The organism is Chitinophaga pinensis DSM 2588 (genome assembly GCF_000024005.1).
Classification (GTDB): domain Bacteria; phylum Bacteroidota; class Bacteroidia; order Chitinophagales; family Chitinophagaceae; genus Chitinophaga; species Chitinophaga pinensis.
In genome coordinates this window covers 4,325,217-4,382,887 of the sequence record NC_013132.1, presented here as the reverse complement: position 1 = coordinate 4,382,887, position 57,671 = coordinate 4,325,217, and the positions used below count along the sequence as shown (strand labels likewise).

At 40.2% G+C, this 57,671-nt stretch carries 46 protein-coding genes and 1 pseudogene (1 of these 47 only partly in view); 18 read left to right on the top strand and 29 right to left on the bottom strand.

The genetic code is table 11. The features are described from left to right. Positions 1-103 precede the first annotated feature (103 nt). Positions 104-1,156 carry an IS481 family transposase gene (locus CPIN_RS17450; protein ID WP_012791154.1) on the top strand — a complete coding sequence of 351 codons (1,053 nt, stop codon included), beginning with the start codon at positions 104-106 and terminating at the stop codon, positions 1,154-1,156. 172 nt (positions 1,157-1,328) lie between these two features. Here the strand turns inward: CPIN_RS17450 and CPIN_RS17445 are convergent, their stop codons facing one another. After that, positions 1,329-2,474 (bottom strand): hypothetical protein, encoded by a 1,146-nt coding sequence (locus CPIN_RS17445; protein ID WP_012791153.1) that lies wholly within the window; start codon positions 2,472-2,474, stop codon positions 1,329-1,331. After that, complete coding sequence (locus tag CPIN_RS36740; protein ID WP_148230583.1) at positions 2,446-4,149, bottom strand: AAA family ATPase; 1,704 nt, start codon at positions 4,147-4,149, stop codon at positions 2,446-2,448. The genes CPIN_RS17445 and CPIN_RS36740 overlap by 29 nt, the downstream gene beginning before the upstream one ends. A gap of 110 nt (positions 4,150-4,259) precedes the next feature. On the opposite strand from CPIN_RS36740, the gene CPIN_RS17430 reads away from it, so the two are divergent. Then, positions 4,260-5,371 (top strand): IS3 family transposase gene (locus CPIN_RS17430; protein WP_148230517.1). Its coding sequence is split into 2 segments (ribosomal slippage): positions 4,260-4,512 and positions 4,512-5,371, totalling 1,113 coding nucleotides; the frame shifts between segments, so codons are not numbered across the junction. 1,109 nt (positions 5,372-6,480) lie between these two features. On the opposite strand, the gene CPIN_RS17415 is transcribed toward CPIN_RS17430, so the two are convergent. From CPIN_RS17415 to CPIN_RS17405, 3 genes are all read right to left on the bottom strand, one after another. Then, positions 6,481-7,437, bottom strand: a complete 957-nt coding sequence (locus CPIN_RS17415; protein ID WP_012791149.1) for a hypothetical protein — start codon at positions 7,435-7,437, stop codon at positions 6,481-6,483. Between the two features lie 457 nt (positions 7,438-7,894). Continuing rightward, positions 7,895-9,613 carry an AAA family ATPase gene (locus CPIN_RS17410; protein ID WP_012791148.1) on the bottom strand — a complete coding sequence of 573 codons (1,719 nt, stop codon included), beginning with the start codon at positions 9,611-9,613 and terminating at the stop codon, positions 7,895-7,897. A 50-nt stretch (positions 9,614-9,663) separates the two neighbouring features. Continuing rightward, complete coding sequence (locus tag CPIN_RS17405; RefSeq protein WP_012791147.1) at positions 9,664-10,776, bottom strand: DUF4297 domain-containing protein; 1,113 nt, start codon at positions 10,774-10,776, stop codon at positions 9,664-9,666. Positions 10,777-11,645: 869 nt separating this feature from the next. On the opposite strand from CPIN_RS17405, the gene CPIN_RS17395 reads away from it, so the two are divergent. Beyond that, the gene (locus CPIN_RS17395) at positions 11,646-12,557 is read left to right on the top strand and encodes an RES family NAD+ phosphorylase (RefSeq protein ID WP_012791145.1); all 912 of its coding nucleotides are present in this window, start codon (positions 11,646-11,648) and stop codon (positions 12,555-12,557) included. A 98-nt stretch (positions 12,558-12,655) separates the two neighbouring features. On the opposite strand, the gene CPIN_RS36735 is transcribed toward CPIN_RS17395, so the two are convergent. From CPIN_RS36735 to CPIN_RS17340, 10 genes are all read right to left on the bottom strand, one after another. Further along, complete coding sequence (locus CPIN_RS36735; protein WP_012791144.1) at positions 12,656-12,949, bottom strand: type II toxin-antitoxin system RelB family anti-toxin; 294 nt, start codon at positions 12,947-12,949, stop codon at positions 12,656-12,658. A 1-nt stretch (position 12,950) separates the two neighbouring features. Next, complete coding sequence (locus CPIN_RS17385; RefSeq protein WP_012791143.1) at positions 12,951-13,157, bottom strand: hypothetical protein; 207 nt, start codon at positions 13,155-13,157, stop codon at positions 12,951-12,953. Next, the gene (locus CPIN_RS17380) at positions 13,127-14,026 is read right to left on the bottom strand and encodes a hypothetical protein (protein ID WP_012791142.1); all 900 of its coding nucleotides are present in this window, start codon (positions 14,024-14,026) and stop codon (positions 13,127-13,129) included. Before CPIN_RS17380 ends, CPIN_RS17385 begins: the two co-directional genes overlap by 31 nt. 655 nt (positions 14,027-14,681) lie before the next feature. Further along, positions 14,682-15,608 (bottom strand): DUF4238 domain-containing protein, encoded by a 927-nt coding sequence (locus CPIN_RS17375; RefSeq protein WP_012791141.1) that lies wholly within the window; start codon positions 15,606-15,608, stop codon positions 14,682-14,684. 109 nt (positions 15,609-15,717) lie between these two features. Next, positions 15,718-17,466: an ATP-dependent nuclease gene (locus CPIN_RS17370; RefSeq protein ID WP_012791140.1), complete on the bottom strand. Its 1,749-nt coding sequence runs from the start codon at positions 17,464-17,466 to the stop codon at positions 15,718-15,720. Positions 17,467-19,156: 1,690 nt separating this feature from the next. Continuing rightward, on the bottom strand, positions 19,157-19,519 hold the full coding sequence (locus CPIN_RS17360) for a hypothetical protein (RefSeq protein WP_012791138.1): 363 nt from the start codon (positions 19,517-19,519) through the stop codon (positions 19,157-19,159). 498 nt (positions 19,520-20,017) lie between these two features. Further along, positions 20,018-20,251: a hypothetical protein gene (locus CPIN_RS17355; protein ID WP_044218993.1), complete on the bottom strand. Its 234-nt coding sequence runs from the start codon at positions 20,249-20,251 to the stop codon at positions 20,018-20,020. A 338-nt stretch (positions 20,252-20,589) separates the two neighbouring features. Next, positions 20,590-21,132: a hypothetical protein gene (locus CPIN_RS17350; RefSeq protein ID WP_012791137.1), complete on the bottom strand. Its 543-nt coding sequence runs from the start codon at positions 21,130-21,132 to the stop codon at positions 20,590-20,592. A 670-nt stretch (positions 21,133-21,802) separates the two neighbouring features. After that, the gene (locus tag CPIN_RS17345; protein ID WP_012791136.1) at positions 21,803-22,225 is read right to left on the bottom strand and encodes a cupin domain-containing protein; all 423 of its coding nucleotides are present in this window, start codon (positions 22,223-22,225) and stop codon (positions 21,803-21,805) included. A 102-nt stretch (positions 22,226-22,327) separates the two neighbouring features. Then, positions 22,328-23,119, bottom strand: coding sequence for an SMI1/KNR4 family protein (locus tag CPIN_RS17340; RefSeq protein WP_012791135.1), 792 nt, complete (start codon positions 23,117-23,119; stop codon positions 22,328-22,330). 542 nt (positions 23,120-23,661) lie between these two features. Here CPIN_RS17340 and CPIN_RS17335 point away from each other — a divergent pair. From CPIN_RS17335 to CPIN_RS17325, 3 genes are all read left to right on the top strand, one after another. Beyond that, positions 23,662-25,188 (top strand): ABC-F family ATP-binding cassette domain-containing protein, encoded by a 1,527-nt coding sequence (locus CPIN_RS17335; RefSeq protein ID WP_222838215.1) that lies wholly within the window; start codon positions 23,662-23,664, stop codon positions 25,186-25,188. Positions 25,189-25,194: 6 nt separating this feature from the next. Further along, positions 25,195-25,785, top strand: a complete 591-nt coding sequence (locus CPIN_RS17330) for a TetR/AcrR family transcriptional regulator (RefSeq protein ID WP_012791133.1) — start codon at positions 25,195-25,197, stop codon at positions 25,783-25,785. A 198-nt stretch (positions 25,786-25,983) separates the two neighbouring features. Next, entirely contained in the window at positions 25,984-26,319 is a 336-nt protein-coding gene (locus tag CPIN_RS17325) for an EthD domain-containing protein (RefSeq protein WP_012791132.1), read from the top strand. 94 nt (positions 26,320-26,413) lie between these two features. Here the strand turns inward: CPIN_RS17325 and CPIN_RS17320 are convergent. Continuing rightward, a protein-coding gene (locus tag CPIN_RS17320; protein ID WP_148230517.1) for an IS3 family transposase occupies positions 26,414-27,525 on the bottom strand; the annotation gives its coding sequence in 2 pieces (ribosomal slippage) (positions 26,414-27,273 and positions 27,273-27,525; 1,113 coding nt in all). Between the two features lie 80 nt (positions 27,526-27,605). On the opposite strand from CPIN_RS17320, the gene CPIN_RS39340 reads away from it, so the two are divergent. Further along, positions 27,606-28,463 carry a hypothetical protein gene (locus CPIN_RS39340; RefSeq protein WP_044218990.1) on the top strand — a complete coding sequence of 286 codons (858 nt, stop codon included), beginning with the start codon at positions 27,606-27,608 and terminating at the stop codon, positions 28,461-28,463. Continuing rightward, positions 28,382-28,576 (top strand): helix-turn-helix domain-containing protein, encoded by a 195-nt coding sequence (locus CPIN_RS39630; protein ID WP_369126335.1) that lies wholly within the window; start codon positions 28,382-28,384, stop codon positions 28,574-28,576. Before CPIN_RS39340 ends, CPIN_RS39630 begins: the two co-directional genes overlap by 82 nt. Before the next feature lie 89 nt (positions 28,577-28,665). Here the strand turns inward: CPIN_RS39630 and CPIN_RS17305 are convergent, their stop codons facing one another. The 3 genes and pseudogenes from CPIN_RS17305 to CPIN_RS17300 form a co-directional block, all read right to left on the bottom strand. Beyond that, on the bottom strand, positions 28,666-29,943 hold the full coding sequence (locus CPIN_RS17305; RefSeq protein WP_012791131.1) for a hypothetical protein: 1,278 nt from the start codon (positions 29,941-29,943) through the stop codon (positions 28,666-28,668). Between the two features lie 338 nt (positions 29,944-30,281). Then, a pseudogene (locus tag CPIN_RS39625) lies at positions 30,282-30,374 on the bottom strand (LemA family protein); the annotation flags it as partial. 107 nt (positions 30,375-30,481) lie between these two features. Then, positions 30,482-31,303, bottom strand: a complete 822-nt coding sequence (locus tag CPIN_RS17300) for a matrixin family metalloprotease (protein WP_012791130.1) — start codon at positions 31,301-31,303, stop codon at positions 30,482-30,484. 289 nt (positions 31,304-31,592) lie between these two features. Here CPIN_RS17300 and CPIN_RS17295 point away from each other — a divergent pair, with 289 nt between their 5' ends. Together CPIN_RS17295 and CPIN_RS17285 are read left to right on the top strand one after the other, a co-directional pair. Then, positions 31,593-32,441, top strand: a complete 849-nt coding sequence (locus CPIN_RS17295) for a hypothetical protein (RefSeq protein ID WP_012791129.1) — start codon at positions 31,593-31,595, stop codon at positions 32,439-32,441. A gap of 315 nt (positions 32,442-32,756) precedes the next feature. Then, positions 32,757-33,509, top strand: a complete 753-nt coding sequence (locus tag CPIN_RS17285; protein WP_012791128.1) for a hypothetical protein — start codon at positions 32,757-32,759, stop codon at positions 33,507-33,509. 429 nt (positions 33,510-33,938) lie between these two features. Here the strand turns inward: CPIN_RS17285 and CPIN_RS17280 are convergent, their stop codons facing one another. From CPIN_RS17280 to CPIN_RS17270, 3 genes are all read right to left on the bottom strand, one after another. After that, positions 33,939-34,934, bottom strand: coding sequence for an SDR family NAD(P)-dependent oxidoreductase (locus CPIN_RS17280; RefSeq protein WP_012791127.1), 996 nt, complete (start codon positions 34,932-34,934; stop codon positions 33,939-33,941). Between the two features lie 228 nt (positions 34,935-35,162). Continuing rightward, positions 35,163-35,513, bottom strand: a complete 351-nt coding sequence (locus CPIN_RS17275) for a nuclear transport factor 2 family protein (RefSeq protein ID WP_012791126.1) — start codon at positions 35,511-35,513, stop codon at positions 35,163-35,165. A gap of 255 nt (positions 35,514-35,768) precedes the next feature. Further along, the gene (locus CPIN_RS17270) at positions 35,769-36,506 is read right to left on the bottom strand and encodes an SDR family oxidoreductase (RefSeq protein ID WP_148230582.1); all 738 of its coding nucleotides are present in this window, start codon (positions 36,504-36,506) and stop codon (positions 35,769-35,771) included. Between the two features lie 89 nt (positions 36,507-36,595). On the opposite strand from CPIN_RS17270, the gene CPIN_RS17265 reads away from it, so the two are divergent. Then, a complete protein-coding gene (locus CPIN_RS17265) occupies positions 36,596-36,949 on the top strand; it encodes a winged helix-turn-helix transcriptional regulator (protein WP_012791124.1) in 354 nt (117 codons plus the stop codon). Positions 36,950-37,014: 65 nt separating this feature from the next. After that, complete coding sequence (locus tag CPIN_RS17260; RefSeq protein WP_012791123.1) at positions 37,015-37,713, top strand: hypothetical protein; 699 nt, start codon at positions 37,015-37,017, stop codon at positions 37,711-37,713. Here the strand turns inward: CPIN_RS17260 and CPIN_RS17255 are convergent, their stop codons facing one another. Next, positions 37,714-39,243, bottom strand: a complete 1,530-nt coding sequence (locus CPIN_RS17255) for a hypothetical protein (RefSeq protein ID WP_012791122.1) — start codon at positions 39,241-39,243, stop codon at positions 37,714-37,716. Between the two features lie 141 nt (positions 39,244-39,384). Here CPIN_RS17255 and yiaA point away from each other — a divergent pair, with 141 nt between their 5' ends. Then, positions 39,385-39,852, top strand: a complete 468-nt coding sequence (gene yiaA / locus CPIN_RS17250) for an inner membrane protein YiaA (RefSeq protein WP_012791121.1) — start codon at positions 39,385-39,387, stop codon at positions 39,850-39,852. 547 nt (positions 39,853-40,399) lie between these two features. On the opposite strand, the gene CPIN_RS17245 is transcribed toward yiaA, so the two are convergent. Further along, positions 40,400-40,741, bottom strand: a complete 342-nt coding sequence (locus CPIN_RS17245; RefSeq protein ID WP_012791120.1) for a hypothetical protein — start codon at positions 40,739-40,741, stop codon at positions 40,400-40,402. Positions 40,742-41,108: 367 nt separating this feature from the next. Between CPIN_RS17245 and CPIN_RS17235 the strand changes: the two genes are divergently transcribed. The 4 genes from CPIN_RS17235 to CPIN_RS17220 all read left to right on the top strand — a co-directional run bounded on the left by CPIN_RS17235 (position 41,109) and on the right by CPIN_RS17220 (position 46,039). Further along, positions 41,109-41,666 carry a bifunctional (p)ppGpp synthetase/guanosine-3',5'-bis(diphosphate) 3'-pyrophosphohydrolase gene (locus CPIN_RS17235; RefSeq protein WP_012791119.1) on the top strand — a complete coding sequence of 186 codons (558 nt, stop codon included), beginning with the start codon at positions 41,109-41,111 and terminating at the stop codon, positions 41,664-41,666. A gap of 594 nt (positions 41,667-42,260) precedes the next feature. Next, positions 42,261-43,178, top strand: coding sequence for a trypsin-like serine peptidase (locus tag CPIN_RS17230; RefSeq protein WP_012791118.1), 918 nt, complete (start codon positions 42,261-42,263; stop codon positions 43,176-43,178). Between the two features lie 23 nt (positions 43,179-43,201). After that, positions 43,202-44,935: a phospholipase D-like domain-containing protein gene (locus tag CPIN_RS17225; protein WP_012791117.1), complete on the top strand. Its 1,734-nt coding sequence runs from the start codon at positions 43,202-43,204 to the stop codon at positions 44,933-44,935. A 33-nt stretch (positions 44,936-44,968) separates the two neighbouring features. Continuing rightward, positions 44,969-46,039 carry a trypsin-like serine peptidase gene (locus tag CPIN_RS17220; RefSeq protein WP_012791116.1) on the top strand — a complete coding sequence of 357 codons (1,071 nt, stop codon included), beginning with the start codon at positions 44,969-44,971 and terminating at the stop codon, positions 46,037-46,039. Positions 46,040-46,044: 5 nt separating this feature from the next. Here the strand turns inward: CPIN_RS17220 and CPIN_RS17215 are convergent, their stop codons facing one another. The 5 genes from CPIN_RS17215 to CPIN_RS17195 form a co-directional block, all read right to left on the bottom strand. After that, complete coding sequence (locus CPIN_RS17215) at positions 46,045-49,896, bottom strand: S1 family peptidase (protein ID WP_012791115.1); 3,852 nt, start codon at positions 49,894-49,896, stop codon at positions 46,045-46,047. A 22-nt stretch (positions 49,897-49,918) separates the two neighbouring features. Beyond that, the gene (locus CPIN_RS17210) at positions 49,919-51,043 is read right to left on the bottom strand and encodes a hypothetical protein (RefSeq protein WP_012791114.1); all 1,125 of its coding nucleotides are present in this window, start codon (positions 51,041-51,043) and stop codon (positions 49,919-49,921) included. Positions 51,044-51,143: 100 nt separating this feature from the next. After that, positions 51,144-52,415, bottom strand: a complete 1,272-nt coding sequence (locus CPIN_RS17205; protein ID WP_012791113.1) for an McrC family protein — start codon at positions 52,413-52,415, stop codon at positions 51,144-51,146. A 1-nt stretch (position 52,416) separates the two neighbouring features. Then, positions 52,417-54,972 carry a DUF8426 domain-containing protein gene (locus CPIN_RS36730; RefSeq protein WP_012791112.1) on the bottom strand — a complete coding sequence of 852 codons (2,556 nt, stop codon included), beginning with the start codon at positions 54,970-54,972 and terminating at the stop codon, positions 52,417-52,419. A 129-nt stretch (positions 54,973-55,101) separates the two neighbouring features. Continuing rightward, the gene (locus CPIN_RS17195) at positions 55,102-56,121 is read right to left on the bottom strand and encodes a retropepsin-like aspartic protease (protein WP_012791111.1); all 1,020 of its coding nucleotides are present in this window, start codon (positions 56,119-56,121) and stop codon (positions 55,102-55,104) included. A 200-nt stretch (positions 56,122-56,321) separates the two neighbouring features. Between CPIN_RS17195 and CPIN_RS17190 the strand changes: the two genes are divergently transcribed. Continuing rightward, a protein-coding gene (locus CPIN_RS17190; protein ID WP_245552116.1) for a KUP/HAK/KT family potassium transporter crosses the window boundary here: on the top strand, positions 56,322-57,671 show its 5' portion. Its footprint extends 657 nt past the window's final position; only the first 1,350 of its 2,007 coding nucleotides appear in the window; the start codon lies at positions 56,322-56,324; the stop codon falls past the right edge of the window.

Genomic DNA, 57,671 nt, shown 5'->3' with positions numbered 1-57,671 from the left:
ACAATCCTTCCTATAAATTGAAATAGTCAAGACTTAATCTGACAGTAAGGGATTAACTTTAAGTAACCACACTTCGAATTAATCCCCTTTAAAACTGTCAGATATGAAAAGTAATGACAAGTTAATCAAAACGAAGTTAGGTCTGCTGAAATTAGCAGAAAACTTAGGTAACGTATCCCGTGCTTGTAAAGTGATGGGTTACAGCCGAGACAGCTTCTATCGCATCAAAGAGATGTATGATACAGGCGGAGAGTTGGCCTTGCAAGAGATAAGCCGCTCTAAACCCATTCTTAAAAACCGAGTTGAACCATTTGTTGAAGAAGCCGTAGTAAAATTGGCTTGTGATTATCCTGCCTTTGGTCAGCAACGGGTGAGTAATGAACTTCGTAAACAAGGCATATTTATCTCTGCAGGCGGTGTGCGTAGTGTTTGGCAAAGGCACGACCTGGAGGTATTTGATAAGAGATTAAAGTCCCTTGAAGCCAAGATTGCTCAGGATGGTATTATTCTCACGGAAGCTCAAATGATGGCTCTTGAACGGAAAAAGGAGAAAAGAGAGGCTTACGGAGAAATAGAAACAGAACATCCTGGTTACCTTGGAGCCCAGGATACTTATTACGTTGGAAGTATTAAAGGCGTTGGAAGAATTTATCAACAGACATTTATCGACACCTATTCCCGCATCGCTTTTGCAAAAGTTTACGACCGAAAAAATGCAATCGTAGCTGCTGATATTCTTAATGATCGAGTACTTCCATTCTTCGAAGATCAAGATGTTCCTATGCTTCGTATTTTGACAGACCGAGGATCAGAATATAAAGGTAAATACGAGCATCATGAATATGAGCTATATCTTACTATAGAGGGCATAGAACACTCTAAAACACAGGTGCGCAGCCCTCAGTCAAACGGGATCTGTGAGCGGCTTAACAGGACAATAAAAGAGGAGTTTTACGTTATTGCATTCCGTAAGACGATTTACACTACGTTAGAGCAACTACAGGCTGATTTAGATAACTGGCTTACTTACTACAACAACGAGCGACCTCACAGCGGAAAATACTGTTATGGTAAAACTCCCATGGAGACTTTTATTGCAACTAAACACCTGGCAAAAGAAAAACAATTAAATCAGTTATCTTTAGCTATCAATTAATCGTACAAAATCCCTTGTACTGTCAGATCAAGTACTGACTATTACATATAAATGTAGCACTAATATCGTTTACATATCAACACCATAGAGGATGACTGATAAATAAACATCCCGATTGCCTTGGCCGAAGTTGTATTTATTTATTTATTGGAATATGGAATTCGGAAGATAATTATACAAATAGGTCCGGCAACATTTCCCTAATAATGTCATGGGTCAACTTTGATAGCGGACGCTTGACAAAGTCATCCTCATTGCGATAATTTCCGAAGTATAATCGGTAAAACTTTTCTTTTTCTTCTTGCCTTAAGCCAAGCGATGTAAATAGTGCACCTTGATGTCCTGAACTATACTTTTGAGCTTTGAGCCAAAGTTCCCCAATTATATCTCGATGAGAGTAATATAAACTGTTCAATTTGAACAGATTAATATTTCCTTCCGAGAGATTGTTTCCAACAATTCTTCTGTATTTAGGGTTGGTAGCCGGAATGACGCAATGTAGCCGAACTTCGAAATTATCAGGATGGCTTATATCCGCATGTAGATTCTTCAAATTAGCCTTGAATACACAGTCTTGACCATACCCGTGAAGGAATGGATTCAAGTGGGTATTTATGGATAATTTCTTACCTCCTTTTAGACTAGTATTACAATAAAAACAACACGGAACAAGATTGAAAAAACTTAAAGCTAAAAAAGGATAGTGACTTTGTGACAAGAAATGATCGAATGCTGGTCTAATCACGCCATTGTCATTCTCATCTACAATAGTTTGATTTGGCATTCTATTGCAGTAGGGGCAACAGTCAATACCAAGCTCTATTCCTACTTGATAGGCGACATATTTATGCATGCCTTCGTAATCTAAAATGAAATTGACAAATTTGGTGAGTATTGCTTTTTTTCCGCTATTCCCTGTCATCATTTTAAAGCGTCTTTTAAGTTCACGATCAACTGTGGCTGCATTCGTTGGACTGACCAGGATGATTTTCCTCAGTCTCATTTCATGGTTAAAATGGGTAAGAATATTTCTGAGTGTGCTATTGTACGTGCTTACCCAGTTATGCGCATTTGACATTTTCAGCTTTGGGAGATCTGCCAAAGTCTTTATCAAATTTCCATTTACGAAAAAGTTTGCTACTGATATTTTGGAGTTACCGTTAGCCGCATCATGCTGTATACTAGACAAAGGCTGGTTTCCCCCCAGTACATCCATTACCATGCTAATTAGGTGAATTCGTTCGAAAATTCGCACCTTAATTAAATCAAAATATATTCTTGCTATTGTGTTACTCAACGCTGGTGGAATTGCTATCATGGTTCTTTTTTGAAATTCTCTTTGTTTTCAACTTTTCAATTTCTGCTTCCTTTAACCGAATAATTGAACCTACCGTTTCAAAATCAGATTTTGGAATAAGGCTATCCAGTAGCATATTCTTGATGAATGGCTCGCCGATCATCTTAATTTGTTTCTCAAAATTTTCTTTATAACTCACCAAGTTAAGTCTTCCATCTTCTATGTCCCGGATATCACGAATCATCTTGCGGACAAAATCGGTAGCATAAGCACCCATTAACCCATTGCATAAAAAGAAACTGTCCGTGTAAAGCTCATGAATGTTAGCTGCAAATGTTTCTTGATGATTCTGACGGTTGACTACTACCACTCCTTTTTCTTTAGATCTTTCAAGGAAAAGGATGTTCGATTTTGGTAGGTCAGAAACAATGAATGGAGAATGGGTAGTTAGAATCAGCTGAATCTGTCCAGGTTGGAATAGGACTTTTATAACCTTCATCAATTCATTTAAGTAAAGGCGCTGCCATTCCGGATGATAACTAGCCTCGCCCTCATCAATTAATAACAAAAAAGGTCTACCTTTCCATTTTCTACGTGCAAGCATCAATTTTGAGTAGTTATGTAACATGGCTTCTTCTCCAGAACTTAAACCATGTCCGAAGCTGAAAGATAAGATGTCTGCTTCGACAGTTTGATTCAACCCAAAAATTGGCGATAGCAATCGCCACAAATCGGCTTTGATCGGAAGAAAGTACCTGAAGAAACTCCCTTGTGTAACTTCCTTATCTTCAAAATCAATCCAAAGGATCATATTTTCAAGTTTCTCCTCAATAAATGGCCTAAGTTGGTCAGCCCAGTCGCTATTCGTAATTTTCTCGTATAGCTGGTTTATGCAAATGCGCAACCTTCTAAGTAGATCATCATCTTTAGCACGATAAATCTCTGAATCAAGTATTTCGTTAACCGTATGTGACATTATACCGTCTGTCTGATTGCCAAATTCCTTAATAAAATAGATTATGATACTTGTGTAGATAAGAACCAGAAAACGGATTCTGTGTTGACCTTTATATATCTCGCTTGTGTATTTAATAGCTAGTTCTTTTAGCTGTATAGCCCGAGACCGATAAGCAGATAATTTAAAATTCTTGCTATCGTAAAGATCTGGATCATCGAAATGAAAATCAATAGTGATGTTTTTGGGAATAAATGTTGGCAATTCATACTCTGATGCATTTGCAAAGGCTAGAAAGCGGATCCAATTTTTCAATTCTTCCTTTCTAAAGGTTTTGAGATATGTGGGGAAAAGCTGTATTGTTTCCTTTTTCGACTCTTTCTTGCTTTCCCTAATTTCCTCCACTACTATCCTGTCAATTACTTTGGTCAACAATGAACTAGTGGACAAGTTTAAAATATTTTTATATACTTCTTCGTGGTGCTGGCCGAGTACGTTGTTTATATATGTACAGTTTAGTGTCCCTAAATCGAATGGAATTCCATCCATCTTGAGTTTTCTTTCGAATAGCGAGGAAAATGTTACATATTCAATGGGCTCATGCACTTTAAAACTCTCACTAAGTTCATTGCCCTTAAGTATTACTTTAAATCGAGCGATTTGCGGATCTCGTCCACTATTGAAAAATGTATAGATCTCGTTAGTTTTTCGATCTAAGAAGCACATAATAATTGCAGACAAGATTCTCTCTGGTTGTCCACATAGCAACTTTATACAATTTGTAAGTACCCCTTAACGGCAGACAGTTTAAAATTAGATAAAAGTGTTAATTTTAAACTAATCTGTTCATCATGAAAAAAACAAGATTTACAGAATCCCAGATTGTTTCTATCCTTAAACAACAAGAATCCGGGATACCGACCAAAGAGATCTGCCGACAACACGGCATTTCAGAAGCGACTTTCTATAATTGGAAGAGTCGTTATGGAGGTATGGAAGCCTCAGATGTAAGGCGTTTGAAAGATCTAGAAGAAGAAAATGCGCGTCTGAAAAGGATGTATGCTGATGTATCCCTGGATAATCAACTTCTTAAAGATCTCTTCACAAAAAAAGGCTGGGCCCTGCCACCCAAAGACAAATAGCGCATGAGCTGGTTAGTGAAGAAGGTATTTCTGTGAGTAGGGCCTGTAGACTTGTATCCTTTCCACGATCTCAATTCTATTACAATAGCCGTAAGAATGATAATGCAGTTATTATTGCATTGCAGGAATTGGCTTTTAAGCATCCTAATTACGGCTTCAGGAAGCTATCCTCTTATTTGCGGAGGGCAGGCCATAAATGGAATCATAAACGGATTTACCGTGTTTATAGGCTATTAAAACTCAACAAACGTAGGAAAGGGAAAAGACGATTACCCGCCCGGATAAAGCAACCACTGATCAGGCAACAAATGATTAACGTTAGTTGGAGTATGGATTTTATGAGTGATAGTATGACTGGTAATAGACGCTTCCGGACTTTTAATGTAATGGATGACTGTTCAAGAGAAGCATTGGCTATTGAGATCGATACATCCCTATCTGCCAAGAGGGTTACGCGGGTACTGGACCGAATATTGACAACACGTGGTAAGCCGAATAGTATACGAGTAGATAATGGACCGGAGTTCACTTCTACAAAGTTTTGCCTATGGTGCAAAACGAATAATATCATCGTTCAATACATCCAGCCAGGTAAGCCAATGCAAAACGGATATATAGAAAGGTTTAACCGTCTATATCGTGAGGCTGTTCTTGATGCATACTTATTTTTTGACCTTAACCAGGTACGAGAGTTAACAGAGGAGTGGCTGGAAGAATACAATCAGCGTAGACCACATGAAGCATTAAATAATCTTACCCCAGAAGAGTGGAAAAACATGGTTCTTGAAGAAACGATTCTCCAGAAGAATACTGTTTGCTAAACGGGGTACTTACAAATTGAGGATACTAGACTTGCCTGATCCATTCATTCCCACAATGGCAATTACATCTCTGATCTGTTCAGGGAATATGTTGCAATAGTCTTTATTGGCGCGAATTGTGAGCTGATATTCAATAGGGAGGAACTCCATTGGCTCATTCTTTATACTAATGTCGAACTGTGCGCTCAGGTTGAAGCCTTCTTGATTAATGACACCGTATTGAGCAACCCAAATATATATTAAATCCATTTAAATATCTTATTATTATTAACTACTCCATTAATTGATCATCGGATCATTAATTTATATTGTTTTTGATATTCAATAAGCCCTCTTTGTAAACGATATTTTTTGCTATGCAGCCGTATTTTATAAATATTCCCGGACTTGCACAATGTTTTCATGCATTGATTAGCCTCTCTTTCTAAAGACACTTCGACATTGGAAGATTTTGATTGATCACAGATAGTTCATTATTCGTTGTTATTGAACTTATTCTGGGGAATTAGGAAATTTGAGTAAGAAAAAGTATGGTAAATCTTCTCATTATCATCATTAAAGTTAATAAGAATTCTATAAGCAAGAAAAAAGACACTCCATTAGTTGCATACAAATAGCCATTTTTTAGATAATCATAATATTTCCAACAATTGATATATTCAATTAATACAACCGGATGCAACTGAGTTAGCAGGATAACTATCAGTGCTAACAATGACAAGGAAATGGAGAATCCAATATTTATAAACAAATGTTGGGTCAAATCTATCCTTGCTATACCTCTTCTCTTTTCCTCTGAGGGTATTTTCTCGATTTCAATTTTCTGATTCTCTTGAACCATACTGAAAACCATAGTTAGTAGTCCAAATAATAATCCTATAAATATTGACAAACAGGTTAAGCTGATATTTACATAATCTTTATCAAACGATAATCCCAACAGGCATAAGACTATTGCAAAAAACATTGGCAGAATAAGAAACAATAACTTATCTGAAAATGGGATCTTCCTTTTTTGATGAAACTTTCTTTTTTCATAGTGATAAAATGTTGTCAAATGTTGAGATAAAATAGTGGACATATCGATCCTATCCAGTATTCTAGTTATCCTACTCATATAGATTTGGAATTAGGTCATTATTAAGAATGTCCTTGGCTTGAAGTAGTATGTCGTTAAAGTCCGGCAGCTTGGTATCTTTATTAATATGAACGTCATGAGTTATATCATAGGCAGCAGAAAACTCCGTAGGTTTGGATACATTTAATACTCTCTTTCTCTGAGCAATAATTACGTCCACATAAGCCTCATTATACTCAAAGCCATCTATTTGTACCTGTTCAATAAAAGAAGCATCATCATACTTCAAATGCTGCTTGATACCTAGAAATCCCTTTTTTGATTTGATAGAAAGTTCCATTTCGTAATCTTCCTTTATATGCCGATCGCCTTGAATAACAGATTCAACTGATTTTTGCAGCCCATACTTAATGAATCTAATTTTATTTATTTTACCCTCTTTTACATACTTCTCAAATAAAGATGCCACAGATAAGGGGTTAAAATGAGTTGTCGTTAAATTCGATCTCTTTTCAACGAAAGCTCTAAATGATTCCTCAAAAACTTCCTTGAAACCAAATTGCCTATAGCTCTGAGCTAGAAATAAAATATCAGTTGGGTGCTTTTTGTTTACATAAAATAAAAAGAAATAAGGTAAACAATGATATTGATCCTTAGAAACTGTTCCAACAGTTTTAACCTCACTTCCTGCTAATTCATCAATGGAAGTCTGTGGCCCGTTATGCCCCTTCATTAAAACCCCAGCAAAAACATTCTCACTCGCAGAAGCCAACAGCGTATCCTTAAAATAAATTATTCTATCTTTCTTTTTGTTTTTAAAAACTTTTTTCAAATCCATATCCTTCACCAGACTCTGCATGATTTTGACAATATCCACGTGTCCGAAAACGCTAGTGATATCTTTAGAAAGTCCTTTGTTCTTTTCGGTAAACTTTATTTTATAACAGTTTAAACAAATAGCAATTGATTCGGGATTTTTTTTGCTCATACGTGGAATTTTTGTCATACAGATCAAACATCAATCTATTATAAGTAATATACAACAGAATCTTTTTAATGTAACCAAACATTAGGTAACAATACTTATAAAATTCAATGAAAATAGATTTTATATAACTCTCTAAAAATTGTTCTATTAGTGGTGGAATTATTTAGTTAAATTCTTATCTAACAATAAAAATGAGGCTAGTTTTGCAACGCCAGAAATTTCTCCGAAATGATCAGATTAAAAAGGCTAGAAGATAAACATTTTGTAGTACATGCTAAGGGAAGGCATCTTATTATGTTAGTCCTTAATTTGATACTTTTAAAAAATATGAGTTTGGTTCGATCAAATGTAGGTTAACTATACTTGATTGCATAGCCAGTGTCACTTGATGACCGACGGTCCGATCAAAATCTGAGTTATTAAAAATAAATTCTTTCGCCACTTACCAGAGGGAGAATTAAAAAAGCCTTCCTCTGTTCTTTATTGGAGATAAGAGATCTATGAACGGTCGTATAATAGATTTAACTTCATCAAATTCATCTTTTTGTAGCAAGCTTCCTTTATCCCTAAGCTCTACTATCTTACAGTCAAAATCGACACCATAGAGCTCTTCCATGCCAAGTATCAATTGACTGTCCTCTGGCTGATTCCTATTAATAAAATTTAGCACTTTGTCAATATGGCCAGTGTCTTGGGCCTGCTGATTTGGCGAATCAATTACAATAGGACAAAATGTGGACGTTGAGTATTTTCGAATCACTTCAAATATACTGAAGTAGTAGGCTGTAAGGGCTCTCGGTAGTGCGCTTCCTGTTTCGGGAATTGCAGCATCGATTCTTTTATAATCATCAGGCTTCAAAGTACTAACATCCAACTCCTGCAGATTTTTTCGCATTTGCAGCTGATAGAAATCTATAATCTCCTTTTTCCTGTTTTTATCTATTATAGATTTTAGTTGACCTTCAAGTTTGGTTTGCTCAGACAATCTATCGTAAATAGTAGCCACCAAATTTCTATTATTTAGCTCAAATACGCTTTTCACCTCGTTTCTTCCTGCACTTCCAATCACATCGCGAAGTAGGATACTCTCTTTACTTTTATTTAACAGTAGCTCAATCCTTTCAGATGTTTTGGTATTAATAGACAAATTGTCGTTTTGGGCAGCAATCTTTTCTTCAACGGAACTTAATTCTTTTTCTATCTCCGTTAAAAGGTCCCGAATATTGTCCTCATCATTTGCAATTTGAAATCTTTCGTGAAAAGAGTTTTCATAATGTGCTCCACAAGTCGGACATTCCACAAGCTCATCAATCAATTCTTCTCTTGCGTATGCATAGTCTTTTACAGTTTCTTTAAGAGCAGATTTAGCTATTTTAGCTTGTTGATCAAGAGCAATCTTTTGATTATATAAATCCAGTAGCTTATTTTTATACGTTCCCTCCTCGATCTTAAGCTGCTCATATTCAAATAGAAGTTCGTTTAATTCTTCGGCAAAGGTTTGCATATCGACGTTAAAGTCAGTATCAGCAATCTTCTCTTTTATTTGTAACAGTAAAGTGTTTAACACAATCTTTTCAGCTTCTAAACTTTTAATTGCCATCTTGCATTCGTCAACCTTGTTCTTCGTTTCGTAATACTCATTCGGCTTTATACCTGTATGATAATTGACAATAGGTTCACGGTAACCTTTAATAAGAGTAAGTGAGCTAAAGCTTGACCAACTTTTCTGCCATCCAGAATCCTGATCTATGTAATATGGCAAAAACAAAAAAGCAGGAGGAAGATTAATTAAAGAACCAACTTGATTGGGCAGCTTGATGTTAAAATCAAAAAGTTCAGCCAAAAAGGGACCAAGGCCTTTAGTGATTGAACTATAAGCGCCAAGAAGTTCATCACGTTCGCCAAATATTGCGTAGAATTTCGCATCCTTTAGGATGGAGTATTTTTTATCGTCAATACTGAATTTTGCCAATAGAATAGGATCAACGTCTTTCCAAGCTGGATGATCTGTCGCGGGAGAAGCTCCAAAACATCGGTAAACGCTTTTTATTAGACTAGATTTTCCTGTGCCGTTACTCCCTAATATCAGAGTTCTTCTCGGGTCGAATATTACTCTTTTGGCTTTTCGGTCCTTTTGCGATAACAGCAGAAGCTCTGATAAAATAAACTTTTTCATAACTCTTTGTTCTAAGATTTCTAATCAATCTTGGGTAATTTCTGTTCAGGCTATTCATATAGTTTAATTGAGATCATTGCCAACACAAAATGCTTATCATACGCCGGTGGAATATTATTATTTCGGTGAACTTCATTGTAGATTGCAATGATACATTGGTGGAAATTTAAATCCTGTAATTGGAACCCAAATGTTTCGTCCTGGCGAACGAACTCTATGGCTTTCCAAAGATTCGAAAGAAAATTATTTGTTGGGTCTAGTTGCTCAAGTTTCAATTTTTTATATCCATCGTTGATCTTTTTCTTTTCTATGAATGGTACACTGCAACTATCTAGATCGTTCATTACTCGCTCCCAGGTTTTTGCTGATTTATCTAAAAATGTTACAGCATTAAGCATATTGGAAAATTCACTTCTGCCTATTGCTTTTTTTGCAACTAATTCGGAAAACGACGTAATCGATTTGCTATAATTCGCTTTTCTTCGAATTTCATCAAATATACTTCGATAGATAGAACTGATATTAAAATTTTCATTTGGGTAGAGAAGCTCCAAAAGATTAGTTATTACGCCTTTTGCATGTGTAGCACTATCGTCAAGGCTCAGCGAAACCGTTTTCAAATTTGTGATAGAGACAAACTCGCCTTTATTAAAGGTTGGATGCTCTTCTTTAAGTTTGTCTGTAATTTTCTTTTGCTCGACTTCGTTTAAGTCTAATAGGCATACAGATTCTAACTGAACATTTTGCTTTTTATCAGGAAGTGAAACAGAAAATACAGCGTTCGATACAAAGTTGAGTGATGCTGTTTCATCGCAAAATTTATTTCTACAATCATAAAGCTTTCCAAAGATTGACAATAAAGGGTTACCCAACTCATCTTTTTGTGATTTTATAAGGGAATTTATTGTCCAATTTCCACTCTTTTTACCCTTTATCTGATAAAATTCAACCTTCCGAGGATTTTCGCCACTATCCATCAACACTAGATCCTCGTGCCAATCAAAAATCAACAAATAATCTTGGGAGCACTGATGTAATTCAATAAGCCGGCAAAGGCTCCAATCCTTTTGATAATCAAACCTGCTGGAAGAATTGGATCCACTATTTTCTCGGGGTATGAGAATTGGAATTTTATCCTTTAATGAAGAAATTGGGATAGTCAAAGGTATTAGCTTTGGTGTTAAACATGAAGATAAGTGAATATGTACGAAACTAGTAAATATAAATGAGATCTGTATGAATAGGTAAAATTAGTCTCGCGTACCGAAAATAGGAGGTTAGCAATATATATAATATTCATTTAGTACTGTCTAACAACCTCTTGATTAATTATTGGCTTAGCAATAAAAAAGATAAGGCCGGCTACAAAAGAAGTCGCTGTAAACCAAGCGTATTTTTATCTACATTTCTCTGACATTCAATTCTAATGTATTACATGCTCAGTTGCTTTTCATATCAGTATTCTAATATAAAAGAGAAATATTAGCCATTTATTGACTAATATGAACGGCATAGTTTATACAACTTATTTATTATCAATATAAAATGGTTCGAATTCGACACCTCGTTTTCCTTGATTAAGTTGAACTCTACGGAAACATAAATTTAGTGTTAAATGATTGTTGTCCTCAGTATTGTAAGTCTGCATTCCCAAGTAATGCTTCACTGTATAGTAACCTATCAAAGTACCTTTAATAGGTGAGGACATGCGTTCATCAGCATCTTCCTGATCTTCCACATTCATACCAAAGCACACATTATTGGAAACACGACTCTCTTTTTTTAATAGATTTATACTATAATATGTTACCTAACCGTTTTTTTTGCAACTGTAATGAAGAAAAGTACTCAATTAGGAGGTATAAATATCAATAGACCTATGTCGGCGTATCCGGATGTCTTTTGAAGATGTCCGCCATGCTAAAGCAACCTTTTACTAGTTTGTTCGATTTATATGTCGTACTCCATTCAAGCAGCTATTTCAATTTCTGGGCTTTTTATATTTGTTATATTAAACTAAATTAATTAACTAATGTCAGATTATAAAACGGCAATTGATAGGTTGCAGAAACTGGACCTCAGTACCTACCCGTACAACGAGATTAAAGATCTCATTCAGCTATTCGGAAAATTCGGCATTATTCAAATGACGCTACACAAAGGTAAAGTTTTGATAAGAGCAAGGCCAAATACGGACGGTCAACCATCCTTTACCAAAAGATCTGAGCTTTCATATACACCATCTGCTTTCAATAAAAAGTACCAAAGGGCAAGTACACCAAATCAAACTATGTTTTATGCAGGGACTATACCAGAAGGTATTGCACCGGACGAATTGAATAATGCAAGAATTATAGCCTCCTTAGAAACATCCCATCTATTAAGAAACGCTGGTCATGAAGGCGAGCAGCGTGTGACTTTTAGCAAATGGGTAGTTACCCATGATATTCCTTTAGTTGCTGTCTGCTATAACAAAGATTTTGTGACAAAAAGTTCACACACTAAAGAACTATATGATTCCTACCAAAATTCAGTTGCAGGTTTGGATGACTATTTGAGAGATAAGTCACTTGCAATAAGTGAATTTTTGGCTAGCGAATTTGCTAAAACTGATGTTGACCCAGATTATAAGTATATGATTTCTGCGATTTTTGGTGAGACTGTAGCCAATACTAATCATGCAGGTGTTTATTTCCCAAGCGTCAGGGCAGATGCTAAAGGCTATAACGTTGCAATAAATCCAGAATTTGCAGATAATTGCCTTCAACTCGTAGCAGCCGGTGAATGCACTATATACAAAAAAGGAGAGAATACAATAGTGGATAATGAAACTGTATGTACGATTACAGATGACAGTATACCATTTGAACTTTTGCCCATTGATGCTCAATACCGTGTTGGAAGGGACTCGATATTAAAAGAACTGAATACAAAGACAAAATAGAGGGTATTCAAAGATTAACTGTGAAGAACTGATGGCCATGCTGGTTTGGGACTAAAAAACCGGTGGCCAATTTTTATAAGGCCACCGGTTTTTATGAACTAATTGATAAGTAACCTTTGCATTGTTGCGACAAAATCCGGGAAAAGCTCATCAAACTCCGCACGCTTATCTTGAGGCACGTCTTTATCTAAATCAAGAGATGCCAGCTTGATAAATGCTACACTGGAGCCTAAAGCATTGGCAATTTTCTCTAGACTATTTTCACTGGGATGCTTTACACCTGTCTCAATGTAGGATAATCCTGTCTGAGTTATACCAATCTTTTCTGCCAACTCTTTTTGAGTAATGTTTTTTTTAGTGCGGAGTGTCTGTATTGCTTTTCCTATGTTCATTTTATGGAAACATTTTAAAGACAGCAGCAAAAAAATCCAAGATTGCTTGCCATCCCTCTGAAACAGAAGAGTGTTTTATCTTCTCTTTCAGGGTTAATAAATTTCTATAAAGTGCTTCCCTATCGTCCACACTTAGTTTTTTCTTTGTTTCTATTATAGCGATGGAATTCTCCACTATTAACAGTTGTTCAGCTTTTTCCTGATCCATGAAATGAAAAAAATTTGATTAGTAAGTAAATTCTTGTACTGTATATTCAAGGACTTACCTATTTTATCTTCTTTTCCATCATCTGGAGTGATATGTAATATTCGAACTATACTTCTTAAATGAAACTTTATATCACGAAACCCGTTTAGAATTATTTTGCGGTAATATGCCTTAATCCTATACTTAGTTTGTGAAACACGCTTATTAATAAACTGGCAAAATGCTATTAAACTCGCACTGATCCCATCAGGAGGTGCACCATTGTGTTCCCAGTAATTTTGATAGTTTGCATACTCAGATAATAAACTAATCTTAAAATCGTCAGTATGGAATGCCACCTCATAACGCCATTTCTCAACCCGACTTGGTTTAGAAGAAATAATACCAGATTCATGTTGAAAATCACGTATGGATGCTTCTTTAAGAATCTTTTTACGATTCTTAAATGCTGACACCTCTACAAAGCTATCAATCAGAGATAATAAATTCTTTCGTGACCTTTCCGTTAACCTAGATAGATAGTATGTTACATTATCGCTGAAAACATTGATATCAGCGAGTTTTGTAGGAGTATCAAGAACAGCAATAGCCGTGGAGGAAGAATAACTACCTTTCGTTTGGAACGGGACTATATGTTCAATGTCAAGATTAAACCAATCATCTTCAAGAACATTATCAGTTTTAATCCAGCTGGATCCGTGATGTGGGGCATTTATAATATTGGGAAAACCCTTCTGTACATCACGATATAGAAAGTATAATTCATGGAGCTCCACTAATCTTTTAAAGTACGAGCTTTTCCCCTCAGAGTTATTACCCTCTAAGATTAAATTCTTATTTAAGTGATTAAATGGATACGACTGAATCATTAACTCAAAGTTAATATAATTATCAATATGAACTTTGAGTTAATATTAAACTTTATTTTTAATATGTGTATTCAACTGTAAATTAATATTTACGTCAGATGTAATCTTGGATTAAAATATCATAGCCGAGAGCCGGTCCTATGGTAATAATAGGGTTGGGAGATGAGACTTGAAAATAACTTCCATTTGTATGCTATTGTAAATCTGATTTTTACTATAGTATAGCAATCCGCATATTAATATTATTTAGGACTAACCCAAAATTAAAGGAGAGCGTTACATCTGTAACACGTTCAATAGGATAAATAAATCTATCAATGGAAGGTTCGTTTCCTCCTGTTCTGGGCACCCTGAATGGCAAACGCCGGACATGTTATCTCCGGCGTTTTTGTTTTGTACGCTTTATAATGTTAAGACCAACTAGCTCACTACAAAAACCAACCTACTAATAGTTAGTGTCATTTGGTTCGAGAACGTTCCACTACTGGGCACGTAAAATAGAAATCCGCTCTAGCAGCGGATTTTCTGTTTTTGTGTATTTATAGCTATTTTATAAATCATTTATAATCACTCCCAAATAGGTTCGATTCCGGTGTTGGCTTCATCAAACCTCGGCTATGAGAATTAGAGTTACAATAGGTGGACCAAAACTATCTCATAGATCAGCTAATACATGTTCGTCTCTCCCTATAAGTATCTTCAAAGCAAGCTTTTTCGTGCTTTCATTTATAAACTTTAGTTGGTCGGTTCCTATAACGCCGGGATATATGGCCTTTTCCAACTCGTTGCCAGTATCCTTCTCTTCTGTGTTTATATATAGACATGTAAAAGGAGTAAGCGGGAAATAGAACTCACAATTAGCTCCAAATCCAGTTCCATTCTCAACTCGACCGTCAAAAAACGTAAAACCAGGATTATCAGAAGTAATGAATTGTAGCCCATCAGGTGCATGAAGTATATACTGTTTGGAATTATATAGATCAATACTTACACTATTGACACCGGATGCCGGCGAAGTATTTAGGTGACCACTAAGATACATGTCGCGCATATAAGCAGGATCTGAAGCGTGCGTCATCAGTTTCTGCCGAATTTGCTGATCCGACGGCATCTGAATTTCGGTACCCTCAATTTGCTCAGTCAGGAATTGCTTAAATTTTATCAAAGCTTCGTCTGTAACGTATCGCTGTTGGAAATTTTCGATGAGCGCTTTTCTAAAAGAAGGATTACGACGCTTAATAGTAACAAGTGTTTCTATAAATAACCGATATGCTTGCCCATTTAGGATTTTTGGGGCCTTGTAGAAATCGGTGATGAGAACAATGATATTACCGTAGTTATTCTCCTGCAGCTTAAAAGCTTCCTTTTCTATGTGATACTCATCAGTAACGTTATTAAAATACGCACTTTGTGCACCATTAAAGCGATTACCATCTATTTCATAACAAATCTTTGATGGCGTGGTAATAGCTATCTTATCGTAATCCAAACGCTTCTTCAATAAATTCCCACCAAGGTTGGCAAATTGTTTTAAATAGCAAACCGGTACATAGTGATGATTTTTGGGTGGATTATGCTTCATACTACAAATTGTGGTATATAAATTTAGAGGACATCAAATACTATAAATCTATGGGCTAATGGTTGTTTGACAATATGCCATTTTAGTTACTATCTCAGTAAATATTTGATTAAATCACTTCTAGTGCTTCCTTCAATGCATCCAAATAGAGTTTATATTCGGTTTCAATATCGCTTTTCTTGGCGGTATCAATTAATATTTTCTTAAATTTTTGTTTTAACTCTTTGTCCTTATTTACGGCCTTCTCTATATTATAATTAGCATTCTTACTAGAATCATAAGTGTAAATGTATCCATGTTTCTTAAATTGGTTTTCTATATGTGATGAAGTCAGAAAATCTTCCATGGTAGAAACTTTTTTACATATATCCGCATAAGCTAGCCACCGATTCTGGAAATCTGGATAATTCTTAGTAAAATCTGCTCTTTTATTATTTGATGTTTCATCTGAATCTGCCACAATAACAAATTTCTTATCTGCCAAATTCAATATTTGCACCAAGGTCTCCGCCCCCGCGATTCCATTCAAATAAACTTGCCCGTAAGTGCTAAAAACCTTTTCCAAGTTAAAACTCTTGCAATAAAAAGAAAAAAGTGCCTTATCAAGATATCCTTCAAATACAATATTCTTTGCTTTCAGGCATTCAAAAATGCTTACGCCTACAGCCCTTCTAAGTAATTCATCGCTGGCAAAAGGAGCATTAGAAATATTTTTTTTTAGCGAAGTTATATCATCATTTTTTTCAACAATAATATGGCGACCAATCACTTCGGAGTCAATCATATATTGAGAATGCGTTGAATAAATAATTTTAGACTTCTTACTAATTTCGATAAGCTCATTCTTCAAATATTGAGCACTTGTCGGATAAAGACTTTGATCAGGCTCATCAATTAAAATAATGTCATTGTCTAACATTTTGTTTGCTCTGGACTGAGTAGACAACATTAACAATATGCTAATGAACTTCTTAAATCCGTCACTACGATCTTCGAAATTATATTTGGCCTTTTCTACTACCTTAATAAGCATTTCATCTCCGTTCGGTAAGATTTGAATCGATGTATTTTTAAAATCCTTCCATATCTTTTGAAACGTAGTAGACACTTTTTGGGATAATTGTTCTAAAAGATTGAGATAGTCGCCATCTTCGGACATAGCCGTTTCAAACTCTTTTTTTATATTCTCACGGCCACACAAAGCAAAAATATTCTCTAGTGCCTTACAAGTCGAAGGATTAGAGATAAAATTATCAATATTTACAGCACTGGGAAGAAGATAACTATCATTATATTGCCAATAATGACAGTTAATTGGATTTTCATTATAGAGTCCCTTTACGATTTCAAATATTGATCTTGATAAATTAAACTCACTCCCAATATCAAACGAAATATTGTTCCCATTTATAAAAAGTGGGTGCTTTAATTTCACATATTCGGAACTATTAGTCCAATATGAAAACTGAGGGCTTGCATTATCGCGAATATTGACATTTATAAGGAGATTATAAAACATAGCTTTGATATAGTCGCGAATAGAGATCTCTTTCACAAAAACTATATTTTCAATGCCACTATATGTTTGGAAAAAAGACTCCTCAACCTTAGTAAAGTCCTCTTCAGTAAGTTTAAAAACAGCCCTTACAAAAAAATCTGTTAATACTTCGTTCCCCAGTCGTTTTCTTTTGTCCTTTCCTGATACTTTATATAAATTAAAAAGGGCTGCAATTGCCTTTAGCACATTAGTTTTCCCCGCTTCATTTTTACCTAACAAGATTAGGCAATTGTGGGGAAAGGTTATTGTCTCATCTTTTATCGACCGAAAATTTTGAATGCTTATTTCTTCTAATATCATTTTTGGGGAATAAATTTAAACTGAAAATAATGTTGTTAATTTCAATTTTTTATTTCAATATCTAGTTAACCGAATGTTAATAACAAAAGAATTCAGATAACATTATACTTAATTGCTTTGTAATATTAATTAATTTGTCAATATCGAAAATATTCGGTTCGATTTTCCCTTGTATAGCTTTATCTCGAGTAGTTGGGTTACGTATTAATCCAAACAGGAGCTTTATTAAACTAGCCAAGCTCAGATCCAACTTTGGTACCTATCTATAAGAAGTCGATTCTCAAGATTGAATTATCAATTTAAAAGTCATCCTTAGCAACTTTTTTCCGTCGGTTGTTGCCACCGATTTGTTCCGTTACTCCATTACCGCCATTTGCATGAATGTTTAATGTCACTAATTTAATAAGTCCTATTTGAATTTTTACAGTTTGCACAACATCTCTACGATTTATTCCATCTGTACCTTAACACCCTTTAATCTTGCCAGACCACCTAGTGCTTGTCAAAACCAAAACAGCCCCAATCATCGACTGGCTTAACACCATTTGACTCGTTCAAACCATCTGCGACCATTTGAGTATTTCATCAAAAAATCCCCTAATAATAATACAGCTGCTGTACGATGATGGAGTTACTAACGTTGATCCTTCACCATATTTAATACAGGATAATAAGCAGATGTCCCAGGCACTGTACTAGATTTATTAGCTGGTATATCAGTATATGACGGCAAACTCATTCCACTACTTACTTAAGAATTGGTTGTGTCAATTTTTGCAGTATCAGTAGAAGTTAAGTATTCATAGTAGTTCAATCGATACTTATAGCCCTTTGCATCAAAAATTCCACAGGATTTCAATGTTGTGCAGGATACCGTCAAAAGTCTTATAATACGCATAGAAAAAAAAGCGGTGATAATATGGTTGTGTAATTGGAATATAAATAAGTCTGGGACTGCCAATCAACTCGTTTCTATTAGTAATTATAGTGGTGTTCTCAGAATACTGGATCAAATTTGCCAGATTAGAAATTAAAAACAATACTGAGTGCTTGGTATTGTTGAGAGTCGCAATTTTAAGACACACGTTAGCTCAACTTCTTAAAAATCAACGCAAGTTGGTTCGAATGTATTCCGCTACTGGGCACAAAAATAGCAAGACCCGCTCTAAGAGCGGGTCTTGCTATTTTAATGATATTTTACAATCTCGCTAACTAATTGATTTTAAATTTAAAACAGGTTAGATTCGCGATTTCAGGTATTACCACTTAAGACAAGATAAGCCCCAGTCATTGCACTTCGCAGTCCAGGATGGCTGAAACAACTTCACTAAAGGCATCAAACCAGCTAATACTCTTGCGATCAGCATACACTTGGATTTGCCCGGGCCATCCGGGATTACTCTTGGTTATCTGATGTCTATTTTTTAGCCATGTGGACACCTGTTCACTAAGGTTGACATTTCCTTCTGATCCGATTTCAAAACCTGTGATGAATGCAACTATTTGCTCTTTATCTAACCGATAAACATACATTAAGGGTCTTCTAAGAAAATGTATTATGACTTCCTTATGTTTGGATCTCATTGGATTTGCGATGTTATTAAGATTTGTATTTTACAATTGCAATATTGGGAAGGGCAATTAGATTGTCTTCCAGAAACGCCTGGCGCCCTAAAGTGTGATGCTAGTGTCAACATAGCCAGAATTTTTTATGGTGAAAATCTATCACACTGGGACCGTCTGAACAGCCACCTACACCTTGTGAGCCTTTGTCGGCAGCATTATGTCCGATTATCCATTTTCCTGTTTTACGATGCTTCATAATAACTCCGCAATCAATCATCTCTCCTACTTTTCCCGAAAGATTACCTCCATTGTGAATAACATAGATAGAATCTCCTTTAATCTTTACAAGCACGGTGGCTCCAAGTGATTTTCCATGCCATTCTGAAAAAGCAACATGGTAAACATATGTGCCATTTTGGGGCTTCTGTGCATATATATTGCCAGTACAAATAATACAAAGGAACAAGATGCCCAATATATGTTTCATGAATAATAGTAGTTTTTTAAAGCAGGTTATTCTATCACCAGTGAACGAGTGTAATAATAGAAATAGAATTTTACTTTACGAAGGTATGATTGCGGCATGTTATTTCAAATAATCTATGTTTCATAACTTAACTTATTAATAATCAGCACAAGTTGGTTCGAGTTTATTCCGCTACTGGGCACGTAAAACAGAAAGTCCGCTCTAGTAGCGGATTTCCTGTTTTATGCATAATTCCTTCTTCCTATAATATACTCTTATTCAACCTATAACAGGTTCGATAAATAAAGTTTTCAACCTGGGAAATTCTTTGACGGTCCAAGCTTCGCAAGGATTACCAAGTACCGTCAGGAGAAAATAGCAAGTCTATTGGGCAATCCAAATCGTAAAGCCATTGATATCCGCCAACTTCTCCTTGCTCAAAAGGTTCTATCAACTGAATCATCTCTCGATATAATGATATAGTTAATGCACATTCAAAATTTACCTTATCCTTGGTTTTCACCCCTCGTCTTTGTTTGATATGGTAAAAACTAAATTGCAATTGACTAATTCGACAAAATCAAAGGATGATAGGTTAAGCGTCCCGCTACCTTTTAGAATTTTTTCATTAACCTTTTCTTTAAAGATTTTAGCTTGGATTGCATCAAAATCATATAGACGGACAAGTTGGTTTGATACCACTTGTCGAAATTTTCCACCTACGCTGATATCATCAAGGAATTCTATCTTCATCACGCAAAATATATCTGTTAATTGACTTTTTCAACACAATAGTTCCTAAATCCTGTTTTTTCTAGGTCAACCTATTATTAACCAATCTGCTTAAAAGCAACACGAATTCGTTAAAAAATGTTCCGCTACTGAACACTTGGCGAAAGCCAGAGGGAATTCTATCCGGGTTTCTTGTTTTAATTACTGTCGGATCTTAACATGATATTAAACATTTAATTCAATTCCTTTGTTAACTCTTCTCGCGAAACAGCGAATCAAATATCATAAGTAACGCACAGGGTTTGCTGCTGTGCTGGTATTAATATTCGTCAGCCAGCATAGCAGCCCCGCGCTGTCCATCAACAACCGCCTTTTTGAGGGGCACGTTTATAAATCATTTTGCTATCCCGTTCTACATAGTCACCCGCTACTATTGGATACGCATACTTGGGCGCGTATGATACAAAATGACTTCTTAAAATTATTTTGTCATTCACTTCCAGGCTATGCAATTGCTGAAATTCATTAGACTTCTCAAGCCCCAAACTGAGAATATAATCGTCGCCATTAATCCTGACCATCACTCCGAAACCTAATCTTGAGCCTGGTGGCAGAGAAAGAGAGGTTACAACAGCCTCCATATTGGAAGAGGTACTCACCTGGTTCCTTATCTTAGCAGCACTGGCAAGCACTTTCTTACCTGCGGGAGACGCTTCCCATTTTTTGAACTTTATACCTTCCAGGGTAGTCTCCCATTGTGTCAATTCGGCTTTCATTTCAGCAGCAGAAGGAGGCTTTGGGGCTGTTTTTTTAGAAGGTTCATTTTTGATTTCGCGATTGGCAAATACTAGTCCGCCTGCCACCGCCAGCGGCAAGATCAGCGCATAAATAACTTTTTTCATATTTATTGTAGTTTTAATTAACATAGATCTACATCCTGGTAAATCAGATCTGTTGAACGTTGGTGCAACAAAACTACTTTGATTTATTTCAGCCGAAGGAGTCCGTATTGTAAATAAAAGTGTAAACTTTGTAAATAATACCCTGACATTCTGCTTGTTAGGAGAAATCCCCTGTCCGTTAAACAAAAGCACCAGTGCGGATGCTTACTACTTTTGTTTATCCCTGGAATCTACGTGGCTTTCAGTATAACCGGCAATGATGACTTTGGACTTTTTCAGAAGAGAGGCCCTGCTTCGCTGGATTGGACATGAACTGCTTTTACAGTCGGGCGACAGTACATCATGCCCACTTCCGGTAATATAGAGCACCGAAAGCTTTCACTTTTCAGCCGGCGTCTCTGCTGAATATTCCCCGGGGGCGGGTTCGAAGAAGCTCCCAAATGCAAATGACTATGTTGCTTGAAGTTCAGGGGAAGGAGACATTCTATTTGGGCTCCGTGCTGCTCGATTAAGAGAGTCAGAGGCTCGTAATAAATGGGAAAAGCCACCAGGTGCGCATACAGATTATGGTAGCTTCAGTATTTGTGTTTTGTAAGATGACATTAACCATGACGTGCCCTGCCCGGATTGTGGCATTCCGGGCAGGCGGCCAATCGGGGAAAAGATAACATTATTTCTTAACTGCCAGCGGCTGTCCATCGCCACCGAGGTACACTACAAATAACACGACGTCAGTATCGCCCTTATTGGTCCCTTTGTGGTAGGTATCATAAGATTCAACAAAACTGGCGCCTTTCTTATATTCAGCGGGCTGATGCCCCTCTATTTCAACTGTCAATGTACCTTCCAGTACATAAGAAAATACAGGGATCAGGTGTTTGTGCCATCCTGTAGTCTCCCCTGGAGGAAAGGTGATTTTCGCCATTGTAACCTTTGCATCTTTAAACTGTGGGTATGTGATTTTCTGGCCGATAGAGTTGACGGTAGTGTCGACTAACTTTTCGATCTTCAGTTTTCCCGCATACTGCTGTGCGTGTAAGGTTGTTGTGACGAAAATGAGTAGTGTCAGAATGATCTTGCGCTTAAATGACATTGATTTGTGAGTTTTAGTGTAAATATATCATCAAACTATTAATTTCACAGCATCCCATCAACAAGAGTATAGCACCTCTATACAGATGTTAACCTAAATGGCTCAAGCATCCATATCATCCATTAAGCTGAGTATTCCATAGTCAATCAGATTATAACCGCTGAAGGCGGCTTTCAATTTCGCATCTATCTCTTTTATCAAAGAGTATTGTCCGAATTGAGACACAGGCTCTCTGAGATCAAAGAAATACCTGGGGCTATCCCATATTGCATATTCTAATCGTTTAAACATGATATTCTTCTGGCCAAGTTCTGCTGCTGCTTTGAAAGAATGGACGTTTGCAGATGATATTCCCGTATACGTCCATTCCTGACTTAATACCAAAGGAATGGAAGAGTAAATTTTCTGCTCTTCATTTGTTTTTATAGAAAACTGAACACACCAACTCTTATCATCGTTTTTAACAAGTTTGCGCTGAACATCTGAGAGATTTGACAAGCTTTGATTTAATAGTTCCTGAAAATCATGCTCCATTCTAACTACATCACCTTCCAACCAGTGTTGCCATTCGTAAATACCAGTATCCGAGTAATCAAGGGCATTCAGTAACCAATAATCCTCACCTCCATTATCTCCTACAACAACATACTTATCTCTGATATCAATAGGTAAGTTGCAAGCTGCACTAACGAAATCGCTTTCGCGACTTAACAATCCAAAAACAAAATCCTGCCTTACTCCAAATAACTTTAGAAAGTCTCTATAGTAATCAGGGAATTTCTGTGCTATACTTTGTTCTAAATCCGTCAACTCACTATCGGATAACCCATAATAAAATACATAATCTCTAAAAGGATAGAGTTCCTCCAATATTTTGTCGTAAGAAATACTCATTTTATAAACTGACTACTTTTACCTGTAAAGATATTATTTCAAATCCATTCATCGGTATGCCCTTAATTGGTATCCGAAGTACTTACCGGGTGAAAACATACCACCCTACCCTTCCATATCATCGGGAAAAAGGGTTCCTTACTTATAATTGTTTCCTGACCGGCAACTATTTTGAGAACGATCGCCATGCAGATTACCTCGAATACATTCCTATGACGCATAATCAGCACACCGTGAGAAGATTATTAAAACAAATACCTCGAAAGCGCAGAAGAATGTCCCGGTTCCGGGATGGTAAGACAACCTGTCGGCCGCTGCTGAGCACCTGACTGGCGCCGGAGATAGTATCTCCGGCGTTTTTTATCTTTAATCCTTTGCCAGACCGTGTTTTTTTTTCTTAACATTTTTGTCTAACAAAATAATATTTATCGCATATTTGTACTGTAAAGACGGAAGCATTAATATCTAAATGAAACTTCGTGGGCCTGATTATTCGATCATTGAGTTATATTCATCCAGACAATGCGGAGCTATTCCAGGATTTGAACCTTATATTAAACGATGGAGATAAAGCCGCATTAGTTGGAATAAATGGTGTAGGAAAGTCAACATTACTACGCATCATCTCGGGAAAATTGCAGCCAACGGCCGGGGAGATCATTAGTGAGGAACAACCCTGGTATGTACCGCAGCACCTGGGCGACTACGATACATGGTCTGTCGCCAGGGCGCTGGGCGCCGAAGCCAGACTAAAAGCATTACAGGCAATTCTGGCAGGTGATACCGATCCGGAACACTTTACAGTGCTGGGAGATAATTGGGACATTGAGAACAGGGTGAAACAGGCACTCGATAAATGGGGCCTGATGCATCTGCATGAAAATCGTTTGCTGGGAAGTCTGAGCGGCGGACAGAAAACAAGAGTGTTTCTGGCAGCCATGGAGATGAACAGTCCGGCGCTTATTTTATTAGATGAGCCCTCTAACCACCTGGATAGGACAACCCGGATGAAACTCTACCATATGATCATGCAAAGTAAATCCACCATGCTGATCGTCAGTCATGACAAGTCATTGTTGAATCTCATGAACAAAATCCTGGAACTCAATGAAAAAGGTATAGAAGTATTTGGAGGTAACTTTGACTTCTATCAAAGAAAAAAAATAGAAAAGGTTTATGCCTTGCGCGCCAGACTAAACGCTCAATCCAAAGCATTGAGAGAATCAGAAAAAAAGGCCAAAGACATGGGAGGACTAAGAGCCCAACAAGAACTAAAGGGCAGGTCAGTGGGACTTAGCAACTCAATACCACGTATCATTGCCGGTGGTCTAAAAAACAAAGCAGAGCGCAGCACCGCAAGAATGCTGAATGCCCATGAAGAAAAGATAACCAGCCTTCGACATACTATTGAGGCTACCAAAGCACAGATCGAGGAATATGAATTACTCAAATTCAATATCAAGACGCCCGAACGAACACCCGGGGAATTACTCATAGAGATGGTAGATGTCAACTTCAAATACACTGAGAGTACATTATGGCATAATCTTAGTTTTCAAATCAAATCAGGCGAAAGAGTGCAGATTGAAGGAGATAATGGAAGTGGTAAAACCACATTATTAAAGATTATCACACACGAGCTGCAACCCTTTACCGGTAGCTATAATAGTACCGGCTTCTCTTATTTTTATCTTGACCAGGATTATTCAACAATAGATCCCACACTAAGTATTTATCAGCAAATTGAATCCTACAATAAGTATGGACTGGAAGAAGACGAACTAAAGCAGCTACTCATATCTTCACAGTTTAACCCGGAATATTTTGATAGAAAATGTGCAGACTTAAGCGGGGGCGAGAAAATGAAACTATCTTTGAGTTGCCTGCTGGTAAATAACCAGGCGCCCGATATACTCATTCTCGACGAACCTACCAATAACCTGGATGTACAGAGCCTGGGCGTATTGACCTTGGCAGTAAAGAATTTTGAAGGTACCTTGCTAGTGATTTCACATGACGAATACTTCATCAACGAGATTGGAATCGACTATAGCATCATTTTAACTTAATAAAACATGCCGCTTAAAAATACTGGTACGGAACAGCTCATAAAAGATACCGCCAAACAACTATTATTTGCAGAAGGTAAACTACACGCTACTACGCAGGAAATAGCAGACGCTGCCGGCGTTAACAGAACCGCCCTTCACTATTATTTCCGCTCCCGGGATCAGCTGATCGCTGCTGTATTTCAGGATGCAATGCAGGGCCTGAGTCAACGCCTGGATGAATGTATGCTATCAGAAACATCTTTCAGGGAAAAGACAGCCAATATCATCGCCGTTTTTCTGAAAGACATGATTGCTTTCCCTTACCAGGAAACATTCCTTATCACTGAAATCAATACCTTCGGTAAAAAGCTAATTACAAACATACAATCAGAACCCGTAAAGTCTTATTTAAAAGAGGCATCTGATGAAATGGAAAAAGGATCCATCGACAAAATGGAACCCATTCATTTTTTAATGAACTTATTCTCGCTGATGTCATACCCCCTAATTATGGCCCCCCTTTATAAAAAACTATTCCGTGTGTCAGAAAAGGAGTTCCAACGCCTGATAAACGAGCGGGAAACACTTATTATGAACATGCTGTTCAAAAGCTGATGATAAAACCAAAGGTAATCTCTTTCATCCAGCACCTAACGCCCCCAAACACATCTCCCCTACGTTTACCATCTGAAATTTCCACTTTCAGGCTCTGATTTAACCGTTTCCGGCTATTCACTTCTCCCAATAATCCTCACCTTTGCAATACTAAACGCCGGTTATACTGCGCAGTTAACCTGATTAAAATTAAACTTTATGGTTAAGTTAGCGATTCTATTAACACGTCGGCAAGGCATGACTCATCAGGAATTTTTAAACTACCGCCGGGATATCCATGCTCCCTTGCTATTATCAATTCCGGAGACCAAACAATATCTTCGAAAATTTGTCGTATCTGCCCCCGTCCCGGCGGCAAATTATCCGGCTCCGGCATATGACGCTATGGTAGAGGCCTGGTTTGATAATCAGGAAGACCTGAATGCATTCTTCCAGTCAGATAATTTTATCAATATAGTCGATCCTGATCACATCAACTTCCTCGATATATCTTCCGTCATAAGATTGGTGACAGAAGAAACGGTGGTTGTATAAACTATTGGGTATTGCGCTAACCGCATAAAGCATTCGGTGACCGCAATACCCAAATCATCTATTTCCTAACTTTGCCATAATGTAAGTACCCCGTTTAGCAAACAGTATTCTTCTGGAGAATCGTTTCTTCAAGAACCATGTTTTTCCACTCTTCTGGGGTAAGATTATTTAATGCTTCATGTGGTCTACGCTGATTGTATTCTTCCAGCCACTCCTCTGTTAACTCTCGTACCTGGTTAAGGTCAAAAAATAAGTATGCATCAAGAACAGCCTCACGATATAGACGGTTAAACCTTTCTATATATCCGTTTTGCATTGGCTTACCTGGCTGGATGTATTGAACGATGATATTATTCGTTTTGCACCATAGGCAAAACTTTGTAGAAGTGAACTCCGGTCCATTATCTACTCGTATACTATTCGGCTTACCACGTGTTGTCAATATTCGGTCCAGTACCCGCGTAACCCTCTTGGCAGATAGGGATGTATCGATCTCAATAGCCAATGCTTCTCTTGAACAGTCATCCATTACATTAAAAGTCCGGAAGCGTCTATTACCAGTCATACTATCACTCATAAAATCCATACTCCAACTAACGTTAATCATTTGTTGCCTGATCAGTGGTTGCTTTATCCGGGCGGGTAATCGTCTTTTCCCTTTCCTACGTTTGTTGAGTTTTAATAGCCTATAAACACGGTAAATCCGTTTATGATTCCATTTATGGCCTGCCCTCCGCAAATAAGAGGATAGCTTCCTGAAGCCGTAATTAGGATGCTTAAAAGCCAATTCCTGCAATGCAATAATAACTGCATTATCATTCTTACGGCTATTGTAATAGAATTGAGATCGTGGAAAGGATACAAGTCTACAGGCCCTACTCACAGAAATACCTTCTTCACTAACCAGCTCATGCGCTATTTGTCTTTGGGTGGCAGGGCCCAGCCTTTTTTTGTGAAGAGATCTTTAAGAAGTTGATTATCCAGGGATACATCAGCATACATCCTTTTCAGACGCGCATTTTCTTCTTCTAGATCTTTCAAACGCCTTACATCTGAGGCTTCCATACCTCCATAACGACTCTTCCAATTATAGAAAGTCGCTTCTGAAATGCCGTGTTGTCGGCAGATCTCTTTGGTCGGTATCCCGGATTCTTGTTGTTTAAGGATAGAAACAATCTGGGATTCTGTAAATCTTGTTTTTTTCATGATGAACAGATTAGTTTAAAATTAACACTTTTATCTAATTTTAAACTGTCTGCCGTTAAGGGGTACTTACAATAACAATTATGCAAAGCCAGATACACATAAAAAAGGACTTCAATCTGATTGAAGCGCTCTCTTCAAATTTTGATAACACACCCACAAATGACATTGTCAAATTACCTGACAATTTAGGTAAAGGACAAATACGAGGCATGTATTTCCCCTCAGATCTAAACCTGTACACTGGAGATTACCACTTAAATACCCCTTGGGAACTGGAGACTATCATTACATCCGACAGCAACGTCTTCTACATTTTTGCCAGTATCCTATCCAACAGCATCACCATCAAAAAAGACAATAAATGGGAAACCATCAATCATAACGGCCCTCAAACCTTATTATTCCATTCGCCCGGCTCCTCTGTCCAGGTTGCATTCCCTAAAAACGAACCTTTTAAGACCATTGCTATAACTTTCACCACTCAAACCATCCAGGGCATCATAGATCATCCTGATGTCTTAAAAGGGCTTAATTTTTCCTCCCCCTTCCTATATTTAGATGAAACAGTTCCCGAAGCAGAACGCTATATCAACAAATTAACCGATAACCATTCACGCTTCGACACGTACATTACTTTACTCAACCTGCTAAAACTAAGCCTCTACCGGACCTTCGTCATCAAAGAACGTTATAATTCCTCCGGCCTGTTAAAAGAAGATGTAGAAAAACTGTTTGCACTTAGAAAAACACTCATGGATAATAGTCACCAGACTATTAAAATTGCTACCCTTTCCGCAGAAATCGGGATGGGGCAAAGTAAATGGTTAAACTATTCAAACAGGTATTTAACCGTACCATTTACCAGTTCGCGCAAAAGGCAAAAGTCATCAAAGCCAAGGATCTTCTCAACACAAAAAAATACACCGTATCTGAAGTAGGGTATATGGTGGGGTATAGCAACATGACCCATTTTGCAAAAGCCTTCAGAAAATATTACAAAGTTAACCCTGGTGAATATCTGAAAAATGTACTCAATAATACAAATACTTAGCAAGCACATATGCAATAAAAACCTGGTTCGATGTGCTGGAACAAGATCTGTTAATAAAATGCCTTCAGACTTCATAAATCGGTTGACCTTTATTTAACTTCCAAACTAAACTGGGTATATTCTCCCCTGGCGTTTTTCTTCACAATCGTATGCATCCCTTTATACAACAACAACGGGCGTACATGTTCCTTCTCGACATAAACCACGTCAGTAGCGATCGCATTTTCATGCTCTGTCTTCAGTTCTACGGGGTTATACGCAGTGAATACACAACCGCAATCTTTCAGTAGTGCTGGTTCCAGCCAGGTGACCACCCTCTTCTCTACATCTTTAAACAGAAAGCCGGGGCGCCCAAGAGAGTCCTTAAAACCAGCATTGAAAATGGAATAATCCACCGGATAGTAGTTACCATAGTAATTCCAGGTCTTTTTAGTGGTATTATCAACTAATACAAAAGCCTCAGCCCTGCGGATCGTATCATTGGTCAGCGTATCAATAACAATTTGTTTCTCATTTAACTCCGTCTGATCAATGGTAAGTATATCTTCATAGTTGAGGAGCTGGCGTAACTGGCTACCCATCATCGGGCCCGACTCATGGATGTGAGCATAGCCCGCATGAATGATAAACCTCGATTTTGGATTGGCACGGATAATAGCAAGAATATTTTTCGCCTGTTGCTGCTCCCTTAGTGATGTAAATGCACTTTGTATTACTTCCCCTTTCTCATTTTTTATGATCAATGCAGAATCCCTGGGTTGATAATTAATATATTTCATCGACCCATTTTTGTCCAGCATGACGCTGTCATCCCAGGTAGACCGTACCAAATACTCATAGGCCCTGACTTTATAACCTTTCTTTGCCGCATACCTGATCAGCGAGGCATAGGTCGGTTCACTCAGAAACGGGCCTTCGCCTTTTACCGGATAAGCTCTTTTATCCAGCTGGTTATTGGGTAAGATACCCTCCGCAAGGAAAACATTATACCCCTGCTGATATAAGGCGCTTAAAAGAGATTTAGTAAAAAGTCTATGCTGCGGTCGGTAATGTGCTTCATTGATCAATATGATTCGGTGTTTCGCTGCTTCTCTGAGAATAAGTTCACGGGCATCAAGGACATGCTTATTATGGAGCGTAATTCGAACAGGGGCCTTTGGTGTCATGATCGAATCTTCATACACCATACTTTCATGATAATATCCCGCAACTGATAACGCGGACAGATTCATTTCTGCAGCATCAGGCGCCCTGCTATTTCTCGCAATAATAGAGTCTGCAAAATCATACCCGGGGTTACCCGGTTCATGCTGATCTGCCGACAATAACATGATAAAACAAAGGAGTGGAAGGATAAAGAGTTTCATGGGTGTGACTTTTATTTGAAACGTGATTTGATATATCCAGCCCTGCTATTTTTTTATAATACCAAACGCCCTCCTATTCCCGGCAGTAAGTCCATCTTCAACAACATACGAGAAAATCGCGTGATCGTGAAATCCGCTAAGATCAGTGAATAATAAAATAGTTACTGTGAGTTACATGAATAGGGGATGTTGGTTGAGAATCGTGAATGATCTGATAAATTAACGGACCGACTGTTAAAATAGTATATATCCGGTAATACTTTTTATAAATACACCTGGTTACCAAATAAAATTTTTTGTCTTCGGATTGAATGTCTCTTCTCGTGTAACCTCAAAAATCATTTCGTCTTATACTCCATCATTAGAGCAAGGATATTACCTGGGAAAGGCCGAATAGCGTTGTTATAATCTGTAACAGCCTTATTGTAGCATCTCCTGCAAGCTGAAAATTATCATTCGGTTAATAGTTAAATAAAGAGGAACGCCAGAGATAGCCCCAGCGTTCCTCTTTATTTGACGGTTTAAGCGTCAATTTTCATTACATCATATTCAGCAGAGCCTCTGTATGCTTCGCAGCAACCGCGGGAATCTGGCTGAATGGATAAACATCCGCCGTAACACTGGCCGTTGCACTGAAAGGCCTGACAAAACGGATAGGTGTACCGTTTATATTGGTCAGCTGTCTGGACCATGCCTGTTGGTATAATCTCAGGAGATCGGCTTTATCAGCATCTGTCAATTGACTCAGCGAGCCGTAATTCATAATCGTGAATTTCTCGTGGGTACCGAATATCTCAGAAGGAAACGCTGCTTCTTTTGTTTTCGCGAAGAAATGACGCAGGCCGAAGATATGCCCGGTTTCATGTACAAAAGTATCAATCTGCTCTTCATCTTTCTGCTCGAATAATATGGGATACACATTAAACTTATGCTGACCGGCATCAGGGAAGAAGGCGCTTGCCAGTACGCAGCCGGATGCATTACACTTATTACTCGACAATACAACAATTTCGAAGTCCCACAGGTCTTTGTCTTCTGTGAAACGCACGGGGGCAGCTTTACCCCATTTAACAAGCGCTTTGGCAAAAAGTTGACGGACAGTATCTTTTACTTCCTCCGGATGCGCAAAGCTATTCAATGCGCGCTCCTGAAAGCGCCAGCGCAGCGTTACACCCGGCTCCCATAAAGGTATAAATCCTTCAGAAGCATCTACAACCAGCTCTGTAATAGATTTGTTTTGTGGTGTTTCATGGCCGCGGGATTCTGTGTCACAAATAATGCCTTTTCCAAGAAGGTGAACATTCTGGATTTCCTCTTTAGTAGGAGTATGATCTTTTTTTAATTCGAATACATTCCGCATGATATTGTGGTTATTTTGTGAGAGACGAATGTATGATTATCAGGCAATTCTGAAAATACAAACTAGTTGGTATTTTCGGGGCTGCTATAACGTTTAATGTACAAATCAACATCGCGATAGACTTTATAGCCGCATGAAGCGAAATTAATCGGAGACAACTTACTTCTTCGAACTCAACCATTAGTAAAACTAATTTGTTAATCTTCAAAAAAATCAGAACTTTCGCTATTAATAATCCTGAAAAACCAGAAAAAGTACAATTGAACCCTAAAGTTAAAAGATTACACACATGAGTAAACGATCCATGTCCCAATTAATGCTATTAGCCATTGTTACATTGGCAGGCTGTAAAAAGAATGACGGACCTGATACAAATCCTGCGAACCCCTTGTATCTGCCGGTTGTGATCTATAATACTGCTAACGATGGCAGCAACAATTTGAGATCTGCTGTTGATAGTATTGTGTACAACGCAGATAACACACCGGCAACATTATTTATGCAACAGATACAAAACCAGGAATGGCGGCAACGTATTCAATTCGGATATAATGAACGCCAGCAATGTATTTCAATAAGGTGGTTCAGCAGCAATGAGCTCAAAGAACTGGATTCTCTGACTTATACAGGCAATAAAATAACTGTTTACAAACAGGATCCCATTAATCATAGACTCAGAGATAGCCTCTTTATTACATTCAACAATGATAATCAGGCATCACTGTTCGGAAGCAAGGACACAGTATTTGAAGAGAATATTAAGCGGGTCCGCTACACTGAACTTACATATAGTGATCGTAATCCCGTGAAGATTCTTGATCATCGGTTCGATAGCTTTTTCGAAGATGCGACATCAACTACCGATGAATTGACCTGCACTTACGACAACCATCCCAATCCGCTCTATGAAGTGTTTTCGCGCAATCCTTATATCATGAATATTATACATCAGGATGATAACACACTTTCTTTAGGAAAAAACAACCTGACAAGTCTTGTTATCAGGAATAATGGTGGGAGCAACTCTACAATTAATTTTGATCATCACTATGATGCTGATGGCAACCTGTCCTCCTCGCAGGCCAGTGCCGTCTCTGGTGAAAAATTCGGTATTGAGTATCGTTATATCAAAAGATAACAGATGGTAATCAGTATATTCAATGATATCAATTGGTTTATGAAACCTGGCATTAGCAGTAATAAAAAGCCCTGAAAATCAGAAATTTTCAGGGCTTTTATTAGACTGATTATCAAAATAAAAACCAATTTCATAAAACATCTTTTTCGACAATCTCCAAACCCCACCCGACTCACCTTCACCATTCTCCAACACAACCCGAATCACCTTTAGACAATACACAACCTCTCTCCTGTCAGCTTTAGATAATCTGCAATCTAGTCCCTGAACACCTTCCACAGGTTAGACTAAATTTACCCTATCAAAATATCTCGAATGGCCAAACAAATGTCAATCTTCACCTTTACAGGTAAACTCGGTAACCTCATAGGTTATCAGCGCAATGGTAAATACTTTTTGCGCAGTGTGCCCCAATCAGTACGGCAGACCGCTGCTACCCGACGCGCGTCCAGGCGCTTCGGCCTGGCCAGCAGGAAAGCGGCCCTGATCCGTCATGCCTGCTACCCTGAACTGGACATCCGTTGTGACGGCGCCCATATAAATCGCCTGAACAAGGTACTTATTGCAGCAGGTGATGATCATACGGCGATAGCCGGTTTCCATTTCAATCAATATGCTGGCTTAGATCGTTTTTTTACAGTAATTCCCCGGCTTTTCAGAAATGAAGTCTTGCACATCCCGGCACAAAGCATCATCCGGCATAAAGGTATTACTGGACTGGAAGTAAAAGTCATTGCAATACGTATCGATTTTATGTCCGGTCAGGTCACAGGGCGCAGAGCAGTTACCTTGATGATAGATCCGGAAACTACCTTCGAAGGAAGGGATATTGCCCTGGACGTCCCTGGCGACGGCACATTGGTGATAATCCTCCAGGTGAGGGCCCTGGATAAAAATGGCATAGCTGGGAACAGACAACACATGGCTGCTGATATTATTACCGTGACAGCGCTACAAATGCATGGATGTTTTAATAAAAGAACTCACCCGGAGCGCTTAACATTGCAGCAACTGTTAATACCAGACATTAGACATATAGCCGATAAAGGTCTGGTTCAGCTGGAATAAATGATGATAGCCCTTCTGATATATTTTGATGAATTACACCTTTACATTCTCTCCTTCAGCTACAGCATCGTCCTGCTGCTGTACTGCTATTGCCCGGTCTAAGGCAAATCTGACTTCCTTTTACATTTTATACTGATGATTTATCCGGAAGTCAACACCGGATCAACTCCACCTTCATTGCTACGATACGGTATATATAAAGGCCATTTAAGACCCTCAAACAGCAGGTATAGATGGCGATATGACTCATGACTTTATCCGGAGAAGCCCCATGCCAATGTTTCTCATGCTGCCAGGCACCAAAACGGAAAGGTCAGAGATATGGAAGTACCTTAAAATGCATAGTTTTAAGGCGCTGCAATATCTTTGACCTTTATGAATAGCTGACGCGATCTATTCAGATCCCTTATCCTTCCGTCATACAAACAATCAACCCACATTAAATCTAACGCCCGTCAATTCCTCCGTCAATTTCCACAATGATTTTGCGCTCGCTTCATCCAATGAATACGGCTTTACACCATTAGGTACCGATGCATCAACCGCCAGTGCAGCCACATCAACATCTTCTAAATACACACCACCAATCTCCTTTAACAGCGGACTCGTAGCAGCCCATATAGTTGTCGCCGCACCTTGTGGAATGGTTTTCAGCGAATCAATCACTGCCTGCACCGGATTTCCATGCTCATCATAAAAACCAAATTGCTGTAATATCTCCAATGGTGCTTCTCTCGTTAATTCTGTCCCCCAGATATTCCCGGGATGCAGCGAATATACCCTTACATCGAACGCCTTCGCTCGTTCATTCAGCTCAAGCGAAAAAAGATTGACAGCAGTTTTTGACTGTCCGTAAGCCTGTAAAGTCTGATATTCACTATGTGCAAAATTCGGATCTTCAAAATTGAAAGGGGCAAAATGATGTCCCAGGGAGGATACATTCACGATGCGGGCCCCATTCGCTTTTTTCAGTGGTTCCCATAACCTGGCCGTAAGCCTGAATACCGCAAGATAGTTGACAGCAAGCTGCGATTCATATCCATTTACATCACGGCGTAAGGATACGAACATAATTCCTGCATTATTAATGAGCAAATGTAAAGGTCTTCCCGAAGCCAGGAACTTGTCAGCAAAGCGGTCAATAGAATCAGGTACCATCAGGTCCATTTCTTCTATTTCTACATGACTGATTCCTGCCAGGTTCTTTTTTGCTTTCTCAATATCTCTGGCGGGTACTATCACTGTTGCGCCTGCCTTAGAAAGTGTCTTTACCGTTTCCAGACCGATCCCTGTATTACCACCCGTAACGATCGCAATCTTTCCTGTAAGGTCTATGCCTCTAATTACATCACTTGTAGTTGATGTTGCGTTAAACCCTGAACCAATCGGTTGTTGTAACGCTCCTCCATAATTATTCTGTGCCATTTTTCTTATTTAAATAATTTCCCTATACCCATCCGCCGCGCGATGTGGTCACAATTAATTTCATTTCGAATTCGCTTCCGATCGCCTTCGCAGTCAAAATCGAATTGATAAAATGTCTTTTCTACTTATTTTTTGACAAGGGGAAAAACTGTCTTAGTTTGCAGCATATATTGACCCCGTCGAAAGAATTGCGCCGCTACAAGCTGAAGAGCGGCTGCATATTTATACTTAGGCAGTTTCAATAACAAAAGCCTTCAACTCCGCCAACTTACCCCCCCGGAAACGCCAGACATCGCAGTAAGCATAATGGATCTTTTCCCCGCTTTTGCCCTTCAGACTGATCTTGCCAATGGCTGTAACAAAATCGCCCTCAGCAATTAAATTGTCGACGTTAAACTCCGGAGGTGTTGCGTAGGCTTCTTTCATATACTCCCGAAGCGCTTCCTTTCCCTGCAGGATCTTATCCCCAACAAAGTCGTATTCTATATCATCCACGCAGAAAGACAAAAACCCTTCATTGTCGCCCTCACGGACACAGGCGTTTGCTTTTAACAGTATTTCCTTATTGTCCAAACTCATCTTTAAATAAGTATTATTTGTGTAAATGGATTTATGCAAGAATAGTAGATATCAGCAAACGTACATGGATGCTATTACTGATGAGCCTTTATGACACCATTGCTACTTTCAGTACCCATCGTTCAATTTCTAATTGCTACGATGCAAACTTAGCATACATTCATTTATCTCAGCTACTTTGTAACCAAAAGTACCGGTAACAAGCGGGTAACAAGGTAACTTACAGGTGACAATGGATGAGTCATCTGACATAATTTATACCAACAGACTACCACCATCTACGACCAATATCTGCCCTGTCGTAAAGGCGCCACGCATTAAATACAGATACGCTTCCGCAAGATTTTCCGCATCCCCTACCCTTCCTGTCAACAGTTTCTTGCCGACCTGCTCAAAGAAATCTTCTCTGTCCGCTTCGCATAGGTGTTTTAAAAGATTCGTTCTGACAGTGCCTGCACATACCGCATTCACGCGTATAGGTGCAAGATCAATAGCCAATGCACGGGTAAGTCCTTCTATCGCACTCGCCATTCCTGCAACCACTGCTGTTCCTTTCCTCGGCCTTCTGCCTAACGCACCCGTCGTTAAGGTAATTGATCCTCCTTTTCTAATGAGTGGTGCGCCATGCTTTGCCGCCATAATTGCCCCCCAGAAACGCAGATGAATGGATTGTTTTGCCTTGTCGATGTCCAATCCCGGCAATTCACCAAATAATAACGCATCGCCGGCTGTAAAAACGAGGTGATCAAATTCGCCTGTCTTTTCGAACAGTGCTGCCACCTGCAGCTCGTCTCCAAGGTCAGCAACAAAACCTGCACTGTTTTCCGGTAATACAGCTAATGCCTCATCTACCTTTTCCCGGGTACCAGAGACCACCACCACCAATGCACCTTCATTTGCCGCAGCTACTGCTGTTGCCAGCCCCAACCCTGAAGTTCCTCCCAATAAAACAACCTTCTTACCTTCCAAACTGTATGCGTTGCTATTTCCCATAGTTTTCATATTAGTTTTAAACAGCACAAAACTATCCCCCAATTGCTATACATTTACTATCCGTTACCTTTAGGAAAGTGACTTTACTCATGGAAAAATTAAATTGCGAACCAACACCTTCTATTGATAAGCGATTAGCTCTCAGAGATGCTATTGAGTTATTGAGTGGCAAATGGAAAGTATGTATTCTTACGAATTTATATCACCGCGGCGCCATGCGCTTTAAAGACATACTGGAAACCTCAAAGGGGATCACCCCCAAAGTACTGTCGAAGGAATTACAACAGCTGGAGGAAAATTTGCTGATTACCCGAACAGTGAATAATACAAAACCTATTACAGTGTCCTATGCGCTTACTGATCATGCCAGCGAAACCCACCCCGTTATAAATGCCTTAATTGTATTTGGGTTAAGGCATAGGACGAAGATTAAAAACAAATAACCGGATAATCCTCAGAGAACAAAACAGCTCTCCAAAAGATTGATTTTAATTACAATACGAAATACATGACAGACTTACCTAATAAGAATAATCAGATTCATTATGTCACAAATTTCCAGGACCTTATTACCACGCCATTTACCGGAGAAATAAATGCGATGTGCTGGAACCGGAACCTGACAGGTGATTTTTCAGAGATTGTTAAAAAGGTAACGCTAAGCGGAAATATAACGACCATTGAGGAAGAAGAACTGCTGGACCTTCAGTTGAGTGAACAAGGACAACTTGCCCGCGAAATTCTCTTAAATGACTTTAAAGCATTAAAAGCGCACGGCGCATCACCAGTACTGAACGTCATCAGCCACTATGACCGGGACGAAACCTACCCTTTTTTCCCCACCGACGTTTATTCTTTTCACGTAGATCGCTCTCCCATCCCTGTTGACACCTTTTTATGCACTTACTACGGCGAGCCAAGCGACATATTGCCCAATGCACAAGGCAAACAGAAAATACTCATTCCGGCAATACGGGAAGAACTCAAAAAACTATACCAGGGACCAGATGAGGGGTTTGATGCCTTTTTAAGCGAACATTTCTTTGATCTGCACTACCAGGCGGAACAGAATGCCCAACTGATAAGCTTAGGGCTTGGTAACCTCTGGAGGTTAGCGGTTGATCATCCTGAAAGTAAGGTCCTTCCCTGTCTCCACCGTGCTCCAAAAGAGAAAGCCGGACAACACCGATTGTTAATGATCTGTTGATCACAAGTCATTCACCTGCAGTGCGTATTCCTGATCATGATTATCCTGCTGAATGAGCGTCAAAGCAACTTTATAGGCGCCCTTTTTCTCCCAACGCGCTATCAGCCAGGCAATAAAGCTGAGGGTGAATATGTCGTCATTTTCCGCTCTGCCAGGTAGATCTAACACCGCCTTTTTATACGCCGCTTCAAAAACAACATCAGGTTTTTGAAGGTATTTTTCAACCAGTTTCACAAACAATAATACCCGATCCTCTGAAGTTTTCAGCAGATACTTCTTATATCTCCGTCGGAAGCTAACCAGCCTGGACATTGCAAGCTCAATGTTGGAGAACTGTGCATGTACCAGAATTTCCATCAGGTTCTTTCGGATGGTCCACAACATGCCCATTTTTTTCTCATACCAGGCGTCAGTGCGCGTCAGTAAAGCCAGCTGTTTCAGACTTCCCCGATCATTACACAGCGCTAAAAACATGGTCAGGCATATACGTAAGTCCTCGATATCTTCCGATTTAGACGTATGTTTTGCATTGGAAAGTGACTGCCGTAACATCGAAATCGCATCGTCAGCGCGGTCTGTAAAGAACAGGTTCAGGGCGGAGAGTAGTTGATGACGTGAATGAAACAGCGTATAATAACGACTATCCGTCATCATTAAATCCATCATTTCCCCAAGATAAGCGGCGCACCGGTCAAAATCCTTCCGTCTCAGGTGAAAGTTTGCCAGCAGATACAAGATGGATATGTGATAAAAGAGGTAAGACTGCTTTCTATGCCCCTGATCTTGTATAAATTGATTCGTCCGGTTGATATAGCGCTCTATCAATCCATAATTCTGCTGTATCGCTGCGTATTCATTAGCGATGAAAAGAATCTGATAGATAGACTTATACGTCATGAGTTCCCGCGCGGAAATTTTGTATTTCCGGATGGTCGCGAGCATCAGGGTCGTTAGATTAACAATCTTTCCTTTCAGGTGTATCTCCTGCAGTTCCTGTCTCAGGAAAGCATAGGCCATATTGAGCTTAGCCTCCCGTTGCATATGCGACTGGTTGCGCATAAAACGTGTAGTCAGTACTTCAAGATCTTCAGCTCCAGGCAGATGCGCATACTGTAACTTCAACAACAGGAGTTCATTCAGCAGGTTAAACTGCTCCAGTTGCTCGGCAAGTCGCTCAGCCTTATCCAAACACTTAAAGGCAATCTTTACAACATCATTTTCCAGTAAAAAACGTCCCACCACAAGCAGACGTAGTGCGTCATAGGTATCAGATTGACTACTTTCAAAGGTCTTCTGTGACAAAAATAACAGCAGATTGTCCTGTAACCTTTTACGTAAAGCATGGTATGCATCATCATTTTTCTGCGATTCATAGAGATTATTTATGCCATCTATATCGTCAGTTTCTAACAAATCCAGCAATTGCAGGTTCTTTACATCGGATCTTTTATTTTTCCGCTGTAAAAACTGCCTGAAAAGCTTCTTCTCAGCACTGTTAAGCAGGTTAATCAACTCCGAAAGTGAGTCCATATGAATATATTAAATAGATATTTTAGCCTATACAAAGGTAGATAATTGCCATTTTATATCGTCAGTATTTTTCACATTCTGGCTTTTTTGAACGGCCCTTACATCCGACATTTGTTTCATATTCATCACAAAAAAAACAATATGGAACCGCTACAAAACAAAACAGAAGATAACTCCCCCGCCCCCAAACATGGCGAAAAGGGTAGAAACCCATTTAAACCGACTGCCGCATTCATAGGTGCTTCCTGGATTGCCCTATTAACAGGAGCAGTGGGATATTGCATCGGTTTATGGAATGCAAACATGCAGTTAAACGAAAAAGGATATTATTTAACCATCTTATTATTTGGTCTGTTCGCAGTAGTCTCTGTGCAAAAAAGCGTTAGAGATAGGGCGGAAGGACTTCCTGTTACAGACCTGTACTACGGTCTGAGCTGGTTCGCCACTATTTCATCCATGCTTTTGTTAACCATTGGTCTGTGGAATGCAGGGATCGCACTGAGTGAGAAAGGTTTTTACGCAATGGCATTCGGTTTAAGTATGTTTTCGGCCATTGCCGTACAAAAGAACACCCGCGACTCGAAGATGTTCCAGGACAAAGAACTGTAACGTAGCGGTTACAACCCCGCAGTCACTTGCTGGTCAAGCCTGCGGGGTTTATTTACCCCTATACAAAACAAACGTCCTGTAAGTTAAATGATTTACAGGGACATTCATGATGATTTAACAAACTACGATTCCCTTCTGATATCCTTCCGGAGACATTCATCTGGTTCATTGTCCTTATTCGCGACTATCAATTTCTCTAACGTCTTATTCGTTATACCCACTTCAATAGAGGGGCACTATACTAATACTATGAAATATACGCCGTTTGCGGTTTCTTTTTTTCAATACTAATATTTATAATGCTTTTGTCCTTTTCTCGTACGTTTTTGCCCTTTTCATCCGCAATGGTCTGAAATGGATTTTCTTATCGCTGTTGACACCGCTGTAACAAAGCCGCCTGCTGACGGCTGGGATGAATTACCGGATGTGCTTAAAAAAAGCAACTATTGAAGCTTTCATAAAAAAACTTTCCCTGAAAACTTAAAAGTACGCTTAATTTGACCCGGCTATCTACTGATATTCAGCGATGTATTTCAACGAAGCAAGCTCAATGCCAGTCATGAGAACAAAAACGACACTGCTTCGCTGTCGGCGTCCGGGCAATTCTTTTACAAGCAGGGCAAAAATTCAACTCCAACTCAAATTGATGGTCTTTCCAGATACGATCTACTATCCTTTCTTTTAACGCCTCATGGCCGTCTGCTATCATACTAAGTATCTTTGGATCATCGCTTATCCATTTCTGCTCAAGCATACGTGCGCGCATTGCCGGTGAATTTGTTTTAAGGCTGTACATCATCGTTTGCTTAGCCATAGCCTCATCAGACGTCATAAATTTTTCGCAATAGTAATAGATATAATCTCTGATTTCAGGATAAAGGGTCGCCATGCTGCGTTATTTTCAGCAAAAATAACATTAAACCTCTTCTTTAAAATAAGAATATCCGTCACCGTATTTACTTCGGACTTAAGAAGCGATTGGAATAACAAGCGAAACAACAAAGCGAAGAGCAATATAAAAAAGCGTATTGCATCCTTTAAAAGCAAAATAAACAAGAGGTAAAATCAGAAGCCACATGGCTTAATATCCCCCCGGAGAGGCAACTTATAACCGGGCTGCCTCTTCACATTTCTCCAGCACCTTCAAAAAACAGTTTGGCTACGCACCTTTCAACGTACACCATCAGCAAAGCGATTAAACACCCAGCCTCCCTCCCATAGACTTTTCATATATTTACAAATAACCTGTAATAAATATGAAGAAGACGATCTCGATTGATGACCTGCAGAATATATGGGAAAAGGTAACCCTCCTACATGGCGGACAAACATACGGCGGGCATGAGAAAGACCTGAAAATTGAATACATCAATCACATTGGCAGCGTTGTATTTGAAGTCTTTTATGCACTGCAGGCAACAGATAACTTTGACGGCGAACTGGCCATTACCTGTGCCCTTTTACACGATACAGTCGAAGATACCGCCTTCACAAAGGAAGAACTAAGCTTACTGTATGGCCAGCGTATAGCTGACGGCGTACTTGCCTTAACCAAAAACAGTAGCTTACCCAAAGAAGAACAGATGCCAGACAGTCTGCAACGCATCCTGCAACAACCGAAGGAAGTATGGGCCGTTAAGATGGCGGACAGGATCTGTAACTTGTACAAACCACCTCACTACTGGGATAATGAGAAGAAAATGAATTACCTGAAAGAAGCCCGCGAAATACACAACCAACTGCATAGCGCGAACGTATACCTGGCCAACAGACTTCTGCGTAAAATCGAACAGTATAAAAAGTATCTCTCATAAATTTCAGGATATCATATGCCGGAGCCGCGCTTGTCAATATCCTGTAAACAACTATTACGCTCATAAAAACGTGATGTGCTACATATACCATTGCATTTCATTTTAGTGGTAGAAATATTGTGCTATCAGCGCCCTGTTTGCCACTGATAACACAATATTACTACAATTATCCCCCCGATTCCGGCGCTTGTCCATAGGACGCAAAAACATGTCCACAGGACGCAAAAACGTGGTGTGGGTATCTGTACATCTCCACCATTGAAACGGATATCAGTACCTTATTCTGATGTTTATTATGCTCCGTTGATGGTAAGAAAAAAAACGCAGGACGAATGTAAGATGATAAAAGCCTGTTACAGATCATAGGCAGGACTACAATTATCGTCATAAATCGCCACTAAAAAAACAAATCCTTAACACCTCGTCCACCTCAAAAAATACCAACTTGTTTGTATTTTTTGTCCCCACCAGATCTCTTACTTTTACCCCTGTTATTCTAACTATCACATCCCCTTACCTGGACAAATCTTTAACTATACAGCTAATCATATCAAAATAATCTTTTACATTTTTCATCCTAAAACGACTAATGATATGCCAGTTCCAGATGGACTCCATACCCCGATCACCAACATCATCACTTCAGAATCGCCCGTTGTGGCCCCTATGGTATCACCGGGATCCACAGGCGACGGAGAAGTAATTGCACTGGGAAATGAAGATCAGGTTGAACCTATCCCTCGTCCTGAATCCTTCGCAGAAGCACGTATGGAAATTGAGATTCCCGACCTTCCGGATATCGGTATCGCTTCTTTCGGAGCACCACCCAATTTTGAAGCTGTCATTGGTACGGACGAAAGGGTACAGATCCAGGAAACGGAAAAATATCCATGGAGAGTGACTGCCTCCCTTCTGATCACGGCTGCTGACAATTCCCAATGGATAGGAACAGGCTGGTTTATCAGTCCGCGTACCCTGATAACAGCCGGCCATTGTGTATACATCAAACATAGTGGTGTTGCCGGTCGTGACGGATGGGTGAAGAAAATACAGGTAATGCCCGGACGCAACGGGAATCAGCTTCCGTTTGGTCTCGTTAACTCCGGTGAATTCTTCACAGTGACTGGCTGGGGGGAAAACGGTCTTGAAAATTACGACTATGGCGCCATTATATTGCCCAATGCATTTCCTCAGGATCTGGGCTTTTTCGGCTTCGCAGCACTGAGTGATGAAGAATTGTTGCAATCTGTCGGTAATATTGGGGGTTATCCTGGCGATAAGCCTGCTGGCACGCTCTGGTATGATAACAGAAAAATCAGTAATGTAAATCCCGAAAAAGTATTTTATGAAATTGATACTGCCGGAGGACAAAGCGGGGCTGTCAATTATATAATACGCGACGGCGAAAGGATCGGTGTCGCCATTCACGCCTACGGTGGTACCACCGCCAATTCGGGTACACGCATCTCCGCCAATGTTTATACAAACCTCGATGCCTGGAAAAGAAGCTGATTCATTCAAACAATACAACTGTTATGAATAGTTATAAAGGAATTATCCGGATCAAGGATAATAAAGCCTTATTAGATGCAGGTGGTATTATGGTGGAGCTGGACGCCGATCCGGCCACTTTCGCGCCATATAATGGCTGTATGGTAACAATAAACGGCAACCAACAGGGCGATGTCGTACAGCAAGCAACGCTTGCCACTACTGCTGAATTAGCCCCTGCTGGTGAAAATGGCCATACAAGCCTGCCTGCTGTTATTACCGCCATAAAAACACATCCCGAACTCGCTGCCATACCCGGCTTAGTGGGATTGAGACCCGGTTTCAGCGAAAACCCGGATGCACCGGACCTGCCTGTTATTGTCGCCGTCTATCATCCCGGACAAAAGCCTGAGACCATGCCTGCGTCGATAGACCACATAAAAATCGAACAGCGAATGGCCACTGTGCAGGAGCAAATATCCGGACTATTGCCGCTTTCAGTATGGGAAGATACAGCGGCTGTTGCTGAAGCAGCCGCCCCGGCTATTGCCTATACCCCTCCGCCGGAAGACCGGGTAAAACTCGAGGAGATGGAAGTCAATAATATTACCTGCCATGTCGGGCCTGATTCAGGTTGGTATACCTTGAAACCATTCCTGGAAGGTACCACGGAGCGCCTGACCGTAGCGATGTACGAATTTTATGCTGAGCACATTATAAAGACGGTTACAAAACTAGGAGAAGACACAACAGCGGAATTGAATATGATCCTGCAGGTCAGTACCAATGATGAAACAATTGAGGAGACATTACGGGAAAGCTGGGGAGATCGGCTGACTTTTGTACGAGCATCGGTTTCAGGCCCCAACAGAATCTTTAACAACTCTTATCATACGAAAGTAGCCGTAAGAGATTCAAATGCCTTCTGGTTGTCCAGTGGTAACTGGAGTCCTAATAGTCAGCCAGATGTCGTACCCGGCGCCGACCAGTTTCCTTACAGAAAAGGCAACCGGGAATGGCATGTGATCATCGAGGACGCCCCCTTAGCTGTCATGTATGAAGAATTCATCAGGTACGATATGGAACAGGCAGCACAAGTTGGCGCACCGGAAGCCGCCCCTATTATGCCGGATCTGCTAATCCCCGCATCGTTCCTCGAACAGGAAGCTGGCGTTATTCAACCTTTTCCTTTCGAAGCGCAGACATTTGCATCCTCAGGTACTCCTGTCAAGGTAAAGCCTTTAATGAGCCCTGATAACTATGCAGAAGAACTCCTCACGTTGATTGAAAGTGCCACAAAATCCCTATACCTGCAATTCTCCTATATCCGGCAGCCATCAAAAGAGGTCTTTGATCATATCATTGATGCCATCGCACAAAAAATGAAAGAAGGAATTGATGTCAGGGTACTTGTGAGCAGCAACCAGAATGCCGATCATTCAGATCTCCTCATTGCCAAACGTGGCTGGAAACGCAGTATGTTCCGCAAGCAATCAGCTAAAATGCATAACAAAGGAGTGCTGGTTGATGGTAAAATAGCGGTAGTCGGCAGTAATAACTGGTCAACCGACGGCACCCAATATAACCGTGATACCAGCCTTGTATTCTACTCCCGCCCCATTGCACAGTATTTTACCAAGGTGTTTCTATTTGACTGGGATAATCTGTCCAGTCCTATTGCACGCCAGGAGGAAATCCAGCCTGTACTGGCCCCGGAATCCGGTCCTACGCCACTAGGGATGATACGTATTCCCTGGCAGGCATGGTTTGACGAATGACATATCTACACCACTTATAAAAACCAATTCCTTATGGCTGGTATTCTCGACGAACAACCTTACCCCTGGCATAAAAAAACAGCACAGCAACTACATCTGAAACTTTGCCAGTTCAGCGCCTCCGTACCGGGTATTTTATTGGTGGCTGCACAAAGTCAGATAGAAGCGTATAATCTGCATACAGAAGAAACTCCCTATCTCTTATGGGCAGACATTCTGGAGTATGCCGCTATACACGGCCACTTACGGGAACTGATAACTAATATAGCCAATCGACTTTCAGCCACCAGCCCTATAAGGAGCTTCTTCCAGGATCTGTTGGCTAACCAGGATCCTCCGCTGGATGCAGAACCGGTAGGGCCGCTGGGAGCACCCAGGTTTATTAGCGACACAGACGACATCACAGAAAATGAGGCCCTGCTATATAAAGAAGATCTCACCTTACGGATCGTCAAAGTACCTGCACTGATCAATACACTGCAAAAGCTGACAACCTTAGCGCCCGGTGTATGCCGTTTCATTGTAGAAGTACAGGGGAGCACGCAATATGGTACAGGTTTCCTCATCGGCAAAGATATGCTCTTAACAAACTGGCACGTTTTACATCATGAAACCAATGGGACAAAAGCAAGCGCTGCGACTGCAGAATTTCTTTTTGATGACAGCCATGCCAACTCATCCGTCAAAATACCCTGTGATGTAAATACGATTGTCACATCCCAAGAAGATGATTGGGCGATCATTCGTAGCACACAGCCACTAGAGGATAACTGGCCGATCATAGCACTATCTAAAGCCGTAGCGCCACAGAACAACATCGCAGCCTATATTATTCAACATCCAGGTGGTGAAAGCAAACGGGTAGGTTTTGTACGTAACCAGGTTTCAGATTTCAACGATCGCGTAGTGCATTATTTAACAGATACACAACGAGGTTCATCCGGTGCGCCGGTATTTGATGAAAACGGAAACCTGTTTGGTCTGCATCATGCCGGAGGAAGACCGCAGACAATAGTAGGTAAACCTCCCCTCGTGAAAAATGAAGGGATACTTATTTCAAAGGTAGTAGAAGGTTTGAAGCGCTATGAAGTCGCTTTCGACTAAGGAACTTACCTCAATAAAGTTGTAAAACGTTCAGTCGTGGTCAACAGTTGTGGATTATCCTTCGCAAGATCGCGGAGAATGTCTGACAATGTGTTGACCTGATTGTTTTGCACCAGGTAATTAATCACGTTCAACCAAATCATTCTTGGAGAGCCGCTTAAATCTATCATTTGCACCTTCACATGCTCCGCAAGCAAATAACGCATGATATCGTTTATATCCATAGGCATTTTTGACACCGCATCTACCAGATCTTCCAGTTCCATTCCCGTGGGTGTTATTTTTTGTTTCGCATTTAGTTTCGATTCTTCGCCAACACCCAGCAGTCCCTTACAGAGTACTTCCAGCGGGTCTGGCCCTACAAGATAGAATATAACGGCCGCCAGCTTTTCATCCCTCATATTTCTGATGATCCGTACAATATCCTGTCTGTCGGCATCATTCCCCCTTTGAATGATATCAATAAGGAATTGTGTTTGTATATTGCTATTTGATGATAAATTTCGTTCTCTCAGATAAGTGGTGAGTAGCTCCTCTCGTCTGAGCTCCAGCGGGGGCAGTCCTGTCTGTATATATTTACTGGCTACATTGAGAATAAGATCATCCACAGAAGGAGAACGAAAGCTTTTGTATAGTACCGGCATTTCTTCTCCATGAAATACCGTCAAACTAAAAACAATAGCCACTTCCAGCGTCGACATTGACTTTCTGGGAATAGTGGCGATTTCTAAAATATCGCGTAACACATCCTTATCTGTCAGCTGTTTCTGACGGAATTCCGATAACATTAACAGATACCAGATAGATTCAAATAGTACCGGTGATGAAGTGTTCTCTGCATTCGACCTGATAAAGGACTGATTACGCTCATTAAGACTGCGGATGTCAGACGCATTCATACCTAACCTGAACTTGCCGGAAGTTTCATATTTCAAACGTCCTTCTTTATCGGTAAGACTCTGATAAGCGGCCACGTAATTATCATCAGTCCTGTTGTCAAGCACTTCTATCAAAGCGGGCCATACCACATCCCTCCTTTGCAGGATATGCTGTTCGAGTACCATCCTTTTAACACCCGCCTCTTCTCTTATTGCCTGTAAAACCCTTAACTCTCTTTCTAAATCTACCGTCAGACGCATTCTTGCCGCTGCTACTGCCAGGTTCTCTGTATTGCCAAATTGCCTGTTACTCCACTGATCAGTATTAATCTGTGATAAATAATGATCCGCTATCGCCCTGTTGCCATTATAAGTTTCCAGCAATGCAAGAAAGATCAACTGATCTTTCCTGATGCGGGGCTCCGTCGTTTTGCTGTTTTTTAATAACCTGATCGCTGCTTCCAGGTTTCCCTCCTGCCATGTTACCCAAGCATCATAGATCAATAAGGGACTATCAGCACTTCTTTCTTTCCGATGATTCAATATCTGCCTGACGCTGTCCGAGTAGGACTTACGCGCAATAGATTCCTTTAGAATAGTATAGGTCTCCGATTCCCAAATAGCTATATCATCCTTTGTCTCAGAGAGTGACTGGTTAATCATGTCCTTTAACCAGTCTTTTTCCGCCTTATTCTTCTCCGGCAGATCTTCCACTGAATTTTTCAAATAAAGCGCTATTTCTGGTCGCCAGTGTTTTTTTGCATCCTGTAAGTTTCCCAGTCGTAATGAATGATACACTAATTCCGCAGTATGTTCATGAAAGGAAAGATCCTGCTTACGATAGTAATCCACCGCCTTTTGATCTACCGATCTTACATACGCCGCATCTTCCAGTTCAAGCAGTCTGATAGTAGAAGTATGTAGCTCAGGGCGTAATTTTAAAACATCTTCTTCGCCAGGAATTGTAGCCAAACCCTCCTGTCCATCTTCCAGCAATGACATTTCTTTAGATAATTTATCAAATACTTCGTCAACAGTTGTATTAGCGGGAAGCAATGAGAAAAGTATTTCGTTGATAATATCCCTTGTTATCTTTCTGAGGATAAGCGCCTCCCTTATCAATGGCTGCAGGTCAGCATCTAATACCCTGTATAAAATGCGGCGATACAGGTATCCTTCAATCGTATCTTTGGGTAATCCATGCTGCAGTTCATTTTCATCTCCCCCTTTATTGACGTAGTGGATTACCAATTTCAGTATCAACGGAATACCCTTTGACATGGTTGCCATTTTCCGGATGACAGCTGCATTCTTCAAACCGTTCTTTTCCAACACTTCTTCTGCATCCTGTATTTTCATACCTGTCAGCCGAAGTGATGCCGCTGGCTTATCTGCCAGCTTAAGACTGGCAACAGCCGCCCTGCCACTAACGATAACCTTTATGGACGGGCATTCTTTTAATATAATATTGAGTAATTCCCAGATGCCCTGATATTGTTTTGCATACTGTGCTACTTCGAAACCATCCAGCACCATTAAGGAGGGGGTAAGTGCTTTCTGCGTTTTGTTAAGGTTTTCACCCAGGGCTTTGAACATAACTTTCCAGTCATTGTTATCCGGTGGAGCGACAAAATCTGCGCGTTGAACCCTGATCTGCCCGATAAGGATACGGAGAATAGACTGCGGATCATCAGGAGTGAGATCTGCACGATCAAAGTCTAACCACAATAAGAGGGTATTTTCCGGCAACTGCAAACAGAAATGACTGATCAAAGCTGTCTTACCGATCCCTCCGATTCCACTGATGACTATCGATCCCTGTCTGTTATCTTCATACCAGGTCTTCAAAGTATTCAATTCCTCCTCACGCCCCCTGAAACCAGCCCCTCCTAAGTTTGTCAGGGCTGCTCTTATACGTCGCTTCTGAAGTATGCCGTCTACCTCTGCCGGACCAGGCAATGTCTCGTCAATCCCTTTAAACCAGCGTACGGCCTGCAGCCAGTAAGGCAGTTCTTCCACATCCACTTCATCCAGATTATAAGGCCCCCCGTTTAAAATACGCCTGATCACCTTTTGCCCAGGCTGATGATTATCAATACCACTTTCTATATTTCTCAGACTGTCAATAGAAGTCGAAGTAAGGATCTGCTGGCGGTCCACAGGTTTCAACGCCCATACCGGCGTTTGCTTGCTAATGAGATGAGGAGACAACGCTTTTTTCTCTTCTTCACTAAGTACAGTGGGATCGATATTCCATTGCACAGCTGCCTTATAATGTATTTCATCCCATTGCGGCGTAGGCTGGGAAAATTCCAGGTCTTTTGATAATATGCTTTTTGCATCTAACAACTGATGTGCTGCAGCAATTTGCGGCCAATAATCAGTTGTCCGGAGAAACCCTATAATACCGGCTGTTGTAACACCACTATTATACCTCTTTTCACCTACACCAGCCAGGAGATGCATGGCAATCAATTTACCATTTTGTATATTGATAACAGGCGCTCCGCTGGAACCGGGCAATGTATCTGCATCATAAGCAATCCACTTATCGTTTACCTCACGGATCTTTCCAAAACTAAGTTGCAGAGCACGGGTACCTTGGGGATATTGCAATACCATCACATCATCCTCTGGTTTACAATTCTCTGTTTGTAAATGATGAATCGGATAACTAACGGGCTTTTCCAGTTTCAACAACGCTACCCGCTCGTGATCTTTTATCCATTTTCCCGCGATCGATACTAACCTGGCCTTCAACGGCGCACTATCTACAGTAGCCGAAGAATAACAGGTAAACTCTTCTTCCGTTTCATCGAGATACCCGAACCCTGGTATAACAACAAGTTCAGTGGTCAGCAGCCAACCAGTAAATCTACCGGAAGCAGACACGATATACAAAGTACTGCCAGATGTTCTTTGAAGATGCAGCAAAAACGCTGCGACATCTATAAATTTAGCCTTATCACCTGTTATCATAATCTTACAATTTGCACCTGTTTTAACTAAGTTGCTCCAATCTCGACCTTAGTATATCATGAATACGCTGCAACCTTGGGAAAACAGCCATATCAGGAGAAGGATGATCGGCCGCCGCTATAATCGCCACCGCCAACTGGCTTATTTCAGGATCCAGCATTGTCTTTTTCCTGGCCCGGAGCCAATACTTGATGAAATCCTCCACATCCGGCTGTTGAATAGCATTTTCATCTGTTGTAATCTCCAGCCAGCTATTCGCTTTCCATTTCGAAGGAATCTTCGGTTCTGCATAATTGATAAGCATCAAGCGAAAATGTCTGGCAAAAGAAGCGTCAAACGTAAATAGTGCAAACTGTTCAAAGAAACTCCGGATCTCAGAATCTATAATCGGTGCAGGACGCATTGTACCGTTTTCATCCGGTGCATCTTCATAACCAAGATCATCCATTGCTATCCACATTTTAACAAGCTTTCCCGTCTTGTCAGTTATTTGGGTGGCTACCTTTTTCAAATCAATACAAATTGACTTATACCAGGCTTCGTTACTGGTGGCGTCTCTTGGAGGAATATGTATTGGATCTATACCAAGACTACCGTAGATGTATTCAATAGTGCTTTTAACATCAGGGCACATCCCCCCATAAATATATACCACTTTAGCTTGCCTCTCTTTGCTGACATTTTCATAAATAAATCTGCAATGGCTTTTACCACTCCCTGATTTACCCCGCACCAGCAGCACATTAGCCATCGTTGAATCAGCAGTAGTTTTGTCTATAGTGGGACGTTGCAGTTTGAGATCAAGAATAAATATATCGTCTGAAAAAAACCGCTCGTCTCTCGCAGGTATAGCATTTTCAATCAATTCGATGACATCCATTAATGCCTTAACCGTAGCATGCCTTGTTTTCAGGTAGGAAATAAACGAGCTGAAAAAACCATACGGCGTTATTTTCTCCATCGCTTCACTCCACATGATATCCGCCCGCTCTGACCATGTGAGTAGAGGTAAATTAGGACCAATCTCTTTATATATTAAACGAATCGCCGCCGGATTCGGCGCTATAATGCATAAATTTCGCAATAATGCCTTGCTCTCATTACGATGAAAGGGAAACTCTGATGCATCAAAAAAGGGGTGGTCCATATAAAAATAGTCTACCCTAATTTAAGGGTATCAGGTCGTTCAAAAAATACAAAGTAGTTGGTATTTTTCAAGGGTTAACAGTGTTCTACATCTCTTACTTTTAAATATAATACAATATCTCTTTCAATATCCTTTCTCCAATCCCCTTATCCAACTGATGCTTGTCATCCAATATACCACACGTCGCCACAGAACAACTATTACCCGCCGCCGTCTGTCGGCTAAAATCAAAATAAGCACCTGTCTCCAGATGATACCGGTCCGCCGGATATAAAAGCACACTATGACTACATTCCCAATACAGATTATATACAAACATCTGCTTTAAATCTTCGTCTGTCGGTTTATAATCCGGGATCAATTTCCATTTAGTATCCAGCACGATCGTCTTTTCCCCCTTCCTGAGAACAATATCCGGCCTCACAGACTTGGGATACAATGCACCGTTCCGTTTCCAGAAATGTTGGGATTGCTGTCTTTTTACTTCAATCCCCTCGCTATTCAGGCGCTGTAACTTTCTGAAAATATACTCTTCCCAGAGTTCATTCATATCAAACAGGATAGCGATCACGTTATTCGTCCCTCCTGTAATATCCGGTCGGTAATTTAGCAATAATAACCGCGCAATCTCTAAAGCAGGCTGGTAAGTGCTGCTTTTGCGGTCGTATTGTATCTTATCAAAGGTAGCCGCCGTTACCTTTATGGCGGGTAATTCCGGGAAATCGAGCCTGATTCTGCCCAATTTATCATTCAGGGAGGTATTGGATACGAGCAGCGGAATAAGCTTTAAGACCTCATTAATAATCTGATTAAACAGGTTCTCATGGCTATAAATGGTATGTTCAACAAAGAACCGCTCTTTATGGATAAGATTCGCACTGATGTGTTTACCAAAATCAAGTTTCCCTTTGAGTGTTGTAAGGTTCGCTGTATGTCGTTTGTATTTTTTAATCAGTCCTCTACGTAATAAGACTTCGACCTCTTCCAGGAACAAACGTATATAAATATCAAGTATGGAGTTTGAGCGGAGGTTCAAATTGGCCTTCTCTACATGGTCTATTTTAATCAGACTACATTGCTGCAACATTTGCAAAAGAATACCATGCCACTTCCCCTTTTCCTCACTGGAATCTAATCGCTCCCTGTCTGTTTTAGGCAATATTTCAATGGTTAAATCCCCCGCCTGAAGGACGCCCACATAATTTGAAAACTTAATGCCATTATGCATTAACGTGAAATAGCGACCGCCGTATTGCTCATTATAGACAGCCAACGCCTTCCAGTGCTGCTGTTTAAACTGATCACAGTCCTTAAACAACAGCTTCTGGTGCTCAAATACCTGGACGACCTTCTTCCTGTTTATCAACGGCATGTTAATCCTTGTAAATTGATTCAAAAGATGCCAGTGTCCATTCTTCTGCCGGTACCAGCACATATGTCAGTCCCTCTGCTAAATCCTCTTTATTCTCGTAAGGAAATCCTTTAGCGAATGATACCGTTTGTTCTCTCGCTTCCACAAAGGCAGTCCCCAACACCAAGCCGATCTTTCCATAATCATTATAAAAATACTCCTGCAACAGCGGAATAATTTTATCGCTGAATACAGCTTTCAATTCGTCTTCTGTTGAAACACCTATAAAATAAGAATGCCCTATCTGGTGATCCGCATTCAATAAGACGCTGATTCTCTCATTAATCGTACTCAGTAATTTATCCAGGGAGACCGTATCAATTTCTTCGTCTTTCAGAATCGTAATATCCGGCTGCATACTTTCAAAACTAAACCTGCGGCGAAAAGCGGTATCCAGCGACTCCACACTTCTATCTGCCGTATTCATGGTGCCGATAATGTAAAGATTAGCAGGCACCGCAAAAAGCTCCTGTGAATAGGGTAGCATAATATCCGTGATCTCATTAATAGCGCCCAGGCGCTTATCCGTTTCTATTAAGGTAATCAGCTCTCCAAAAACAGCGGATACATTACAGCGGTTAATCTCATCTATGAATAACACCATGATATTGTTCTCCATGATGGCCGTTTCGAATTTCGTTTTTCTACCATCAGGTGTATCCCTCATACACTCTTCCAATGACGCATAGCCGGCCAACTGGCAAGCCTTCACACAGGCTTTGTAGAAAATACCTTTCCGTACTTCATATTGTACGTTCGCTCCATTTAGTTCATTATCTGCATCCTTGTCTATCAGCTTTGGTTTGATTCCTTCAATAAAATCTTCATAGGAAAGACTTTGGTGACAGGTAGTAAATATGTACTTTTTGATCTCCTTCTTTGCTGTTTCGGGGTTTTTAAAATTCTCCCAATCCTGCACCAGCTCCGGAAATGACAACCTGAACTCCGCTTCATTATCCAATCGCCAGCTGGAGTTCTTCTCCTTATAAAAAATCAGACTAGCACCTACCCTTTCCTGTTTAGAAACATTCTCACAAGTCAGCACCGTATGATTCTGCAACGTACTCCAAAGTCTGGATCCGGGGTTTCTTATAGTGCTGATATTAAACTTCGCCTGCACAAGCGGATGTAATCTTAGTTGCGGAACACTTACATTCTTCTGATCCAGCAATGCCATTGCCAGCAGTTCCCACCAGTTATATTCTTCAACAAATAACTCATAGTTAAGGTCCGGTACATCATTACTACCTACCAATTGCCAGTCCTTAATAATTTGCTGCAATTTATAAGTCTTACCGGTACCGGGAGGTCCATATAAAATGGTGTTCAGGTTCATCTTCTTTGTTTTTAGCATGTTCGCAGCATTATTGGCAGGCATCGTTCTTTCATCATATCCGAGATACTTTTCAATGGCTTCAATGCTGTAAGGATATTCAAATTTCCAGACCGAAGTCATTACGCCTTCAGTCATATACAGGTCTTCGATATCCTTTTTCAACCACTCTACACAACGACAATGCGGAAACTCAAGATCGTCTTCATAGACATAGTGGTAGGAACTAACCTTGCCAATCGCTTTTATAGACTCGCCATCTGCTACTAATACGATATCTCCTGGTTCTATCTCATGATAAAAACGCCAGATCTCTCCCGCCTTCCTGGAAATAGAGGACTTATTCCCTTTATAGTATCCAATCTCCTGCATCTTCGCCTGAATACCGCTTTTTGAAAGCGGATCCAATAATTCTATATTCCCGATATCACTCCACCCTATCGCAACTATATTATTACTTTGCATATCGTCCAATCTGGACACGCCTTCTTCAGTCGAGCCAATCCTGTAATAAGACGGCATCCTGTCTCCAAATTCTCTGTTTATATATGCCTTGAACGAAATCTCATGAAAAGGCAATTGCACCACCTCCTGAATTCTCTGACACAATTGCTTAAATTCAGTATAGGAACTGAAGTCCGTATTAATGCCATACTTCTTAGCTAAATATGGTTTCACAGCGCTATTCAGGCATAAATAATCTGCCGGCCTCACCATATACATCACTTCAGACAACTTCGCTTTTCCAACTCCGTTTATTTTCAATATATCCGAAAAGTCTGCATCTGTAAGCCGGTCCGCCAGTAATTTCTCAAAGAAATCCCACAATCGTCCTATTTCATTATTGACCCTTTCCGCTTTGTATGGGAACAACCAAAGCTTCCTTGCATCTGACGTGGGTATCCCACAAGCATCCTTCGGCAATGGCGAAATATCCAGGAGCCTGCACACATTCGTAAGGACCTGTTTCTTCCGGACCTCTCCATATTTATTCCCACAACAGAGAAAGGTGAAAGGATCAATTTCTGTTAATGGAATAACATTACCCGATTCATCTTTATCATTAAATGCATCGGCACCTGCTTCTTTCAGGATTTCCATTAACTTGAGCTGATTACTACGATAAGAAGTGATTTTTTCGACAATTGCCTTATAGGCAGGGATCCAGGTATAAATAAACTCCATTATTACTCTTTATTCGGATTGAGGGGTAGTGCCTTTTTTAGACGATTTTTCTTTAACGTGTATGGCAAATATATGTAACAATCAGTAAGTTAAGCGCAGCCATCATTAAATTATTTCTCCCCCATTACTTTACCGTTCCAATATCAGCAGTTCATCCTTGTTGTCTACCGTCCACCGGCGAAACTTATTCAGAAAACTCTTCCCGAGCAGGAATACATCTACTTCCTTTCCTACACTGAGCATCATATTATCCATTGTATACTTGCCAATCTGCACATTGTTCACCCGGTAGACTTTACAATCCACCGTCTTACCATTCGCAATCGTATAAGTCCCGGTCCCCAGAAAATCCTTCTCTGAAAAAACATGCTGTTCCATCATTTTCAATGCCAGGGAGTCTGAGATCAGCAGATCTGTCGCCCCACTATCCAGCATCCATATGTAGGTAAAAGGACCTAATTTCACCTTTAACTTGGTCATGGCGTCAACCGTAATAACATGTACGGTATCCCTGTCCGGACCATGTACATCTGCGGCCAGTGCCGCCGTCCAGCCTGTTGTCTGCGATACATTTTTAACAGGTACCCTGCCACAACGATATGCGATCTCGTTATAAAGGAATGAATTCGGATCAGAAAGGTCATTCCATTTCGATGTATTAACCTTCCGCTCCTTCATTGTCTTCACCGCACAGTCACAATAAGCATCCAGCTTTTTGTCATCAATCGAATCCTTTTCACTCTTTCTGATACCCTCCTTCAAGGCTTCCTTTACTGCTGCTACCTGTTGCTCGGAAAACAGCATATTCTTGTCCCATACCTTGCTATAACAATCCGGTGACATCTTTGCATAAAAAGAGTCCTTCTCCATCAGCATCGACAGCGTAGCCTGACCATGTTCTTTCCTTAGCGCTTTCAGATCAGCATCCGAATAGTGTCCGTCCAGTTTACTAACGATACAGGCACAGATCTGCGCCGCCTCGGGGGTATTCTCACCGCCCTTGATCCATTTCTTACAGTTATTGAAAAATATCCGCTTACTCACGAGTGAAGTCCCCTCCTTTGTATTGATAAACTCATCCTTGGGTACGGGTTGAGCAAAGAGGCTGGCTGACAGGGATAATAAAAACAAAACAAATAAAATACGCATTACCTTTCAATTAAATCAGGCAAAGATAATATAGTCCGTATTCGTTTATACGAATCTGTTTTAATTTTCAGTTAAACTCCTGCTGTAGACTATTTTTGGGGACCAGCACCCGCCCCCTGAGCAGCTGCAGTGGCGACGCTCCTTTCATCGCTGGTATTCCTCCCGGGCATCCGGAGTACCCCGCCATATAATCCCTTAAAATGTACAATCACATTTTATCCAACTGTGTGAAATATTTCGATATTTGCAATATGAACAGCGATAAATCAGCACACCACAACCCCGACCAGTTCAAATGGGGTGGCGTATTATTAGCTTTAGGAATCGTATTCGGAGACCTAGGGACCTCTCCTCTATATACCTTCAAAGCCATCATCGGCGAAAGAGCCATCTCTGAAACACTCGTACTCGGTGGCGTCTCGGCCGTATTCTGGACACTCTTTTTCCAGACGACCCTGAAATACGTATTCATCACCATGCGGGCAGATAATAACGGCGAAGGCGGTATCTTTTCCCTCTACGCCCTTATCCGCAGATATGGCAAATGGGTGCTCTGGCCGGCTATCATCGGGGGTAGTTTCATGATCGCTGACAGTCTGATCACCCCACCCATCTCGGTGACCTCCGCCATGGAAGGACTGCTGGTGCTCAACCCCGATATTCCTATCATGCCTTTTACCATCATCATATTAATTGTATTGTTCCTTTTCCAGCAATCCGGCACCAACCGTATCGGCGTGTTCTTCGGTCCTGCCATGGTTATCTGGTTCAGTATGATTGCCATCCTGGGTATCACCAACCTGGCCGGTAACTTTTACGTACTCAAAGCCATCAATCCCATGTATGCGTACCGACTGGTGGTAGAATATCCCGGCGGACTCTGGGTACTCGGAGGCGTATTCCTCTGTACCACCGGCGCCGAAGCCCTCTATGCCGATATGGGACACGTAGGACGTCGCAATATACAGGTCGCCTGGGGCTTTATTAAAGTATCCCTGCTGCTTTGTTACTTTGGCGAAGCCGCCCTCCTGCTTAAATATAATGGTCAACACCTGGATGTGGTAGACGCCTTCTACGGACTCGTCCCCAAGAAACTGCTCATACCAGTCATCGCAATAGCCACTGCCGCTACCATCATCGCCAGCCAGGCACTGCTCTCCGGTACCTTTACACTGTTCAATGAAGCCATCCGCCTGAATGTATGGCCTCGCCTGCGGATTGAATTTCCTTCAGACATGCGCGGACAGGTATACGTTCCTACTGTCAACTGGCTGCTGATGATCTCCTGTATCGCCATGGTGGTGCACTTTAAAAAGTCATCTAATATGGAAGCCGCCTTTGGTCTTTCTGTAACACTAACCATGTTGATGACCACCATCCTCCTAACTGTTTATCTCTACACACACCGGGTTCCAAAACTCGTAGTATTGTTGCTCTTCCTCCTTTTTGGCTGGATCGAAATCACCTTCCTGGTAGCCAACCTCGATAAATTTGCACACGGTGGATGGATCACCCTCCTCATAGGATTGCTGTTGATCAGTATCATGTAC

What these genes read in the sequence shown, in the direction of transcription:
- CPIN_RS17195 (WP_012791111.1), bottom strand. Translation starts at nt 56,121, where the DNA reads ATGCGTATTTTATTTGTTTTGTTTTTATTATCCCTGTCAGCCAGCCTC.
- CPIN_RS17275 (WP_012791126.1), bottom strand. Translation starts at nt 35,513, where the DNA reads ATGAGTTTGGACAATAAGGAAATACTGTTAAAAGCAAACGCCTGTGTC.
- CPIN_RS17360 (WP_012791138.1), bottom strand. Translation starts at nt 19,519, where the DNA reads ATGAAACATATATTGGGCATCTTGTTCCTTTGTATTATTTGTACTGGC.
- CPIN_RS17340 (WP_012791135.1), bottom strand. Translation starts at nt 23,119, where the DNA reads ATGAGTATTTCTTACGACAAAATATTGGAGGAACTCTATCCTTTTAGA.
- CPIN_RS17295 (WP_012791129.1), top strand. Translation starts at nt 31,593, where the DNA reads ATGAGTAAACGATCCATGTCCCAATTAATGCTATTAGCCATTGTTACA.
- yiaA (WP_012791121.1), top strand. Translation starts at nt 39,385, where the DNA reads ATGGAACCGCTACAAAACAAAACAGAAGATAACTCCCCCGCCCCCAAA.
- CPIN_RS17260 (WP_012791123.1), top strand. Translation starts at nt 37,015, where the DNA reads ATGACAGACTTACCTAATAAGAATAATCAGATTCATTATGTCACAAAT.
- CPIN_RS17255 (WP_012791122.1), bottom strand. Translation starts at nt 39,243, where the DNA reads ATGGACTCACTTTCGGAGTTGATTAACCTGCTTAACAGTGCTGAGAAG.
- CPIN_RS17445 (WP_012791153.1), bottom strand. Translation starts at nt 2,474, where the DNA reads ATGATAGCAATTCCACCAGCGTTGAGTAACACAATAGCAAGAATATAT.
- CPIN_RS17380 (WP_012791142.1), bottom strand. Translation starts at nt 14,026, where the DNA reads ATGATTCAGTCGTATCCATTTAATCACTTAAATAAGAATTTAATCTTA.
- CPIN_RS17265 (WP_012791124.1), top strand. Translation starts at nt 36,596, where the DNA reads ATGGAAAAATTAAATTGCGAACCAACACCTTCTATTGATAAGCGATTA.
- CPIN_RS17205 (WP_012791113.1), bottom strand. Translation starts at nt 52,415, where the DNA reads ATGCCGTTGATAAACAGGAAGAAGGTCGTCCAGGTATTTGAGCACCAG.
- CPIN_RS17350 (WP_012791137.1), bottom strand. Translation starts at nt 21,132, where the DNA reads ATGAAAAAAGTTATTTATGCGCTGATCTTGCCGCTGGCGGTGGCAGGC.
- CPIN_RS17215 (WP_012791115.1), bottom strand. Translation starts at nt 49,896, where the DNA reads ATGATAACAGGTGATAAGGCTAAATTTATAGATGTCGCAGCGTTTTTG.
- CPIN_RS17330 (WP_012791133.1), top strand. Translation starts at nt 25,195, where the DNA reads ATGCCGCTTAAAAATACTGGTACGGAACAGCTCATAAAAGATACCGCC.
- CPIN_RS39340 (WP_044218990.1), top strand. Translation starts at nt 27,606, where the DNA reads ATGCAAAGCCAGATACACATAAAAAAGGACTTCAATCTGATTGAAGCG.
- CPIN_RS17450 (WP_012791154.1), top strand. Translation starts at nt 104, where the DNA reads ATGAAAAGTAATGACAAGTTAATCAAAACGAAGTTAGGTCTGCTGAAA.
- CPIN_RS17345 (WP_012791136.1), bottom strand. Translation starts at nt 22,225, where the DNA reads ATGTCATTTAAGCGCAAGATCATTCTGACACTACTCATTTTCGTCACA.
- CPIN_RS36735 (WP_012791144.1), bottom strand. Translation starts at nt 12,949, where the DNA reads ATGAACATAGGAAAAGCAATACAGACACTCCGCACTAAAAAAAACATT.
- CPIN_RS17355 (WP_044218993.1), bottom strand. Translation starts at nt 20,251, where the DNA reads ATGAAGATAGAATTCCTTGATGATATCAGCGTAGGTGGAAAATTTCGA.
- CPIN_RS17245 (WP_012791120.1), bottom strand. Translation starts at nt 40,741, where the DNA reads ATGGCGACCCTTTATCCTGAAATCAGAGATTATATCTATTACTATTGC.
- CPIN_RS17325 (WP_012791132.1), top strand. Translation starts at nt 25,984, where the DNA reads ATGGTTAAGTTAGCGATTCTATTAACACGTCGGCAAGGCATGACTCAT.
- CPIN_RS17210 (WP_012791114.1), bottom strand. Translation starts at nt 51,043, where the DNA reads ATGGACCACCCCTTTTTTGATGCATCAGAGTTTCCCTTTCATCGTAAT.
- CPIN_RS17415 (WP_012791149.1), bottom strand. Translation starts at nt 7,437, where the DNA reads ATGAGCAAAAAAAATCCCGAATCAATTGCTATTTGTTTAAACTGTTAT.
- CPIN_RS17280 (WP_012791127.1), bottom strand. Translation starts at nt 34,934, where the DNA reads ATGGCACAGAATAATTATGGAGGAGCGTTACAACAACCGATTGGTTCA.
- CPIN_RS17285 (WP_012791128.1), top strand. Translation starts at nt 32,757, where the DNA reads ATGGCCAAACAAATGTCAATCTTCACCTTTACAGGTAAACTCGGTAAC.
- CPIN_RS17370 (WP_012791140.1), bottom strand. Translation starts at nt 17,466, where the DNA reads ATGATATTAGAAGAAATAAGCATTCAAAATTTTCGGTCGATAAAAGAT.
- CPIN_RS36730 (WP_012791112.1), bottom strand. Translation starts at nt 54,972, where the DNA reads ATGGAGTTTATTTATACCTGGATCCCTGCCTATAAGGCAATTGTCGAA.
- CPIN_RS17305 (WP_012791131.1), bottom strand. Translation starts at nt 29,943, where the DNA reads ATGAAACTCTTTATCCTTCCACTCCTTTGTTTTATCATGTTATTGTCG.
- CPIN_RS17410 (WP_012791148.1), bottom strand. Translation starts at nt 9,613, where the DNA reads ATGAAAAAGTTTATTTTATCAGAGCTTCTGCTGTTATCGCAAAAGGAC.
- CPIN_RS17395 (WP_012791145.1), top strand. Translation starts at nt 11,646, where the DNA reads ATGTCAGATTATAAAACGGCAATTGATAGGTTGCAGAAACTGGACCTC.
- CPIN_RS17220 (WP_012791116.1), top strand. Translation starts at nt 44,969, where the DNA reads ATGGCTGGTATTCTCGACGAACAACCTTACCCCTGGCATAAAAAAACA.
- CPIN_RS17225 (WP_012791117.1), top strand. Translation starts at nt 43,202, where the DNA reads ATGAATAGTTATAAAGGAATTATCCGGATCAAGGATAATAAAGCCTTA.
- CPIN_RS17230 (WP_012791118.1), top strand. Translation starts at nt 42,261, where the DNA reads ATGCCAGTTCCAGATGGACTCCATACCCCGATCACCAACATCATCACT.
- CPIN_RS17270 (WP_148230582.1), bottom strand. Translation starts at nt 36,506, where the DNA reads ATGGGAAATAGCAACGCATACAGTTTGGAAGGTAAGAAGGTTGTTTTA.
- CPIN_RS17375 (WP_012791141.1), bottom strand. Translation starts at nt 15,608, where the DNA reads ATGAAGCATAATCCACCCAAAAATCATCACTATGTACCGGTTTGCTAT.
- CPIN_RS17300 (WP_012791130.1), bottom strand. Translation starts at nt 31,303, where the DNA reads ATGCGGAATGTATTCGAATTAAAAAAAGATCATACTCCTACTAAAGAG.
- CPIN_RS17385 (WP_012791143.1), bottom strand. Translation starts at nt 13,157, where the DNA reads ATGGATCAGGAAAAAGCTGAACAACTGTTAATAGTGGAGAATTCCATC.
- CPIN_RS17235 (WP_012791119.1), top strand. Translation starts at nt 41,109, where the DNA reads ATGAAGAAGACGATCTCGATTGATGACCTGCAGAATATATGGGAAAAG.